This is a genomic window from Streptomyces sp. A1136 (genome assembly GCF_004795055.1).
In the GTDB taxonomy this organism is placed as follows: Bacteria; Actinomycetota; Actinomycetes; order Streptomycetales; family Streptomycetaceae; genus Streptomyces.
The window spans coordinates 1-56809 of record NZ_SSBJ01000041.1 but is presented as its reverse complement, the minus strand read 5'-3'; the positions used below and the strand labels follow the sequence as shown (position 1 = coordinate 56809).

Here is a 56809-nt window from a genome sequence, read left to right as displayed (position 1 = left end):
AACTCGCCGACGCACACGCCGAGAACCCCGAAGCGGGGGCGCGCGTGGCGGTCGTATGGGAGACCCGGCTGCGCGACCGGCTGCTCACCGATCCGGCGGGCCCTCGGCGAACTGGAGCAGCTCTTGGCCGAGATTCGGCGCGAGCACCCGCAGGTCACGGCGACCACCACCCCCGCTGCGGGACCACGCCGATGTCGCGCTCGACGCGGGCAGCGCCGCCCTGGCGGCCGTCAGCCCCATCAACGGGACCGACCGGGAGGTCCTCGAAGCCATCGAACGGGCCGCGTTCCGGAGGCTGGGCGGCATGCCGCACGTCGACCTCGACACCGACCTGGCCGCCGTGGCCGTACGCCTGACCACCCTCGTCGAACCCGGCGCCTCCGACGGTGGAGGCCGGATTCGATCGCGCGCAGTACGACTTCGGCGCGCTCATGGAGAACACCGGGCGGCCCGCCGACGCCGAGCAGTGGTACCGCCGGGCCGCCGAGTCCGGGCGCCCGCTCGCGGTCGCCGCCCTGGCCGTCCGGCTCTGCGAGGCCGGGAAGCCGCGCGAGGCCGAACCATGGCTGCGGCGCGCGAGCGACGCGGGCTCGATGGTCAATCTGGGGCTCCTGCTGGGGGGCACCGGCCGGGTACCGGAGGCCGAACAGTGGCTCCGGCGTGTCGCCGAGTCCGGGGAGACAGGGGCGATGGGGCCGCTCGGGAGCCTGCTCTTCGAGCTCGGCAGGTGGCACGGGGCCGAGCCATGGCTGCGGCGTGCGGGTGACGCCGGTGACGCTGGTGACGCCACTTCCATGGCCGACATGGGGCACCTGCTCTTCCACAGCGGACACGAGGCGGCGGCCGAGCAGTGGTACATACGGGCCGCGGCGGCGGGCGACGCGACGGCCGCGAAGTTGCTGGGCGGACGCCTGTTCAGGGGGCCGGAGGGAAGCCGCGGCGCCGCTGGGGCTCCCGCACACCCGGCTGACCGTCCGACACCGCCGCGCCCGAACCCGGGCGGGGGCGCGCCCCCGAGTCGGGGTGAGTCGTCGTCAGACCTGCGCCGGCCGCCCCGACCCGGGCTTCGTGGGGTCGGTCGCGGCCCGGCCGTCGTGGTCCGCGTGGACGGCCCGCTCCGGCGATGCGAACCGCGTCACGTCGGTAGGGCATGAGACCGGTCTTCGTGGGTAGACGTGCCGCTGCCGACCGGGGAAGGGCCGTGAGCGCCTGGGGAGGTCCGCCGGCCCTTCCCCGCCGGCCTCCCGGCGCCCACGACAGGGCACGGCTGCGCCTGGTGTGCCGATCCGACGCCACGCCGGCTTCCCCCGGCAGGCCGCCATCCGTCACGATCGCGACCGGCTCGGGCCTCGTGCTGTCGGTGCTCGCCGGGCCCTGTGGTGCGGCGGAGGTCAGGGCAGAGGGGCGCCGCGCGCCGACAACCACAGGTCGTACCACTCCTCGTGACTGAGGTCCGGTTCGCGTCCCGCGGCGTCCGCGCAGGCACGGATGCGGGCCGGTCGGGTGCTGCCGATGACCGGGGCGACGCGTGCCGGGTGCCGCTGCAACCACCACAGCAGGATGGTCTCCGGCGTCGTGTTCTTGGCCTCGGCGAGGGTGGTGATCAGGTGTGCGGTGCGTTCGTCGTCGGGCGTGCGCGGCCGCCCGGTGTAGCGGCCCTGGGCCAGCGCGCCCCACGCCTGGAGGCGCATGTCGTTCTGGCGACAGTACTCCAGGGTGCCCAGGGGGAATCCGTTGTCCGCGGCCGCGGCGGTGTTGACCAGGACGCCCCCTTCCAGCCAGTCCCTCCGTGCCAGGCTCATCTCCAGTTGGTTGGCCACCAGAGGGAAGTCGAGGTGGTCCCGCAGTTCCCGGATGGCGGGCGCGCCCATGTTGGAGACGCCGAAGCGACGTACCAGCCCTTGCCGGTGCAGGGACGTCAGCGCGGCTGCCACCTCGCGCGGGTCGGCCAGCGGGTCGGGCCGGTGGAGCAGGAGCACGTCGATGAAATCCGTGCGCAGACGCTCCAGGGACTCCCGGACCCTGCGGAGGATCGTTTCTCCGCGCAGGTCGTAGATGCCGGGGCGGACGCCGTCACCGAGACGGATGCCGCACTTGGTCTGGATGACGATCTTCTCTCGCAGGCCCCGCGCCCGGCCGAGCACCTCCCCGAAGACGGCCTCGGCCTTGCCCTGGCGGTAGATGTCCGCGTGGTCGAAGACGGTGATGCCGCTGTCCAGCGCGGCCTCGATCGCCGCTTCGGCGCGTTCCACGTCGGCCGAGCCGTAGGGCGTGTCGTCCCAGTCACCACCCAGCCCCATGCATCCGTACAGCAACCGGGCAGTTTCGGAGGAAGCCGTCATGGCGTCCACCCTAGTCACAGCCCGGCGGCGATACGGGCGCCGGGGGGTCGGCCGCCGGCTCGCTACCGACGGCCCGGCGCGCGGACCGTGGTCGCGCCTGGGTCGTGCGGGATCTGTGGATCTGTTCGTTCCCCCCGTGTTCCGGACTCATGCGGACTGCCATGGTTGGCACATGGCCTTACAGATCTCGTACAGGGGCGGTCGGCTCGGTGAGGACCTCGACATCACCGTGTACTGGTTCCCCGGGGAGCCCGACCGGCCCGCGAATCACATCTCGGACACTCTCGGCGCTTGGCGGGTGTCGATGCCCAGGGACGTGGACGTGAGCGGAACGCCGGAGGAGGTCGCCGCCTGGAACGACGCCGCGGCCTCGTTCGTGCAGCGGATCGCCGCGGAAGACCGGAAACTCGGCAAAGCGGAGCGGCGCATCGGGCGCTGGGACCTGTTGAGGACGCGTCGACGGGCACGGCTGCGGTACGACGACGTCCGGGCATCGTTCCTGGAGGCCGTGCGGTCCGCGGCGGCCGTCTACCGGCCGGTCCGGGACGTCGTCGAAGCGCGCTTGGCGGAGCGGGAGGCCCATGCGCGCGAAGTGGACAGGCGTGCGTATCAGGAGAAGGAGCGGCAATGGCGGGAGAAGGTGGCCCGGTTGAGGGAGTGGGAGCGCGTGCAGAAGGTGGCCGACCAGCCGCTGTCCGGCGGATTCAGCCCCCGCCAGATGGCGGCGAGCGGAGACGACCCCGTCGAGTGGCCGCCGGAAGTGCTGTCGGCGGTCGGTGACACGTCCGTGTGGTGGGCGGCTGTGCGCGCGTCGGCACGCAACAGGCAGGCGAGCGCACAAGCCGTCCGAAGAGTCTTCGAGGCGATCACCGAAACGGCTACGGCACTGGAGGAAGCCGGCCGGCCGGGCATCACCACCATCAGGGGCCGCTCCCGGGAGGTGCTGCACGGGTGGCGGATCCACTTCGACTGGTCCGGCCTGCCCGACACCGCCCGGCTCCGGACACCTCCGAACGTGCCCGCCGGGTGTGTGGAGGACAAGGACTGGCACTACCAGCTGTACCTGCCTTCCGACCAGATCTTCACCGTGGACCGGTCCGGCGGGTTCGGTTTCGCCAGGGAATACGGGTCGAAGATCCCCTCGGGGGGCTACGGCACCACGTATTCATGGTTCATACGGACCATCGAACAGTTCGCGCAGGAGCTGATCCGCAACGAGATCATCGCCTTCCGGGCCCCCGGTCACGACGGTCATCAGGCCTACCCGATGACCGACCATGCGGACCCGGACGTGTACGTGCCCTACGTCGAAGCCGTGACCGAGCGGACGGTGGCCCACTTCCGCGCCCTGCTCCCGGACCGGCCGTGATCTTCGGTCAGGGTGAAGTAATGGACGGTCTGGTAGCGGGCATCCCATGAACCAGACCGTTCCCGTCACGGTAATCCGCACGGGCGCGGTCCTCGCCACCCACTACGGCGCGCTCCCGGCGCAGCTCCCGCGACAGCAGCACGCGAGGCAACGGAACTGTCGGCCGGGGGCACGAACCCGCTTTGAGAGCAGGGGCCGCCGTCGTCCCACCGCCAGGCTCGGACAGGTCAGCGACCGGGCCCGCGCCGGAGCAGGGTGATCGCTCCGGCCGTGTCCTCGCCCGAGTGCGCGGCCGGGTCGGCGTCCAGCCGCTCCTTCAGCAACTGCAGGTACGGCTCGATCAGCTCGGCGCTGACCCCCTGGTCGGCGGCGGTACGCAGAAGGGTGCCGCCCGCCGCGACCTGCATGGCCAGGTTGGACACCACCCCGGTGGTGAAGTCCCGAGAGGTCAGCCGTTCGGCGGCGTCGCCCACGAAGGAACCCATCGCACCCAGCCACTCGGACAGCAGCGGGGACAGGTCCTCGGGGGCGATGTCCTCGCCCTCGATCAGCGCGTAGGCGTGGGAGATCCCGGCGAAGAGCCCGTTCATCGCGCTCAACAGCGCCACGTCGTGCAGGGCCGCGTAGCCTGGGTCCTCGCCGACGAACCGGGCGCCGGCCGGGACTTCCAAAGTCGTGCGATGGGTGTCGAAGAGCGCACGGGAGCCGCTGTAGAAGACGTAACCGCCGGCTTCCGGGACGCCGATCATCGACGGGGTGGCCATGATTCCCGCGTCCACGAAGCGGGCGCCGCGCTCCTCGGCCCAGGCGGCACGGTCCCGGCCCTCGGCGGGCGTGCCGGTGGTGAGGTTGACCAGGTCCTTGCCGGTCAGGTCCACCCCGTCCAGGACGGCGCCGATGCTCGCGTCGTCCAACAGGCAGAGCACGATGAGCGTGTTCGCGGTGACGGCCTCGGCGGGGCTCGCGGCGACGGCCGCCCCTTCGGCGGCGAGTGCCTGCGCCTTGCCGGGCGTGCGGTTCCATACGGTCATGGGGTGTCCGGCGGTGACCCACGTCCGGGCGAGGGCGGTGCCCATGTCGCCGAGGCCGAGCAGGGTGAGCGCGCGGGGCTTGGTGTCGTTGTCAGTCATGCCGTTTAGCCTGGTGGCAGGCTGACGGATGCTCAAGTACGCACCTAGGAGTGGGTGATTACCCCGAGGTGAGCGAGCAGGTGGGAAGGGGTGGGCGGGATGGCGCTGACGCGGAGGCCGGGCGCGGACCACTGCGGGATCGCCGCGGCGATGTCGGTGATCGACGGCAAGTGGAAGGTCTCGATCCTGTGGGAACTGGAGCAGCGTCCGGGCCGCCGCTTCGGGGAACTGCGCCGACTGGTCCCCGGTGTCTCGGAGAAGGTCCTCGCAGCGCAGCTGCGCGAGCTGGAGACGGACGGCATAGTCCACCGCGAGGTGTACGACGAGGTCCCGCCCCGTGTGGAGTACTCCCTGACCCCGCTCGGCCGGGAGCTGAACGAGGCGCTTGAGTCCCTCGGGGAATGGGGCACCAAGCATCTCCTCCCGGACTCCGCGTAGGGGCCGTTCCGCCGTTGTCGAGGACGTCGAGACTCCCGCGGCGGGGTCACTCCACCCCGGCAGGGCGGTGACGCTCTCCGCGGCACCGGAGTCGGTCAGTACGACGACACCCGTCTTCTCACGAGTACTGCCGGAGCCGACGGCCCGCCCTGGGTGTCGGGCTCGGCCAACTTCTCGCCGGTCCCGGTCGAGAGCGCCGACCCGTCATGGGAGCCAGGGAGTGTTCCAATCGTCGGCGCGCTACCCTCCCCCGCGTCCTCGGTGTTTTCCATGGGGACGATGGCGCTGGCGGCCGGCCGGCCGGCGGCGAGGGCGGCAAGGATTCGCTGCCAGGTGCCGTCGAGGTTCCACAGGCGCAAGCGTTCGGCGCAGCGGTGCCATGGACCGTAGCGGGCGGGTAGGTCGTGCCACCGGCGGCCACCATGTTGCTGCCACAGGATGCCGTTGACGATGGCCCGGTAGTCAGGCCCCCCAGGCCCACACCGGGGCACCAGGGCACGCACGGCATCCCATTCGTGGTCAGTCAGGTCGGCGACTTCGTTCATACCCCCTTCAACGATCCCGGCCTCACCCCGCGGGCACGCACCGGCCGGCTCCCCCCTCACGGGAAGGACGGCGGTCTTGGCGCTCCGGCTCGTTGAAAGTCGCGGGATGCACCCCTCCCCTGACGCGCCGAGCTTCCGGGAGCGGATCCGGTCCCGTCAGACGCGCTCAATCGATGCCGGGCCGGCCAGGGGGCGGGCAGCGCGATGACCGCGCAGCTTTACCGTGATCGCCTCGCGGGTCACCTGACCGCCCGAGCCGGGGCCGGCGTGGCCGACAGCCGACACCGTGGAGGCTCCACCGGCTTCGCGGTCGCCCAGCGGGTCGAGTGTGTCCGCGACGATGGTCGCCGGCGCGGAAACGCAGGCTGACCGAAGGCGCCCCCTACGACCACCTACGCCGTGGGCCACGTCTCTCAGCGTAGGTCGAGGAGACCAGGTGGCCGCCTCGTCATCCCCTGGCCCAGCGGACCGTGTTGTCAGAAGTCGTGCCCGGGCTTCGGCCACCCGCCATCCGGTACACGTGGCGCGGAGGCAGGCCGAAGGGGCCCGCGCCGGTCGTACGGGCAGTCGGCGGACCTGGTGCTCGCTCATGGTCCGCGGGATCTCCGCCGCGTCGTCGTCGACTGCGAGGTCGTCAGCCGTGCCCGGCCACACGGACCGGGCACGGCACCTATGGGTGCCCCCTGCGCGCCACGGGTGACGGCTTTCATCCCCGAGATCACCCGGGCCATGGGCTGTCACCACCTTCCCGTGTTATTCCGCGCTATTCCGTGCGATGCGGCTTGTGCCCGGCGGTACGCAAGTTCGCTTGGAGGGGGAGATTGCTGTCGCCCGTGGACTGACGGGCTCGGGTCAGCGGGCCGTCGCACAGCGCCTGGAGGACCTCGGCCGGGTTGCTGTTTGGGGCAAGGGTGACGTCGAGGTGGGCTTCCGGGTGGCGTGCCGTGCCGAGCATGTGCGCCGTGGCTTGCTTGATGCCGGCTTGGCCGCGTGCGTCGGCGGCCATGGCGTCACCAAGGGCGCGCTCTTTCAGTTCGACCCCGTCCGCCGGCGTCGACGGTCGTCCCACTCGCAGCCGGCCCGGGTGGGTCCGGCGCAGTTGGGCCAGCAGCCACCACAAGGCCAGCAGGATGACGACGACCAAGACCGCGATGACCACCGGCCACCACCAGCCTTGGTCCGTCCAGCGGGTACGGGTGCCGTCGCTCATCACGACGGCGCCGGGAGTGGTCAACGGCCAGCCGTCGGGGGGCGTGACGTGCCGGCGCTCGTAGAGGTTGAAGCCGCCCGCGAGGACCAGGAGCCCTGAACCGAGCAGGACCAGGCCTGCCAGGCCCAGAAGAATCCGGTTGATCACCGATTGCCTCTTCATGGGAGCCGTCCTGTGCTGTGTCGTCGGCAAGGGTGTGCGGGCACGTCACTTTCGGTGGGGACGTGCCCGGACGGAGATCCGGTTGGGAGGGTGGGCGAGGGCGAGCCGGTCGAGTTGTTCCCGCAGGGCGGTCGACACATCGGCCCTCACCTCGCTCGGATCACGGAACCGTACGTCCGCTCGGGCTGCGAGGCGGCGTCTACCGAGGTGGATCGTCGCACCGCTGACGCCGGGGACGCGCAGGGCGGCATCGCGGAGGAAGAGAGTTGCGGCTCCGCGGTCGAGAACGGCGCGTACGTCGGCGTCGGAAGTCTTGAGCGGCAGCCGGCGGCGCAGGCCCGGGGTGAGGGCCAGCACGATGAGCCAGAGCCCTAGCAGGGCGACGACGGCTGCGCCGATCCGCATCCAGACGTCGTCCGCAGGGCGGGTGGCCAGCTCTTGAGCGAGGCTCGTGCGCCAGGCCGCGGCGGACCGGCCGACGCGGACCCTGACGACGTCCACCAAGAGCAACACGGCGGCGGCTGCGACGACCAAGGCTATCAACGCGGCCGGGATCCGGCGGGCGGACCACGGTCGGTGCCCGCGGACGACGCCACCTGCCGGCTGCCCCCGGCCGGGAGCATGCCCGGGCGGTCGCCCGACCGCGCCGGAGGTGTCGCCATCGGCTGTGCCCGACTGCTCCGTCCGGACCGGCTGATCGAGATCCCGCTTCATGCCGGCTCTCCTTCCGATGGGAGATGCCGCATCCGGCCGCTCACTGCACACGACCTTGCCGAGGGCCACCGGAGGCGACGAGTTGCTCGATGACCACAGAGACCTCGGTGACCTTCATCCCGGTCAGTCGGGTGACCCTCTCGCCGACGTATTGCTGCACACGGCGAGAGGCGGAGGCGAGGTCCGTGGGATAGGGCAGGCTCATGGAGAGGCTCAGTCGCACCGTGCCGTTCCCGGTGGTGACCGAAGCGCTCGGAGTACCCAGACTGCCGCGCTCGGGTGACGCCGCCGCTTCCCCGGTCAGCGCCTCTCGTGCGGCCCTGGCCGCGATGCGGGCCACGACCTTGTCCGGGATGACCGTGGCGCCGCGTTCCGCCGGGGGCACCGCCGCCGCGGGTGAGACGTCGGCCGCTCCCGCGGACGGGCCGGTGGCCGGATACGAGGTCATTGTCGACCCCGGCGACGGAAGTCGGACGATTGCACGTCGCCTTGTGCCATGAGGCCGAGCACCAGGCCGACCGCGCCCAGGACCAGCACCAGGAGGAAGGCCCAGAACCCGCCGAAGAATGCGGCGAATCCCAGAGCTATGCCGGCCAGCAGGCCCACTGCCGCTGCGCTCATCTCACTCACCTGCTCTTTCGCAATAACGTGCTTCTGCCGTGTAGGGATCGCTTCGCTCGTGGATCGCGACCGGGGCGTGCCCTCGCGGATCGTGTGTGGGTCACTGCACGCGCGTGGGTTCCGTGCCCTCGTCTTCGTCTTCCTCGTCGGGCAGGTGGACGTCGTCGACGGTGATGTTCACCTCGACGACTTCCAGGCCGGTCATGCGTTCCACGGCGGAGATGACGTTGCGGCGGACCTCACCCGCAAGGTCCACGATTGCCACCCCGTACTCCACGACGACGTCCAGGTCGACGGCCGTCTGCCGTTCACCCACTTCCACCTTCACGCCCCGGCTGACGCTGCTGCGTCCCCCGGGAACCATGTCCTTCACGGCGCCGATGGTGCGGGCCATACCGGCGCCGAGACTGTGGATGCCGGGAATCTCGCGGGTTGCCATTCCTACGATCTTCTCGACCACGCTGTCCGATATGGTCGTCCGGCCCCGAGACTGGGGCGCCGTTCCGGCGCCGGCCTGACCGGTCGGAGTAGGACTCGACGCGAGTTCTCCCCCACCGGCGGCGGGGTTGATGGTGTCCGACATGAGGAACCTCCCCAGGTGTCCCGTCCGGGCACCGGTGTGGTGCCCTCCACTGCTTGGACACTCGACTCACGCGTTCCTCACGCCGCATTTGTCTCGTAAGCCGTTTATGATCAGAAATAGATAGAAGATCACAAAAGCCCTTCGCGACGGAGAGGGCGATGCGCCACCAGTTCCGACCCCCGCCCCCGCGCCACCCGCGCGGGCCCGCTCTCGCCCCGCGGCCCACCACACAGCCGGCGGGCGGAATCGCAGCAGGTCAGATGCCTTCGACAGGGCAAGACCTCCAAGGCGACCTTCCTGACACCCTGCTGACCGTACGGGCCGGGGAAGGCGACGAGGACGCTTTCGCGACTCTGGTCCGTCGGCACGGCAGCCGACTGCTGGCCCTCGCCCAGCGCCTGCTCGGCAATCCGGCGGATGCCGAGGACGCCGTACAGGACGCCTTCATCAGCGCTTGGCGACAGCTGCCGGAATTCCACCGGCATGCCTCTTTCGGCACCTGGATGTACCGTATCGTCACCAACCGCTGTTTCAACATGCAACGTCTACGGCGCCCGCTTCCCCTGGACTCAGTTCCCGAACCCGCTACCACCGACCCCGGTAGCTCACCGCCACGAGTTGCCGAGTCGGACGCCACCGCAGCCGCCCTGTCACGCGCCCTCTGGGAACTCGGCCCGGAGCTGCGGGCGTGCTGGATCCTGCGGGAGCTGCACGGCCTGACCTACGCGGAGATCGCACACGTGGTGGGCAGCAGCGAACAGACCGTGCGCGGCAGACTTTTCCGCGCACGACGCGCCTTGATGGAGGCGATGCGCCCATGGCACTAGACGACCCGCATCCCGCCCCTGGTGAGGCCCAGGCGTCCCCGGACCGCCCCGGGTCGAGGGCGCGCCCGGGAACGGACGCCGACCTGGCCTTCGGTGGCGAACATCTGCCATGCGGGCGCCCACTTGCCCGTGTCTGGGAGCAGGCCCGCGATCCCGCCACCGCCGCAGTCGACCCGCACATCACCGGTTGCGCCTTTTGCCGAGACGCCATCGAGGGGCTGGCAGCCCTGGACCGCGCCACTCGCGCTCTGCGCGCCGAGGATCGCCCTGACGACCACACGCTCGTGGATCGGATCATCAACGCCGTGCGAGCCGAGACACGATTGGGCGCCATGCTGCTGCTCGACGACCCCGAGCGAAATCTGCGCATCGCCGAAAGCACTGCGGCAAAGGTGCTGCGCCGGGCAGCCGACAGCATCCCCGGAGCCCGGGCCGCCAGCTGCCGTTTCTCGCCCCTGCATGAGGGCGACACCTGGCACACCGTCTCCATGACGATCGCCGCCGCCCTCGACGATCCTTTGCCGGAACTGGCCGAAGAGGTCCGCGGAGCCGTGCTGGGAGCGGCAAACCACACGCTCGGTCTCGCCGTCGCGGCCGTTGACTTGACCATCAACGCCGTACTGGAACCCCCCACCCCACCGGTGGAAGGCAACTCGTGACGTCCGCGCCGCCGCCAGCCGCGACATCTTGACCCCCCAGTAGTTAGCTGCCATATTACATTCCATGAGTGACGAGAACGCGGCGGCCGGTGCTACACCCACGCTCGATCAGGCACGGAAGCAGATCGCGCGATACGGGATCGACGCCGATCCGCAGGCGGTACTCGTCGCCGTGCGCCTGATGACGGCCGGGGCACGCCTGGACCGGGCGTCAGAAGTACACTTCTCGCGTTCCGGACTGTCGACGGGGCGCTACCGCCTGCTGGTCGACCTGGAGGACAGCGACGGAGAAAAGTCGCCGTCGCACCTCGCGAGGAGCCTTGGCGTCTCGCGCGCCACCGTGACCGGCCTTGTCAATGGGCTGGAGCGCGAGGGTCTGGTGGCTCGCCGCGCCTCCACGGAGGACGGGCGGGGCGCGGTGGTGGTACTCACCGCGCGCGGCGCCCAGCGGCTGCGCGACATGGCCGCGGACCACTTCGCGCGACTCCAGGCTCTGGTCGACGGGTTGAGCGTCGACGAGCGCGGGCTGTTCCTGGACCTCCTGGAGCGGATCACCCGGCGGATCGGCGCGCTGACCGCCGACTGATACCCACAATTTTCGCCAGACGGTCGCCTCGGTCGAGTGGCGCTTCAACCACACCCAAATAGTTAGCCTCCTAATCACTGTCGAGGAGACTCGTGAGCCCTCCCCATGGAATCCCTGCACCCGGTTCCACCACGCGCCCCTTCGTCCTTCGGAAGGAAGTCGCGGCCGCCTACCTCGCCCCTTCCCTCACCGCCGGGCTCGGCGGAGTCCTCACCGGGCAGCCCGAACTCACCATCGCCGCCATCACCTCCATCGGGGCCACGTCGGCCCTCGTGGCCGGCCTCGTCGGCGCGTGGCTGCACCGACGGCCACGCCGCTGGACGACCTCGGCGCCGCGACTGACCCTCGTCCTCGGACTCACCGTCGCGGCGGCCTCAGTCGCCGGCGCGCTCGGGTGGTTCGCATCCGAGTGGCTGCCGTCGCACACGCCGGTACCCGACTCCGGATGGCTGCAGCGATTGCGGATCGACCTGCCGCTCTCGGCCGCACTGGCCGCCGCCATCGTCACCTGGCGGTGGCACGGTGCGACCTCCCGGCAGCGGACGTGACCCGGCCCCTCCCCAGCCGTTCGCCAGACTTCTCGACCGTGAAAGGCCCACTGTGATCACCATCATGGGTGCAACCGGCACCACCGGCGGCGCGCTGCTCCGCCGGCTGACCGAACTCGATGTCCCCTGCCGGGCCATCAGCCGTACTCCCGACACACTGCGCGCCGTCACTGACGCGAGAACCCCGGTCGAGATCGTCGGCGCGGACGCCGCAGATCCGCGCACACTCCGCGACGCCCTCAAGGGATCGACACAGCTCTTCCTCGCCATGGCCAACAGCCCGCGTCAAGCCGAGCTGGAGATCAACGCAATAGACGCCGCGGCCCTGTGCGGCGTCCAGCACGTAGTCAAACTCTCCGCCCCCGCAGCCGAGCCGGCCTCACCCGTGGCCATCTCGCGCGGGCACTGGCGGGTCGAGGAACACCTGGCGGCAACAGGCATGACGGCTACGTTGCTCCGACCGTACGCCTTCATGCAAAAGCTGCTCCTGAACGCCCCGTCAGTCGCCGAGGGCGTACTCATCGGGGCGATGCGCGACGCGCCCTGCAACTACATAGACGTCCGGGACATCGCCGACGTGGCCGCAGAGGCCCTTCTCGATCCCGGCCTCGCCGGTGCCACGTACACCCTGACCGGCCCGCAGGCCCTGAGCCACTCCGAGCTCGCCCGTCTACTCGGCGAGCTGACCGGCCGCCCGGTTCGACACATAGACCTGACACCGAACGAGTTTTACAGCCATCTGTTGTCGACCGCACATATGCCGCCCTGGCTCGCGAGCCACGTCGTAGAGATCCAGCAACTGGCCATTGCCCGTCCGGAATCCCCCAACGACACCATAGAGACCGTCCTCGACCGCCCCGCGGGAACGCTCCACGACTTCATCCGCGAGCACCTGCGCGTGTTCACCGCCGCCACTTGACCGACGGCTCGACTACCCGGTCTTCCGGCCCCTCCGCCTTCTCGCGGATGCCGACCCCCGCTTGGTCAGGAGTCTGCTGACCAGGGGCCCCGTGGGGTGGGCGGAGCGAGCACCGGTCGCCGCCGCGCTCAGAGTCGGCCGGCCGGCTGCCCGATCCGCGCGCCCGGCCGCTGCGGCCGCCCCCCGCTGGGGCTGAACCGGACAGCCGTGCCCCGCCGACTCTCCTCACAAGTGGATAGTGATCTTGCCGGGGACCTGACCGCCCCTCAGGTGCCTGATGGCATCGGGGACATCGGCCAGCGGGTACGTCCGGTGGACGACCGGCTTCACGGTGCCCGCCTCGACCAATTCCGCGAGAAGTCGAAGATCGCCGTGCGTCTGCGAGGAGATGAGCCCCACCAGCCGTTGGCCGACGAACGGTGACAGCATCATTGCCCGCAGTGTGCGGCCCATGCCGCCGGCCCATCTGCCACCGCTCTCGCCGCCGACGATGACGAGGGTTCCGCGCGGGGTGAGGGCGCGGCGGAGCCGGTGCAGCGGCCGATTTCCGGCGATATCGAGGACGAGGTCGTAGCGGCGGGTGCCGTCCGTCGGGTCCTCGCGGGTGTAGTCGAGGACCTCGTCCGCGCCGAGGGAGCGGACCATGTCCGCACCGGCCGAACCGCAGACGCCGGTGACATGCGCGCCGAAGGCCTTGGCGAGTTGGACGGCGAAGCCGCCCACCCCGCCGGACGCGCCGATGACCAGGACGCGCTGCTCGGCCCGCACGCGTCCGGCGTCCCGCAGGGCCTGAAGGGCGGCACATCCGGACACGGGTATGGCAGCCGCCTCCGCGAAGTCCAGTCCGGACGGCTTCGACGCAAGCTGGTCCTGCTTGACGCAGGCGTACTCGGCGAACGCTCCGTCGCAGGTGCCGTACACCTCGTCGCCGGGCCGGAAGCGGGTCACCCCCGGGCCGACGGCCTCGACGACACCCGCCGCGTCCATGCCCCGCACGCGGGGCTTCGACCCGCGCAGACCGTAGGGCGTGGCGCGGATCAGGTACGGCAGCCCTGCCGTGACGTGCCACACGCCCGGATCGACTGCGGAGGCATGGACGCGCAGCAGCACCTCGCCGCTGCCGGGCTTCGCCGGCTTGGCGACCTCCTTGAGGCGCAGGACATCGGGTGGTCCGTAGCTGGTGTGGACGATGGCCTTCATGGAGCCTCTACCTCGGATTCGGGGTACTGGAAGACGTCTTGGAGCGGAACGGCGAACACCCGGGCGATCTGGAAGGCCATCTCCAGCGAGGGTGAGTAGCGGCCCTGCTCGATGGCGATGACGGTCTGGCGGGTCACGCCGATGCGGCGGGCGAGTTCGGCCTGGGTCATCTCGCCGTGGGCGAACCGCAAGGCCCGGATCGCGTTGGTGACCCTGGTCGGCCTCACCACCGGTGGAGGCCGAACCGGTAGGCGACGATCTTCGCCGCGGATGCGAGAAGCGCGGACAGGACGAACGCCAGGTAGATCGCATTGGCGATCCAGAACTGGTCGACGCGGGCCATGGCCAGGACGAGCCCGGCTACGCCGCCGATGACCAGGAACGACTGGCCGATGTACGAGCCGAAGCGGTGGATCTCCCCGTCGCGCTGGTCCTTGAGGTTCGCGCCCTCGGGCGACACGGTCGACACGATGACGTGCAGCGCGATCGACGCGGCGATTGAGGCACCGACTGTCCACAGCATCGCCGCCGCATAGGGCGTGTGTGCGAGGGGCGCGTCTCCGCCCTGACCGAGGACGACCGCCAGGTACGCCGCGTACGACGTGGTCGTGACCAGGGCCAGGATCCAGGCCCGTTTCTCTTCGAATGCCACAAAAGACTCCCCGCGTGGGTAGGACCCGACACTGAGGAGTGTCAAACAAGCATGACGCGATGTCAAGATTTCTATACATCGATGATGTGGTCAGCCGAAGCGCCCCGGTAGATCGGCGCCGCAAGCGCAACCGACGGACTCCGAGCGGTAGTTCGTCGGCCCGTGTCTGCCGATTGGCCGCCACGGACCCAACCCGAGCGGCAGCGGCAGTAGTTCGAGGACGTGGTCCGGCGGTTCAAGACCGGCGGGGCAGTGCCAGGAGATGCCCCAGGAGATCGGCGCCTCGTCGCCCGTTCACAACCGCTTCGGGCAGGGGCGTGACGCCGGCGTGTTCGAGGCCCGGCTGGACGGCCGTCTCCCTGGTCGGCATCGACTCCGCCACCACGTGCGCTCGCCACAGTCCGGGCAGTCGAAGACCGCGCCGGCCGAGGCAACGCCGAGGGCCTTGGGTGCGACCGGTCAAAACACGTCGAGGGCCACTACGACCAGAAGCGCGGTGACGGCGCAGATGTCTTGAGCACCGTCGCCGATCAGCTCCAGGCGCTCGGGCTCGTTGTGGGAACCCGGTGCGAGAACACCTTCGTCCCGTCGATGTCGATCACCGTGCAGTGATGCGCGGCCTTGCCGGTATCCGTCCCCGCCCGTAGCTCTGGCACCGCAGCCTCCCTCTTCGACACCTGCGGTATGAGCGCGCTAAGGCCACACCCAGGCGCCTGGGTCTCCCGATCGTACGAAGGACCGGCATCAACCCGCCAGCGTGCCAGTTGGTCGGTCGACCAACTGGCACGCTCAGTCACAAGTCGCGCTCAGGTGGAGTGTTCAGATGACCTGCACCTCATCCGCCTGCATGCCCTTCTGCCCGCGGGTAACGATGAACGAGACCTGCTGGCCCTCCTTCAGGGACTTGAATCCGTCCGACTGGATGGCCTTGAAGTGCACGAAGAGGTCATCGCCACTTTGCGGGGTGATGAAGCCGAATCCCTTCTCGTCGTTGAACCACTTCACGGTTCCGGTCTGCCGATCGCTCATGTCCACCCCAGGGGAGTCCTGACGACCTCGCGCCGTCGGGCTGATCTTGGCCCGCAGGCGTGGAGCGCAAACGCAGTGCCGCCGAGAGCGAACACGTCGAGGGGCCATCGTCGCGCCACACGAAGCCGCCGCCGGCGCCGGAGCCGGCTTCGGCCGGCTCGCACTCGGACCGGCCTCCTACCCCCGCCCCTGCGGGTAGGCGGGGATGCGCGATGCGCCGGCCCACTGCGGGCGGGTGGCGCTCGGCGAACGGTCGGCTTGCCCGTACGCGGCCGGAAGCAGGTGCGGGGGCGGTAGACGCACACCGCGCGTTCCTCGACGGCACACGACCGTTGTCCAGATCATCGTGCGGGTGGCGCCGTAGTGGTGACGCAGATCGGCGATCGCGGCCGGATCGCCCACCGGCAGGTCCCGATCCCGGTCAATTCGGTGGGGTGGTACGCCCAGCCGCACCCGCCACACCCGCCGCGCCCCGCACGCGTCCGCTGCCCGGGGTGCGGTCGGCCGGGTGCCTGGCTGCTCACGTGACGGTGCAGGCGATCCACTGGAAGCCGACCACGTGCACCAGCCACACCACAATCGGTGAAGGGTGGCAGCCGGTGTTCTGGCCGTGCGCCTGGCCGTCGGGGTCGAACACCCTTTGCCCGAGCGTGTTGCTCACATGGCCGGCTCCCCGTGAGTGCCTGCCCTCGGGTCAGTCACCTGCGGCCGTGATCGGCCACTCCTGGCCACCGGGGGCGGTCAGGGCGCGCAAGGATTTGCCGACCAGTCGGTGCGAACGCTCGCCGGGCGGGCGACCCTCCCTTCCGGCCTGACGCTCCGTGACCACCCGGCGTGATCGGGGACAAACCCTCGACCACACCGCAAACCCAATCCGGCAGCGTTTGATCGTGTGTCGGGCCTGCGATGATGGTGGAGTGCCAGAGCCAGGGACCAGTGCCGTCGTCGTTGTCTTGCCCGATGCCGCCCCGCTCCTTGATGCGGCGTGGCGTGTCGATCCGGCTCTGGTGCGTCGTGGGGTGCCGGCGCACGTCTCGCTGCTCTACCCCTTCGTGGCGGAGTCGGCGCTGTCAGGACAGGACGAAGAGGGTGTGCGATCCCTGGCGGCGAGTTTCCCGGCCGTCGACCTGCTGTTGGAGGAAGTCGTGACGGCGTCCGGCTTCATCGGCGTCGCCGTTCCGCGACTCCAGCCACTCGTCGATGCGTTCCTCGCCCGTTGGCCCGGATCGCGTCCGTACGGTGGCCGCTTCGGGGTGCGGCCCGCCGCCCATGTCACCGTCGCCATGGGTGCGGACGACCCGACCGCCGCCGGCCGTGTCCGCGCTGCGATCGACAGCCTGCTGCCGCTGCGCACCCGTGCGGCGGCGGTCCACCTGGTGGTGCTGACCGAGGAGGGCTGGCGGCCGCGGGTCACCGCGCCGCTCGGCATCCAGGACAGCCGGTAACCCCGCCCGCCAGTCTCCCTGGCCGCGACCACCCCCCGAGGCCGGTAGCCGAACCGTGGCCACACCCGACGCCCAGCAGAGCCGCGCAACGACCGAAGCTCCGCGCCCCCGACTGGGTAGGGATGCCCGGAGCTGCGGCGCCGGAGCTCGCGCAGACGCCCGCGGCCGCGCCTGACGACCGACCCGGTCGTGCAGGTGGTCCGGCTCGGTCGACCCGAACGGCTTACGGACGCCGGTCGTTGGCCCCTACCGGCGCCCGGCGGCGCCTGCGGTCCACTACCGTCCCTCGCGGCCTCTCCGCAGTCGGAAAATGCCGCGCCCGCTCGCGATCGCGTTCACTACACTCGCCCCACGCGCTGCCGACGGGGCACCGCGTGTCCCGATGCCGAGTGAAGAGAAGGGGAACCGGGCCATGTGCATGCGACGCACCACCGCTTTCGTTCCCCCGGCCCGGTACGACGTGATCCCGGTGTCTCGCGATGCCCGGTGCCGGCTGCGCGGCCGCCACCGTATGCCCGTGACGCTGTCCTAGTTCCCGCCCCCTCCCTCCGCACCCCGCTGCCGGCTCACGCCGGCCGGGGCGAGGCGGGGCCGTGTGACGTGTGCAGTTCCGGGAATCGCGCTGCCTGTTTCCTCATCACTCGAAAGGCCCCAGGCCATGCGCAGCAACCGGCGACCCCTCGCCTCCATTTCCCCCGCCACCGTCCGCAATCTGGGCATTCTTGCCCACGTCGACGCGGGCAAGACCACCGTCACCGAACGCATCCTGTTCGCGACCGGTGCCATCCACAAACGCGGCGAGGTACACGACGGAACGACCGTCACCGACTTCGACGCCCAGGAACGCGACCGCGGCATCACCATCTTCGCCGCGGCCGTGAGCTGCAGCTGGGGCGGCCACCGCGTCAACCTGATCGACACCCCGGGCCACGTCGACTTCGCCGACGAGGTCGAGCGTTCCCTGCGCGTCCTCGACGGCGCCGTCGCGGTGTTCGACGCCGTCGCCGGGGTCGAGCCGCAGAGCGAGTCGGTGTGGCGGCAGGCCGACCGGCACGGGGTGCCGCGGATCGCGTTCGTCAACAAGCTCGACCGGGCGGGCGCCGACCTCGACTCGGCCGTCGCCTCCCTCCGCGAACGGCTGGGCGTGGTACCGCTGGTGGTCCAGTTGCCCATCGGCCGGGAGGACGGATTCACCGGGGTCGTCGACCTGCTGGAGATGCGCGCGCTGCACTGGCACGCGGACGGACACCCGCACGGGCGCGCGGACACGAACGGCGGGGACGGCATGTACGAGAGCGGACCGGTGCCCGACGAGCTGCGGGAGGAGGCGCGGCGGCGCCGCCGGCTCCTCGAGGAGACGGTCGCCTCTCTGCACGCGGACGCCCTGGAGGAGTTCTGCGCGGCTTCGACGCTGAGCGGGCCGACCCTGGCCCGAGCACTGCGCGAGCTGACGCTCGCCGGGGACGGCGTCGTCGTGCTGTGCGGGTCGGCCTACCGCAACCGCGGGATCGAGCCGCTGCTGGACGCTGTACTCGCGTACCTGCCGTCACCCGCAGACATGCCGCCGGTACGGGGTACGAGCGGCGCGGCCGGAGGCCTGGACGAGGAACGCGCCCCCGATCCGGCCGGACCGTTCGCGGCGCTGGCCTTCAAGGTGACGGCGACGGCGACCGGGCGGCTCACCTACCTACGGGTCTACTCGGGCACACTGCGCAAGGGCCAGTCCGTACTGGACGCCGCGACGGGGCGTACGGAGCGGATCGGCCGCATCCTGCGGGTCCAGGCCGACCGGCACGAGGAACGGGAGGAGGCGGTGGCGGGCGACATCGTCGCCGTGATCGGACTGAAGGCCGCCCGGGCCGGCACGACCCTGTCGGAACCGGGAGCTCCGCTGGTCCTCGAACCGCCCTCGGTGGCCGAACCGGTGGTGTCGGTGGCTGTCGAGGCGGGCCGCGCCGGCGATACCGGGCGGCTCGCGGCGGCCTTGGCGCACCTTGTGGAGGAGGACCCCTCGCTGGCGGTGCGCCTTGATCCGGAGAGCGGCCAGACGGTGTTGTCGGGGATGGGTGAGCTCCACCTGGAGGTGGCCGTGGAGAAGATCCGTAGCGGTCACGGCCTGGAGGTCGTCGTCGGGCGCCCGCGGGTCTCCTACCGGGAGACCGTCGTACGTGGCGTCACCGGCTTCGTCTACCGGCACGTCAAACAGGACGGTGGGGCGGGCCAGTTCGCGCACGTCGTCATCGACGTCGAGCCGCTGGGTGAGGCCTCGGGCTTCGAGTTCGGGTGCGCGGTCGTCGGTGGCCGGGTGCCGCAGGAGTACGCACGTGCCGTCGAAGCCGGCTGCCGGGACGCCCTCGCCGAAGGACCGCTCGGCGGGTATCCGGTGACGGGGCTGCGGGTCACGCTCACCGACGGGGCCACGCACTCCCAGGATTCCTCGGAGCCGGCGTTCCGTGCGGCGGGCCGGTTCGCCCTGCGCGAGGCGCTTGCCGCGAGCACCGTGGAACTGCTGGAACCCGTGGTGGAGGTCACGGTGAGCGTGCCCGAGGACGCTGTGGGCGCGGTGCTCGGTGACCTCGCGGCCCGGCGCGGCCGGATCTCGGGGTCCGTGTCCGGTGGGCGGGGGACGGCGTTGGTCACGGCGGTCGTGCCGCTGGCCGAGCTGTTCGGCTACGCGACCCGACTGCGCGGGCGGACCCGGGGCCGCGGCACCTTCACCACCCGGCCCGCGGCCCTCGCGCCGGTTCCCCCTTCGGTCGCCGCCGCGGTGCTGACCCGCTAGCCGGAGGGCTCCCGCTCCGCCCCGTGGCCCGGGGCGGAGCGGGGGCGCGGACCGGCCTCCGTGGCCGGATCCAGGGCTCGTGGGGCGGGACGGGTGCGGCCATGATGGCCCGATGGACAGACGGGTGGACTTACGACCGGCCGAACACGAAGCGCCGCCGGAGCACTGTGGCCGCCCCGGCGTCCCCGGGTCGTCGGGCCGTTCCGGGCTCCCCGGACTTTCCGGGGAGGCGCCCGGTGAGGCGTACGCAGTGTCGGCCGAGTTCTACGACCTGTTGCACGCCCGTGCCTATCACCGGCACGCGCTCGCCCTCGCCGCTCCGGCAGCCGCCGCGCGGCTCGGGATCGTCGAAGTCGGCGCGGGGACGGGCCTGGTCACCGGCGTACTGATCGGCGCTTCGAACGTCCCCGTCCACGCGGTGGAGCCCTCGCCCGCGATGCGGACCGTACTGCTCTCACGACTGCACCCCCCGGTGGGCGGTTCCGCGGGAGAGCGGGTGACGGTGCACGCCTGCTCCGCCCTCGACCTGTCGCTGGACGGGCCCGCCGACCTGGCCGTCTGCCTGCGGTTGGTGCCCTGTCTGCCGCCCGTCGAGCGCCGCGCGCTGTGGCGGGTGCTGGCGGGACTGCTGGTGCCGGGCGGTCTGCTGTTCCTGGACCGGCCACCGTCGGGTGTCCCCGCGCAGCCGGTGCGGCGTGGGCTGGGGCAGGTCCGGCTGGGCCTGGACACCTACCACGGGCTGCTCACCCAATGCGCCGAGGACGGCCGCATCCGCTACGACTACTCCTATCTGGTGTGCCGTCAGGGGCGGGTCCTGCGCCAGGCCCGGGAGTCCTTCCTCCTGTGGCCGCTGCCGAGGCGGGAGCTGGGCCGGGAGCTCGCGGCGGCCGGCCTCATATTGGAGGACGACCTGACGGCGGACGTGCTTCGTGCCCGCCGAGGTGCCTGACGGTGCGTGCCCCGGTACGGGCCTGCTCCGGAGCCGCTGCCACATGGCGGAGCCGAAAGACAGGCGCCGGCCCGCCCCCCGTCGCGCGGCCGCGTGCAACACCGTCGCCGCACCATGACTCCGGCCGTTCATTGCGCGAGACCTACGGAATCTGCCCCGTCGAGTGCCGTACCCCCGTCTTGCCGCTCGCCGAATTGTTCCCGGAGCAGGTCAAGGGTGCTTCCGGGGCCCCTTTACCCGGCTGGGTTCGAGCGTGATGGACTCCTGCACGGAGCCCGACGAGGTCGGACGACGGCCGGCCGCCATGATCGAGGACAGTGCCGGTTGCTTCGACGACTACCAGGTCGCTGTTCAGGCTCCGCCTCCCGGATCGGGTCTGCCGGCGCTGCCCGCGGACACCGGGCTGGTGCAGGCCTTCAGCGGCCACCGCCGGGTCATGGTGGTCGCCATGGGTGGTCCGACGGTCGAACCGCCGACTTCCGGCAGCTGGTGGACCGGATGACACCGCTCCAGGACGCGGTCTCGGGGAAGGTCGGCGCGCACGAGGGCGCCGGCTGAGACCGGGCGAGAGGACTGTTCAGTCGACGGGCCAGGTGTGGACCGGGGCGTTCATGTGCATGAAGTCCATGTACTGGCACGTCATCCGGCGCAACGACTCGTGGCGGCGCAGGTTGTCGTCGAGGTGGTGGAACATCTCCGACTGCCAGGTGGCGCCGTTGCGCCCGGACACGCAGCGCTGTTCGATCACGCCCAGCAGTTGTTCGCGCCACATGTCGTCCATGCCCGTGGCTTCCAGGCCCCGGTGCGCCAGCGGCAGCAGTCGGCGCAGGACGAGTTCGGCGGCCGGGACCTCGCCCATGCCGGGCCAGTAGAGCGAGGCGTCGATGCCGTGCCGGGCGGCAAGGTGCAGGTTCTCCTCCGCGGCGGAGAAGGACATGCGGGACCACACCGGGCGCTCCTCCTCGACCAGTGCCCGGGTCAGGCCGAAGTAGAAGGCGCCGTTGGCGAGGATGTCGGCCACGGTCGGCCCGGCCGGCAGGACCCGGTTCTCCACGCGCAGGTGCGGTTTGCCGTGGGCGACGGCGTACACGGGCCGGTTCCACCGGTAGATCGTTCCGTTGTGCAGGCTCAGTTCTGCCAGCTCGGGCACGTCCCCCGCTTGCAGGGTGGCGTGCGGGTCCTCGTCCTCGCAGAGGGGCAGCAGGGCGGGGAAGTAGCGCTGGTTCTCCTCGAAGAGGTCGAACACGCTGGTGATCCAGCGCTCCCCGAACCACACCCTGGGCCGTACGCCCTGCACCTTGATCTCCTCGGGACGGGTGTCGGTGGCTTGCTCGAACAAGGGGATACGGGTCTCGCGCCACAGCTCCTTGCCGAACAGGAAGGGCGCGTTGGCTGCGAGGGCGACCTGGACCCCGGCGATGGCCTGCGCCGCGTTCCAGTAGGGGCCGAAGTCATCGGGAGCGACCTGGAGATGGAACTGGACGCTGGTGCAGGCCGCTTCGGGGGTGATCGTGTCGGCGTAGGCCCGCAGCCTCTCGACCCCGTCGAGGGCGATCCGCAGGTCCTCGCCGCGGGCGGCGAACACCTGCTCGTTCAGGAGGTGGTACCGGGGGTTCTCCGAGAGGGCGTGTCCTCCCACGTCCTTTTGCTGGAGAGTCGGCAGGATGCCGATCATGACGAGGTGGGCGCCGACCGTCGCGGCCCGTTCCTCGGCGTGATTGAGCGCGTCACGGATCTCGCGCTCCCAGGCATCAGGACCGCCGTCGGCCAGCCGCCGGGGCGGAAGGTTGATCTCCAGGTTGAAGCGGCCCAGCTCGGTCGACCAGGCGGGGTCGGCGATGGCAGCGAGAACGTCGCTGTTGCACATGGCCGGCTCGCCGGAACCGTCGACCAGGTTGAGCTCGATCTCAAGGCCGACCTGGGGCCGCTCGTAATCGAACCGGGACTCGCGCAGCATGCGGGCGAACGCGTCGAGGCAGGACTGCGTCTTGTTCCGGTAGCGGCGCCGGTCCTCCCTGGTGAACCTCAGCGCCGGGACGTCCCGTCCCATCGGGCCTCCCGCGTCCCCCGGCGCTCGGGTCCGGGTGCTCGAGGGCGTTCTCCCTCCAGCGTCGCACGCCGCACGCGGCGGCGCCCGCGGCGCCGGAAGTCCACCGTGCTCCCGGGGCCGGCGGCAAGCGCGGTCACGGGGTGGTGATGCCCCACGCCGGGAAATCGGTACGCGCGTCAGGCCCGGGCCTTACAGAGCCGCACGAACTCGTCGGAGCCGGCCACGAACAAGAGGTGATCGGCGCCGCCCTCAGCACCCGGGGCACGCCCGTCGAGCGCGGGAACATCGATGCCCCCATCGCCGCACAGGGTTTCGTCGGGGACGGGGAGTCGACCGGCAGTTTCGCCTGCATCACCAGGTGCCCCGGAAGCACAGGTTCTCGCGATCGGCAATGCTCCATGGGGGAAATTCGGCGGAGGAGTCAGCTGGGGTCCTTGAGGGTGTGGGGGCCGCGCCGCTCGACATCAGCCAGAGCCGAGGCTGCTCGAACCGGCCCGGGCGTTGAACACACCCCGCACTAGTCACGCTGACCGAGACTCGGGTGACAGGTCAGACCCATTCACGTCCCCGGCGACTCCGCCACCGGGGACTCACCACACCCTAGGTCGGATCGTCAGTCATCCGAACCAGCGATAGCACCACCCGAGGCGATCTACGAGGTCGGACGCGTGTTCCCGCCCCGCGCCTCCACCGTGCGGCCCCGCTGCCCCGGCGGGCGCGGGGCCGGTCGGTCAGGTGGTCTGTGTTCCGCCGGCCAGTTTGGGGGCCAGGTCTCGGGCGAATTGGGCGCCACGGCTACACGAGGCACTGCCGCGGGGTTCGGATTCGAGGACGGCGGCGTAGCCGTCGGGGGTCCGCCAGTCGACCTCGCACCGGTCCTCCTCCTGGTTCACGTAGGCCGCAGCGGAGGTGAGCCCGTCCAGGTGCAGGTTGGCCGACTCCTTCGGATTCTTGCGGTCCGTGATCAGGTGGAACGGGGCGGTGGAGTAGGCCAACGTCATCGTCTGGTTGTTGTCCACCGTCGCGGCCCCGACCTTCCAGGTGCAGGTCTTCACTCGGTCGGAGCCGTTGGTGAAGCCGCCGGCCTGCCCGACGCTGGTGAGCTGGTGGTCTTGGATGAGGGAGTAGTTCGTGACGTCGCACGGGTCCCCGCTCCACGCGGCGGCCTTCGCGCTCGCCGACGACCCGGACGTCCCCGAGCCGCCTCCGGCGTCGAAGGGGTGCAGCAGTGCGACGGTGGCCCAGGCGGCGGCACCGACGGCCAGGGTCGCGGCCGCCGCCACCGGCACCGCGCGGCGGCGCCGCACCGGCCCGGATTCCGGGCCGGAGCCCGGTCCGGTGACGGCCGGTTCGGGGGTGGCGCGCTCGCGCAGGACGACCGTCGCCGCGCGCCGCTCGCCGATCATCGCCGCGACCCCGGCGGGCAGCCACTGTGTGTCGTCGGCGGCGGTCACCAGGTGTTGCAGCGCGTCCGACACCAGCGGACGCCTGCCCGGCTCGGGGGCCAGGCAGATCCGGAGGAACGCAGTCAGCTCGTCCGGCACCCCCTCCAGATCCGGGGGCTCGTGCACCGTCCGGTAGAGGATGACGTCGGGGCGGCCCTGCCCGTAGGGGCTGTGCCCGGTGGCGGCGTAGGTGAGGACGCAGCCGAGCGCGAACACGTCGGAGGCCGGCCCGGTGGACTCGCCCCGGGCCTGCTCCGGCGACATGAAGCCAGGGGTGCCGATCACCGCCCCGGTGTGCTGGCCGCCGTCCAGGGCTCGGGCGATCCCGAAGTCGATGACCCGCGGGCCGTCGTCGGCGACGATGACGTTCGCGGGCTTCAGATCCCGGTGAACCAGGTCGGCGGCGTGGATGGCGGCCAGACCCTCGGCCAGGCCGGAGCCGAGCACCCGAAGCGCCCGAAGCGGCAGCGGCCCGCTGTCGCGAACCACCTGGTGCAGCGACGGGCCGGGGATGTAGGCGGTGACCAGCCAGGGCCGGACCGCGTCGGTGTCGGCGTCCACCACCTGCGCCGTGTAGAACCCGCCGACCTTCCGTGCGGCCTTCACCTCCAGCGCGAAGCGCCGGCGGAAGTCGGCGTCGTGCGCGAGCTCGGCTGCCACCACCTTGACCGCCACCAACCGGCCGCCCGGCGACCGACCGAGGAACACCTCGCCCATCCCGCCCCGGCCCAGCCGCCGCACCAGCTCGTACGGCCCGACCTGACGCGGGTCCTCCGCGTCCAGCGGCCGGATCATCCGACCGACCACAACTGGACGGCGCCCAGCAGCTCGGCAGTGTCGGTGGTCAGGGCCAGCTGCTTGCCGTCCGGACCGAACACAACCTGCCCCCCGCCGCTGCGCCCCGTCTCCACATGCGTCCACTTGCGGGAGTCGAGGTTCCACACCGTCACCCCACCACCCTGGGAGTAGGCACTGGCAGCGCCGGCGATCAGTTTCCCGTCGGGGCTGATCGACACGCTCTGGACGTGCGCGTTGACGTCGGCCAGGGTCGCGGTCCGCTTCCTGCCGGCCACATCCCACACGGCGACGCCGCCGAACGAACCGAACAGGGTCTTCCCGTCGGGGGCAAAATCGAGCGAGGTCACACCGTACGGGTCGGTCTTTCCCAGGGCGAGGGTCGCGATCGGGGCGAAGGACGAGGAGACGTCGAACAAATCCACCGCGCCCTTCAGGTCACTGCCGTAGCCAACGGCCAAGATCCTGCCGTCCGGGCTGAACGCGACACTGCGCGCGGCGCCCAGGGTGCCGTTCGACCCGGGCCCGAGGACCAGGGACGCGACCTGCTTGCCGGACGTCACCTCCCACACCAACGCCGTGCCGATGCTGTCACGCCCGTCCCGGCCGAGCGCGACCAGCCGCCCGTCCGGACTGAACGCCACCGTGTACGGCTGCGCCAGCAGGTTCCCCTGGGAGGCGGCGACCAGCGTGATCACCTCCCGGCGGCCGGCCGCGTCCCAGACCGTGACGGCAGCCCGACCGTGCTCACGGTCCTTGTCGTCACGGCTGCGCAGGTCGGGAGGCAGGGTGTAGGAGGCGGCGAGAAGGCCGCCGGTGCGGGAGAAGGCGACGGCGTTGGCGTCGCCCAGGGCGCGGTCCACCGCGAGCACACCCACCTGGCCGCCCGCGACCGGGTCGATCAGGACGACCTTGTTCAAGCCACCGGTCGCCAAGAGCTTCCCGTCCGGGCTGAAGGCGATCCCCTTGCCGTCGCCGTTCTCACGGCCCACCTCGACCAGCGCGCCCGCCGTCAACTTCACGACTTCGGCCGCGGAGCCGGTCCCGGGCCCGCCGCCCGAGGCTCTGTCGGAGGAGCCGGGGGTGCCACTGGCCGGCCGGTCCTCGCCGGCGGCGGCCCAGATCCCCACGGGCACCGCGACGGCCGCGAGGGCGGCGATACCGGCAGCCGCCAGAAGCGCCCGCCGCCCCGGCTGTGCCCTGGTCCCGATGTGGGTGCCGGCCTCGGCCTTCCACTCGCCCACCATGGCGACGAGGGTGGGCGGCAGCCAGTCGCCCGGACCTGGCCCGGCCAGGTTGCGTACCACCTCGTCGAGATCCGGGCGGGCCTGCGGGTCCTTGGCCAGGCAGGCGCCGATCAGACCGAGCAGCGGGTGGGGCACCCCCGCGAGGTCCGGTTCCCGCGTCACCACGCGCAGCAGCGCATCCGACCCGATTCCATCGCCGAAGGCGTTGCGCCCGGTGGCGGCAAAGACCAGCACGGAGCCGAGGGAGAAAACGTCCGAGGCCGCGACGGCCGTGCCGGCGCGCACCTGTTCCGGCGCGAGGAACACGCCGCCCGGTGCCGCGGCGACCGTCCGGGACGGATGGGCGGCGTCCCTCAGCCGGTCGAGCGCGAAGTCGGTCAGCCGCGGACCGTCGTCAGCGAGGATCACGTCGCTTGGGGTGAGACCACCGTGCAGCAGATCGGCCGCGTGTACAGCGGCCAATGCCTCCGCCAGCCCGGACCCCAGCGCCCGCACCGCCTCTTCCGGCAGCGGCCCGTGCGCCGCCACCGCCTCCCGCAGCGACGGACCGGGGATGTACTCGCTCGCCACCCACAGCACGTCCCCATCGGCGGCGGCGTCCACCACCTGCGCCGTGTAGACGCCGCTCACTGCCCGCGCCGAGGTGGTCAGCTCCGAGAAACGGCGCCGAAACTCCGCATCGGCCGCCAACTCGGGCGCGACCACCCGCACCGCCACCAGCCGGCCGCTGCGGGAGCGGCCAAGGAACACCGTCCCCAGCTCCCCACCGCCCAACCGCCCGACCAGCCGATAACCGCCCACTTCACGCGGATCGCCCGCCCGCAGGGGTGTCGTCATCTACGTGTTCCCTCCCGAATCAATCCATGGCGCCCAGGTCCCTCCGGCCGCTGATCGTGCGCGGAACGACGAAGGTGGGCGGCGTGCGTCAACGGGCCGAGAGCGAGCCCGAGCCGGCCTTGCAGCCCAGGCCTGGGCCCCGCGCGCCGCCCGGTGCCGCTCCAGCAGGACCGCGCCCTCCAAGACGGCCTGTCGGACGGCTTCCCTGAGCCGGCCGTGCCCCTCCGTCGGAAAGAACTTCCGCTTCCTCGGCACCTGCCGGCACCGGGCCCGTGATCGCGAGCAGAATCGGAATCCCGTTGTGCCACATCCGTCGTGTGCCCCTCCGGGTCACGTTCGATCGAACGGAGCCGGTGGAGGCGGTCAGGTGTGCTCCGGCCGGCCCCGACCCCGCTCTCGAACGTAGCCGCGCGAAGCAGCGTTCGGCTTGGACGAATGTGACCTCGTCCTAGAGCGCGAAGGCCTCGTCCACCGGGCGGGTGGTCGTCGCCATCCGGCCGGGGGTGAGGCCGGCCAGGGATCGGAACTCCCGCGTGAGGTGGGCCTGGTCGTAGAAGCCGCACCTGGCGGCGATTCCGGCGAGGTCCACGGGCCCGCGGGCAACCAGCTCCGCGGCGCGGCGGAACCGGAGGACTCGGGCCGAGGTCTTCGGCGTGAGCCCGACCTGCTCGGTGAACCGGCGAACCAGGTAGCTGCGGCTCCACCCCACTTCGTCGGCGAGCCGGGCGATGGGAAGCGCACCGGCCGAGTCGGAGAGCAGACGCCACGCGTGCTCGACCTCGGGTGCGGGCTCCGGGCCGCGCCCGAGCCGGGCCAGCAGCACGGCGTCGAGCAGGTCGAACCTGGCGCCCCAGTCACGGGCGGCCGCCAGACGCTCCACCAGCACACCGGCCTCGGGGCCCAGGACGCCGTCCAGCTCGACCACGCGGTTGGTCAACTCGCGCATGGGAAGGGCGAGCAGCCGGTAGGCACCGAGGGGGGTGAACTCCAGGCGGATCACCTCCTGCCGGCCACCGGGATGTGCGCACCACGCGGGCCGGTCCTCCATGCCCACCACCGCCGAACCGATCCGGCCGGTGCCCGGGCCCGGCATGCCGAGGCGGCGGATCTGGCTGAACGGCTCGGCCAGGCTGAGCGTCAGTATGACGTGGCCGGTCGGAACCATCCGGACCTGGTAGGGCGGGGCCAGGTGGGAGTAGCCGGTGCGGCCGCACAGATAGGGCTGCAGTCCGGGGTGTAGGGGGCGGGTTACCCGTCGCAGACCGCCGGCGCCGATGACCGTAACCTCACGATCCACTCCGCCACCACGTCCGCCCTCGCGGTCCACCAGACATCCCCTTCGCCCGGGACCTGCCAGACGGGGCGCATCCCCTCGGCCGAAAGTTCGCCGGTCACGGAGGTCTACGGTCGCCGGCCCCGCTCGCACCAACGATATACAAGGCGCGCCGGAGCGTCATAGAGGTAGTCCCTGAGGGAGGCAGGCATGGTGATGAACCCCGCCGCGCGAGCGGCCCAGGCCCTCCTCACCTGCCGCATCGCGATTACCGTGGCCGAGTCCGCCGCCGCCGGCCGGGCCCGCGCCCCCTGCCGGCGCAACGCGGTTGAGACCGGGAGCTCGGCCGTGCCGCGGGTGTCGGCCCTCCGGGTCAGGGTCGGCCACGCCTCCCCGACGCCGGAGTCTCGACCACGGATCGGCGGGCGAGGGCGCTACGGTTGCGCGCTGCGCACCGCAAGCTCAGTCGAACCGCACGCAGATCGCCACCGGTAGCTTCGGCGACCAAGTCCCAGTGCTGTAGTCGTACGCCTGTGCGTAGCCGTTGTTGCCGGGGGCGCAGGGAGCGGCGATGTCCGTCTCCAGATAGGCGGCCCCGCCGGGGACGCCGGAATTCGACTTCGCGATCACATTCCCGTGGTACCTGAGCTGCCCGGAGTTGTACTTGACGGCTATGTAGACCTTGCCACCGAGGGTGAAGTTCCCTCCGCCGATCTTGAGGTGCCCCCGGTAGGTGTACTGGAACAAGTAGAGGCCTTGCGGCGCCTTGTCCAGACCGACTTGGGTCGAGCCGGCCGGGGTGCCCACGTCCGAGGGCGTTGCGCCGGCCGGAGAGGCGGCGAGGCCGAGCACCGCCAGTGCTGTCGCACTCAGCACAAAGCGTCGTGGCCAGTGGGATGTCGAGCGCGGAAGCGTGCCCATGACTGCTCCTTTCGCTGGTTCGAAACCGTCACCGCAGGCGTGCGTTCGGGTAGATGTTCGGAGGCAAACGGGTACGGGAAAAGCGAGTCCGAGCGCTGCCACGGTTGCCGCCGGGGGTCGAAGTTGTAGACACCCGCTTGGCGGTGATGGTCCACACTTCACGACGGGCGCGGCATCATGCCGGAAATGCGGGCGGCTGAGGTAAGTACCGTTACTCGGCCACGCCATGTGAAGGCACTCAAGAACCTGTTTCGAACATCGCTGGACAGTGGGCCGGATGGCCCTCACGTCAGCGGTGCATACCGTCTGCCGGGGCCCCGTGCTGCCGATACTTACTGCGAGACCACGGTTCCAAGCTAAGCCGGAGAGGCGCAGACCGCCTGCCGGGCCTGTGCCACACCCGGGGGGAAGGGCTCCGCAAGGGGATGCGGCGGGGTGTCAACACGAGTTCTCCCCGACCGTCAGCCCGAGGGCGAGCTGAGGTCTTCGCCGGCGTTCCACGCGCCGGCTTTTGACCGCTGCCGCACCGGGACAGCATGGCTGAGCGCCCGCGAAGCCCGACATCGGCGCCGCCGCGACATCCCCGTCGGACCGGTCATGATTTGCCGGCTCCAGGACCCCCGGGGGGCATGGCGCGGACCGCGTGAGCGGTGTGCCGCGTGAGCGGTGTGCCGCCGTCGGTGGGCCTGTCAGTTCGCTGCCGGTGCGCCGTTCCGCCATCGGCGCGTCCCGGGCCACACCGCGGGTGTCGCCAAGGTGCGGTCGCCGGCATGCGGTGTGCCCTGCCGCCGAAAGTCGGTCATAGGGGCGGCGTCGCCGTCAACATGTCGACGAGCTGTGCCAATTCGGTACGTTGCCGGTCGGTCAGTGTGGCGTAGAGCGGCTTCCCCATCTCAGTCCGGATCTCGGAGACCATCCCGTTGGCGACCCGCGGTCTTGCTTGTGCCCGAGGCCGCCCGCTGTTGGCACTCGTTTCAGTGGAGCGAGTAACTCCTTCTTCCCTCAGATCAGTTCATGTAGACGTATCACCACTTCATGATCCGGCATCGAGCGCTTCTTCAGACGGACCCTGGTCGGGCCCGCTCCAGTCGAAGGTGATGTGCTTGCTCGACTGGCCTTCCCTGCTCCACTGGAATCCGTAGGCGTCCGCGCGGTCCGCTGTGGAACGGCCCCAGGTCGCGACCTGGCCCGGTCCGGTCTCCGCGCCGGGCAGATTCGTGGACTGGGCGCGGGCGCCCTCCGGCGTGGTCGGTCCGGTGAGTGCTTCCGCGCTTGCCTCCACCCGCCCGGGGACCACGGCCCGCCAGCTCGCGAGGTCGTCGGCGACCTCGAACTCGATGGGGGCGAATTCCATGCCGCGCAGCTCAGCGCCCATCATGTTCATCATCTCGGCGGGCCAACTGCCCGCCTGCCCACCGAAGATCATCTGGAGTGCTTCGCGCTGCGCGTCGTCGGCGCGCTCGTCCACGAAGACCGCCGCGTACGTGTCGGAGTGCTCGGCCCAGAGATTACCGACGAAGGAGCCCAGCATCAGCACATTGAGGCCGTCCAGCGGTACATCCCCGTAGTGACCCTCGCGGATGTGCCACGCCAGGACGCCTTCGCAGTCGCCGTCGGTGGGCAGCTGCGCGAAGGAGCAGGGGCAGGGCACGTTGCACTTGCAGGTGTCGAACCAGTCGCCTGCCGCGTGCCACCTCGGAACGGTCGCCGTCGTCTCGGACATATCCCTGCCTCCTCGTGACCGCGTACCGGACGTCGGTCTCGGGCGGACGGCAGAGCCCCCGGGGCCATCACCGGCCCACGCCCGGGTCGTACAGGGTCTCCATCCCGATTATCCTCCCCGGCGGCCCGGCGGTCCCGATTCCGCACGGGCACGCACAGGTCCACTGTGATGTGCTGGAGGTGTGCGCTTCGACCGGAGGGCCCTGGCACCACCCCTGCGTCCGGCAAATCTGCTGTCGGCCCGGCAGCTGGCGCTCGCCTGGTCCCTGCTGACACTGATCGCCCTGCTCGCCTGGGTGCTGGTCGTCGGCCAAGCCCGTGACATGGGGGTCGAGCCGGGCACCATGGGCATGGGCCTCCCGGTGTTCCTGCTGTTCTGGCTGACGATGATGATCGCCATGATGTTCCCGTCCGTGGCCCCCGTGGCCATCACCTGGACCCGGGCCATCGGCCGGCAGTCCGCCGGAGCCACCCGCGTGGCCCGTACCACCCAGTTCGTGGTCGGATACCTCCTGTCCTGGACGGTCTTCGGCCTGATCGCCTACGGGCTCCTCGCGGCGACCGGAGCCCTGGTGGACGAGCACCCCACCGTCGGTCGTTGGATCGGCGCGGGCGCCTTCCTGCTGGCCGGGCTGTACCAGTTCACCCCGCTCAAAAACCTCTGCCTGCGGCACTGCCGCAGTCCCATGGGCCAGCTCATGCGCTACGCCGCCTTCCGGCCCGGGGCCCGCGACCTGCGGGTCGGGGCCCACCACGGGGCGTACTGCGTCGGCTGCTGCTGGGGACTGATGATCGTCCTCGTCCCGCTTGGCGTGATGAACGTCCTGGCGATGGCGGCGGTGGCCGTGGTGATCTTCATCGAGAAGCTGTGGCGTCTGGGCCCCCTCTTCTCCGCCGCTGTAGGGCTGGCGTTCGTCGTCCTTGCCGTCCTGGCCCCCTTCCAGTCCTGGCTGCTGCCGGGACTGACGCCGCCGCAGTCACCGATGACGCAGATGCTCCCGCCCTAAGCCTCGTCGTCGAATTCCCGCCCGCCCGGCAGGCGTGTTCGTCCGCCTCGTCGCGACGCCCGCCGCGCCTCCCGCCGCCAAGTGGGCGAGGGAGGTACCGCCGTCCGCCGTGAGCACCGGTGGGGCACCACCACCCAGCAGCAGCAGCCGGGGGCATCCACGAGCATCGCCTCACCTCGCCATCGGCTCCCGCTCCGGCTCCGGCTCACCACGCTGTCCGCCCCGGCTCACCGCCTCGACGAGCGGCGCGGCCAGCGGCTCGGGTAGACCCAGCAGGCGCAGTGCCTCGGGCAGCGTGGTGGCCGGCACGGCCGCGGACTCGGCGGCCCGCGCGGCCTGCCGGTACCGGGCCAGGGCGGCCGCGTCGTCACCGCGCGCCTCGGCGACCCGGCCCAGCCCTGCCAGCGTGCGCACGCGGTTGCCGAGCCCCTTCACCCAGTGCGGGTCGAGCTGTCCCAGGGCCTGGGTGTAGAGGTCCTCCGCCATGGCCGCGTCCCGCTCCACGAGGGCGAGGTCGCCCAGCCCGCGCAGGGCCGCCGCCAGGGCCCCGGTGCTGCCGGCCCGGCGGGCCAGCCCGGCCGCCCGGACGTAGTCGGCACGGGCCGAGGCCGGGTCGCCGCCGGCACCCAGGTCGCCCCGGTTGACCAGCAGGTCGGCGCAGTCCTCCAGAGCGCCCAGCTGCTCGGCGAGGCCGAGCGCCTCGTCGGTGAGCGCGGCCGCCGTCGGCCCGTCGCCCCGTGCCCCCGCGACACCGGCGAGGGCGTCAAGCGCCAGCGCGGTGCCCCACCGGTCGCCCAGCGCGCGGAACTGCGCGACCGCCGAGCGAAAGGCCCGTTCGGCCGCCGCCGGGTCCTGCTCGCCCAGCGCCCCGAACCCGGTGACGTAGTGGGCGACGGCCCTGGCCCACGGCTCGTGACTGTCCCGCTGGGCCGCGACGAAGGCGAGTGCGCTGGGAGCGTCCCCCTCGCCGGTCGCGTTGTGCATCATCCACAGCAGCAGGGCGGCCGGGTGGCGGCCCGACCGGTCGGCCGTCCATGCCGCGGTCAGTGCCTTACCCGCCGCCGCCCGGTGCCGGCGCCACGCGTCCACGCCGGCCGGCCCGGACGCGGCGAGCAGCACACAGATCGCGTACTCCTCGCCCAGCCCGTCCGGGGGCGTGTCCCCCACGACGTCGAGGAGGGCGCGGGCCGCCGGCGCCGCCGTGCCGGCGGCACCCCGGATCCACAGATACGTCGAGGCGGCGGCGAGCAAACGCAGGGCGGTGTCGGTCTCCCCCGCCTCGATCGCCCAGCGCACCGCCACCGGCAGGTCGGGCTGCTCCGCGGCGAGGGCCGGCAGCCGCCGCAGCTGTTCGCCGCGCAGCAGCCACGGTTCGGCCTCGGACAGCAGCTCCAGCAGCGTCCGGGCCTGCTCGCGCCGTACCTCCCACCTCTCGCCGGCGGCGTCCAGCCGCTCCGCACCGTAGGCGCGAATCGTCTCCAGCATCCGGCAGCGCCCACCTGTCCACTCCAGGAGCGACTTGTCCGCCAGCGACTGCAGGATGTCCTCGTCCGTGGCACAGACCCGCAGCGCGGACGCGACGCTCGCCCCACCGGCAAACACGGAGAAGCGCCGGGCGGCCCGCTGCTCCGGCTCCGACAGCAGTTCCCAGCTCCAGCCCACCACCGAACGCAGCGTGCGGTGCCGGGTCTCGGGGGCGCGGCTGCCGCTTCCGGTCACCCCGAGCCGGTCGTCCAGCCGGGCCGCCAGCTCCGCGAGGGTCAGGGTGCGCAGCCGGGCCGCCGCCAGCTCGATGGCCAGCGGCAGGTTGTCCAGCGCGGCGCAGACCTGTCGTACGGCGTCGGGGGCGGCATCGAAGCCCCGGCGAACGGCGCGGGCCCGGTCGGTGAACAGGGCCACGGCCGCGCCGTCGTCGAGCGGCCGTACGGGGTGGAGGTGTTCGCCGATGACACCAAGCGGTTCGCGGCTCGTCGCCAGCACGCGAAGGCGCGGGCAGGCCGCCAGCAGACGCGCGGCCAGGACGGCGACCTCCTCTACCAAGTGCTCGCAGTTGTCCAGGACGAGCAGCGGCCCGCGGCCGGACAGCGCCGTGATCAGCCGGTCCAGCGGTCCGTGTGGTCCCGCCGCCAGGTGCAGGCCGCTCTCGCGCAGGCCCAGCGCCCCGAGGAGGGTCTGGGGCAGCGCGGCGGCGTCGCGCAGCGCGGCCAGTTCCACGAAGCACACCTCGTCGCGTGCGGCGCCGGCCACCTCCGCGGACAGCCGGGTCTTGCCGACGCCGCCCGGCCCCGTCAGCGTCACCAGTCGGGCCGTTTCGAGGAGTTGCGCGATCTCGGCCACCTCCCCGGCGCGGCCGACGAAGGCGGTGAGCGGGGCCGGCGGCGCTGCGCGGGCGGGGACGGCGTCGGCCCGCAGCAGCTCACCGTGGAGGGCGACCAGCTCCGGCGCGGGATCCGCGCCCAGCTCGTCGGCGAGCCGCCGCCTGACCTCCTCGAACACGACCAGCGCCGCGGCCTGCCCGCCGTCGGCGGAAAGCGCCCGCATCAGCAGCCCGGCGAGCCGCTCACGCAGCGGATGAAGGCCAAGCAGCTCACGCAACTCCGGTACTGCGTACTGGTGTTCGCCGATCCTCAGCTCCGCTTCGAGCCGGTCCTCCAGTGCCGTCAGCCGCAGTTCCTCAAGTCCTACGGCGGCCGCGCGGGCCGGCTCGCTGTCGGCGAGGTCGGCGAGCGCCGGGCCCCGCCACAGCTCCAGTCCCGCGCGCAGCAAGGGGAGGGCGCCTTCGGCGTCGCCCTCCCGTAGGAGCGAACGGCCCTGGTGCGCCAGCCGTTCGAAGCGTCCGGCATCCACGTCCTGCTCGGTAACGGCGAGGCGATAGCCGGCCCCAACCCGCTGCACCAGCGCCGCGTCGCCCAGAGCCGAACGCAGCCGGGACACCTGGGACTGGATCGCGTGGGCCGAGGGCGCCGTCCCGTCCGGACCGCCGGCCACGACGGTCGCGATGCCGTCGGCCAGCCGGTCGACCGGGACGACCTCGCCGGGCGTGACGAGCAGCAGCGTGAGCAGCGCGCGCCGTGCGGGCCCGCCCAGGGCCACCTCGGTCCCGTCGTCGCTCCACACCTGTGTCCCGCCGAGGATCCCGAAGCGCATGCCGGCAATTATGCCCGCCCGCCTTCGTGCGGACGGTTCAGACGATGGGGCCCAAGTACGTACCGCCGGACACGTCTATGGTCCGCCCGGTAATCCACCGTCCCCCGGGCCCCGCCAGGAAGCCCACGACGTCGGCCACGTCCTCGGGCTCCCCGAGGCGGCCCAGCGCGGTGATCGCCTCCAGCCCCGCGACCACCTCGGGGATCGCGGTGTATCCGGCGGTCAGGTCGGTGCGGATCGCGCCCGGCGCCACCGTGTTCACGGTGATCCCGCGCCGGCCAAGCTCATTGGCGAGGGACGGGGCCAGCGACTCCAGTGCGGCCTTGGTAACCGTGTAACCGACCTGGGTGGAGACGGCGAACCGGCTGGCCGTGGAACCCATGTTCACGATGCGTGAGCCGTCCTTGAGCAGGGGCAGCGCCCGCTGGATCACGAAGAACGGCGCGGTGACGTTGACCGCCAGCAGCCGCTCCCACTCGTCCGGGGTCACCTCGGAGACCGAACTGCCCGACGAGATACCCGCGTTGTTGACGAGGATGTCCAGCCCGTGGCCGTCGAGTCCGGCGAGCATTTCGTCGAACAGCCGGTCCACCGCGCCGGGTTCGCCGAAGCGGGCCCGCACGGCGAACGCCCGCCCGCCGGCTTCCTCGATCCGGGTGACGGTCTCCTTGGCCGCTTCCTCGTCGCCGCCGTAGTGGACCACAACCCGTGCGCCGTCGGCGGCCAGCCGCAGGGCCACCGCCCGGCCGATACCGCGCGAACCACCGGTCACCAGTGCCGTCTTGCCCGTCAGAACACCCATCATCCACTCCTCGTTCGGTTGCCGGTCCGCGGTGTGGGCCCGGCGATGGCTCCACACTCGCGGCACCCGCTCACCGCACGCTCACCACGAGCTCACCGGCCCCGGGCGCGGCGGTGAGCGTCCGCGGCGTGCGGGTGCGCGCCAAGGACCACGCAGGATCGGCACGTCGGGTGGCCGAGGCCCGCGGAGGCGTGCCCGCGGGCCCCGAAGGAACTGCCGCTGGCCGCTTGTACACCTGCTGGTCGAAGACCGGGGCCCGCCGCCGCGACTGCCGCGCCCGAGGCGGTTGTGGAGGGAGTCATTCCCGGGTGGGAGCAGGGCGTCTGACCAGGGATTCCAAGTCCGGCTTCCCTCTTCCGGAGTGCTTTCACGGAAGCAGGCAATCCACTCATTTCATACCGCGCGCCTTATGCTCACTCGCAAACCGGCGGTCCGCCCTGGTGGCTCGCGGGTCTGCTGTAGCGGCGCTGAGGCGCTGTCGAGAACGTGCGATCGACTCCGTCCCCTGGGACATCAGCGGCTACCGCCGGCCACACAAAGAAGAAGGAGAAACCAGCATGGCGATTCAGCGGATGGACAACGTCGGCATCGTCGTCGAGGACATGGACGGCGCCATCGCGTTCTTCGTGGAACTCGGCATGGAGCTGGAGGGCAGGGCAGAGATCGAGGGCGTCTTCGCCGACCAGTGCACCGGACTCGACGGCGTCCGCTGTGACATCGCGATGCTCCGGACCCCGGACGGTCACAGCCGGCTCGAACTGGCGAAGTACCGCAGCCCTGCGGCGGTCAGCGCCGGGCCGCGCAAACGGCCACACAACATCCTGGGCACGCACCGCGTCATGTTCGCCGTCGACGACATCGAGGACACCGTTGCACGCCTGCGCCTTCACGGCGCCGAACTCGTCGGCGAGATCGCACGATTCGAGGACAGCTACCGGCTCTGCTACATCCGCGGCCCGGAGGGCATCATCGTCGGACTCGCCGAGCAACTGCTCTGAGAGGGAGGAACCAGCCCCGTTGCCGCGCACGGCGCCGGCTGGCTCACCGAAGGTGTTGCCGAAGGACCCCCGTACTGCTTCTACGTTGTGCGGAGTTCCAGTCGGCGAGGCCGGCTTCGACGGTCGGTCAGCCGGTGATCGAGAAGAAGATCGAGCCGTCCTCGGCCCACCACCAGGCGCCCCGACCTGTGTTCCACTCCGAGAACCAGCCGTCGAGGGCCTGGATCAACTCCTTCAAGTCGTACTGCAGATCTGGGTCGATGCGGTCCAGGACCACTCGGTAGGCCTCCAGCGCGGGCCCGATCGTCACCATCGGCCAACAGCCCATTTCCGGCGAGCCGTCCACGGGATGGGGGATGGAGAACCCGATCTCTGCGGGAGGGCCACTGTGGATGTACTGGCTCGGCAGGAGTTCAGCCGGAACGCCTTCTGCCCGCAGGGCCTTGTCCAGCACCGAGAAGAAGGTGGTGGGGCTGCTGTAGCTCGCCAGGGTGTCGGAATCGCTTGCGTTGTGGTCGATGACGATTTGGAGGGCCGTGTAGTAGGCACATCCGGCATATCCATCGGAGGAATCGGCCCGACCGGCAATCAGCTCCTCGAGTGCGTCCGGCACCGACAAGCCCCAGTCCACGCCCTGGGCATCGAGGTCGGCTTGACGCCTCCGCGCCTCCTCTCGCATCTTCCCCAGAAGTCGCGACTCGTCGTTGTTCAGGCCCCGGGCGGGGAGGAAACGCGCGACCGCGCATCGATTTGCCATGCTGTAGTTCACTACCTTGCTCATGGCCACATGGTGTCAAAGACCACTGACACCCCGCGGTCACCCGATTGTCGCCAAGCACGCCGAACTCGCGGCGGTCGAGCCGCCGGACAGCATCAGCTTCGAGAGACTCCGAGGAGCTGGTCGGTCGTCACGAGGCGGTGCTCCGTCTCCGCCGTTTCCTTGAGTACCGCGAGAAGGAAGGTGAGGCACCACCCCGTCTCGTGCTGCTCCCGCAGGTGGCCGCGTCCCTCGTTGTAAAGCACGCCCGGGCGCAGGTCGTCGGCATCCGAGAGAAGACGGTGTGACGGAGTCTCGACCCGGCGGGTGTGCTCCCTTGCCGGATGCGCGGTCCGTGCCGGAGAGTCCCCGTAGGACAGGCCCCGCCGGTCGCGGCAAGGGACCGGATGCGGATCGGCGAATCGAGGGAGCAACCATGCAGGGCGGTACGGTCGCGGTGGTTGGCGGAAGCATCGCCGGATGTGCGTTCGCATCAGCGGCGGCACGCGCCGGGGCGGACGAGGTGGTGGTGCTGGAGCGCACTCGCGGGCGGCTCGCCGACAGGGGGCTCGGCTGTGCGTCCACGATGAGCGGGCCGCCGAACTCGCGGCGACCGGCGCCCTGCCCCCGGGCATCGCCGCCCACCGGCTGGTCCGACGCCGGTGGGTGGTCCGGGACACCTCCGCCGGACCGGCCGGGCGCCTGTTCTGGGAGCAGCCCTTCCCCTTTCACTCGTACCACTGGGGACTGCTGTGGAGCGGGTTACGGGAAGCGACGCCTGCATCGGTGGTATACCGCCAGGGCGTGACCGTGACCGGGGTGGCCGTCACCGCAGACCGGGCCGAGGTACGGCTCGCGGACGGGGCCGCCGAGCGATACGACCTGGCCGTCGGCGCCGACGGTTACCGCTCGGTGGTACGGGAGACGGTCTGCCACACTTCGCGCCCCGAGTACGCCGGGTACGTCTGCTGGCGCGGGAACTTCGACGCCCGCCGGCTGGAGGAGACCGGCGAGGCGGACTGGCCGCGCGACGCCGTGACCACCGTGTGCTTCGAGGGCGGCAGTTGTGTCGTCTACCGCATCCCGGGCCCGGCCGGCCCCCGGGTGAACTGGGTTCTGTACGCCATGCCCCCGCAGAGCGGGCGGCTGCGGTTGGACAGCCCCACCAGCTTCCCGCCCGGTCAGGTCACGGCCGAGCTCGCGGCGGCACTGACGGAGCTGCTGGAGCGCTGCTTTCCGCCGTACTGGGCCCGTGTCATCTCGCTGACGGACGCGGAGCACACCTTCGTCCAGCCCATCTACGACCTGGAAAGCGCGCACACCACCGCGGGCCGCCTCCTCCTGGCGGGTGACGCGGCCGTCGTTGCCCGCCCGCACACCACCAGCGGGGCGGCGAAGGCCCTCCAGGACGCCAGCGCTTTCGAGAGCGCCTGGCACCGGTCGGACTCCTGGGACGAGCTGCTGGACGCCTACCGGGCTGCGAGGGGGTCCGCCGGTCGGGAACTCGTCGCCCTCGCTCGCAGGCTCGGCCGGGCCCAGGTGGAGCAGACTCCTGCCTGGGCCGTGATGGACGCCGGCGCGGCGCAGGCGTGGTGGCGGAAGCAGCTCGCGGACGCGGCGGACATCGGCGGACATGCCATGAGCGCCCCGAAGCCGCTCCGTGGGTGATCACGTGACCGCCCGGAGCCTCCGGATGGTGGCCGCGCCCGGGACGCGCTGCCGCCCGCCGTCATCCGTCCGGCCGGATTCGAGCATTTCTGCCGCGAGCCGGTCGAGATGCCCGTCGACGACCGCCGCCGACAGAGGACGCAGTCGGTGCTCGCCGCCAAATATGGACAGATCATGCAGGTCATAGCCGAGGCGTTCGTATCTCGCCCTCGAAAGCAGACTTCGTCAGGTGCTGAAGCAGGCCGCCTTCTCCGGTGACGACGAGTTGGAGGCGGTGGTCGAGCCGCTGTTGCCGGAAGCTGAACGCAAGGCCCGCATCCCTGGTGGAAGAGGCGTCCGGACAGGCTGGTGTTCCCAGCGCGGCGGCGCCGGCGCGATCGCGATGCTCATGCCGAGCATCGGCTTCGGTGCTGCCGTCTGCTTGTCGTCCTCCGACATGGCCGGGGGCTCCTGATGCGCCTTCTTGGCCGTCTTGAGGAATGGGCGCGGGCGCTGGTCCACAGGGACATCGAGCCGGCCGACGTGCTGCTCGGCGACGTCGGTACGGCTCAGGTCGCGCGCTTCGGGGATCGTGCGGGCCTCCTTAGGCCGTCCAGAGGCATCCGGATGGTGATCCCACGGATCGGCACGGACGATGGTGCTCGACCCTCGGGGCAGCCGGACCGTCATGGACGGTGTGGGAAATCGACCCCCCGCCGGTCACAGCGCTCATCGGCTCATCCGGAGCACCGCGTACGGCTCGCAGCCTCAGGAGGCGATCAGGTGAGGACTCCGCCCAAATCCGTATCCGACTCGCGCTTGCGGGCGCGACGAACCCGACGATCACGGACGACACCGGTAGCGATCCTTCTGGTCCTCCTCCTGACGGCGGCCTACCTGGGCCGGTTCGGCATCGAGGACCTCAGCGAGGCCCTGACCTTCGTGGGCCGCATCACCGGCGCCGGCCTCGTCGTCGCCTCTGCCACCGCACTGCTTGGCGGCGCCGCGGTCATGGACCATTGGTTCCGGAAGAGCTTCCCCTACTCCGGAACCGTCGCGCTGGTCGGCACGGTCGCGGCATTGCTGACCAATACCATGCTCCTATTCGAGATCTTGAACGGCGACTCCCCGTATTACAAGGTGCTGTCAGGCCTGCTCACGGCGGGCTCCGCCTGGGCCGTCTTCACGGTGTGGCGGACATTGACCGTGATCCCCGCTCCGAAGCGGGTGGCCACGGCGGTCATCGTCTCCACCGTATTCGCGATCGCCAATTTCGGCTATCAAAACCTCTACCAGCCGTACCGGCACGGGGCCAAGCCCGTCATCAAGTTGGTCATGGGCCCGCCTGCATTGAGTACCGACCGAAAATCATTCGCCGTGCCGGTCGACATCACGCTGGAAAACCACAGCGATGTGGGTTTCTACGTCATGGGCGCCGAGTTCCATGCCATGGGGGAAAAAGTGCCGGTGAGCAGGCATGACCGGCTGCGGCAGGAATGGCGTGTCGACGCCGAGCGGTGGAAGGGGTACCAGGAGAGAAGCCCGCTCTCCCGCAGGGAGATCCACCAGCCCGGCGAGCTGCTGGCGGCGCAGCCGTGGATGGTCCCAGGGGGCTGGATCGAGGCAAGTGACTCGTTCGCCATGCGAACCCTTGTACAGCTGCCCATCGACACGCCGTACGACCAAGTGGCCTTTTACGCCACCGCGAGTCTCGCACGCAAGGACCGACTCCGCCTGGATGCGGTCCGATTTGACAGATATTCCTGGAACGGCGGCGAAGTACCCCTGTGGGTGAAGGAACAGAAGGATTTCGACTCCCTCATTTACAGCGGCAGGGTGCATGAAAACAATTCGATCAGCGAGCGCACCATGGACCCCCGTTTCGTCGACATCTATTGGAGGTTCGGCACGCGGGGCGCAGACGTGTCCGCGTCCATCACAAGGAAGGCAGAGGGCAATCGTATCCCGTCCGAAGCGGAAAACCGGGGGGTGAGGGACCGGTACGGACTCGTCGATGTCGTGACGGGGCCGATCCAGCGATCGCTGTGGGACATCAAGAGCAGCAACCGTCGATGACCGGCGTTACCGCACCGGTCGCGCCGGAGCGTGGGGCCAAACGTTCCAGCCATGCCACGAGGGCAAGAGAGCTGTTCATGCGATCCCAGGATTCGGCGTTCCCAACGCCGAGCTGTGCCTCCCTGACGGCCCGGCACAGCACCTCGATGTCGAACATCTCCTCGACCAGCGGATGCCTCGCGGAGCGGCAGAGGTCGATGAGTGCGTCACCGTGTGTTCTCAAGCCACGGGCGTAGAGCTGGTCGAAGGGAATCTTGACCGTTCGGTCGCGGATCAGGGACGGGAGCAGATCCTTCATGGCTTCGCGCAGCACCGCCTTGGGACGGCCCGGATGGAACGTGGCCTCAACAGGGAGGCGGCGCATCGTGGTGACGACCTCCCGATCGAGGAAGGGGTGCGAGAGGAAGAAACCGTCCCGCGGTGCCCGGTGCCAGGACACCGCGTCGGGAGCGGCGAGGTAATTGGCCGCTTCGAAGAACGACTCCTCCGGCCTGCGCCCGAGCACGAAGCGGCTCTCGGCGATGCTTGCCTCACGGTAGCCGTGGGCCCGCGCAAATCCGGCTCGCAGCCAGCGGGGGCGGGCGAAGCTTCCGAGGCCGCCCAGCACGGTTCCGCGGCGTACGAGCGCGGTGATTTGCTCCGCTGCCAGTGGAAGGGCCGGCCGCATGACGTAGTGGTAGACCACGTCGCGCACGCCGCGCTCGGTTCCTGCGGCCCAGGCACGTGCCTGCTTCGTCATCTGCCGAAGCTGCCCCGTACGGGCCAGTATGTGCAGGTGCATGGGGTTGGCGTCCGCGATCGGATCGGCCCCGCAACCGGTCATGAGGATGTCGCAGCCGAGTTCCGCCGCAGTGCCGTGGAGCCTGCTCCAGAACGGGGCGCGAAAGGCGTGCGCATGAGGCTCGTCCGCGTCGCCCGCGTGGTCTTGGAAGTCGTCGAAGTCAGCCACGTCCCTGACGTCCACAATCATCGGGCGGGCCGCAGGTGCAAGACGGCGAATCTCCTTCATCGCCTCTTCGAGATACGGTTGCTCCCCGGCCAACTCCCCTCTGTCGAAGCGTCCGGCGAGCAGGACGAGGTCCTCACCGCGGGCCCGCCCCGCACCCAGCAGTCGTGCCGCGAGCAACGCGATGCTGGTGGAGTCGGTGCCGCCGGAGACGTGACATGCCGTCGTTCGCCCCACTCGACGCCCGACGGCGTTCTCCAGTGCGAGGCGCAAGTACCTCGCGGCCCCACTGAGGCTGAGCCCCTCTGCCGCCGATACCCGCAGGTCGTCGGCCTCACCGACCCGTCTTCGCACCCGACCGCGCATCTGCCCCGTGATCGAAAGTTCCACGATCTCGCCACCGAGGACGCGGTGCACACCGGAGAACGGGGTGAGTGCCGAGTGCGGCTGCGCCATGTTCCCGGTCAGATACCGGCAGAAGTAACGGCGTTCCAGCTCTTCGAAGTCGCCCAGACTGCGCGCCGACGTACTCACCGCGCTCACGCGCCCACCGGACTCCCTGAAGAACAGGGGAATGCGCGCACGGTCGTCGCGCATCAGCACAATGCGGTCGCGGCACACCAGAACAGCCGCGTAGTCGCCGATGGGCAGACGAGATGTGGCTCCTGAGCGGCCCACATCGTCCAGGAGCCCGCGTGCGCCGGCCACGCGGTCACGGGCCGAGCCGACCCAGCCGACGACCGCGGCAGTGCCGGCCGGTGAGGAGACCGTCGTCACGAGTCCCTGCCGCGCCATGGCCTTCGCCACCAGGAGCCTCGGAGCACCGCCGTCCCAGTCAAGGCGGAGTGCTTGCACGTCACTCGCCGCCGCAACTGATCGAGAGAACGGGCGTGAACCCGTGCCCTCGCGGATCGGCATCCGGGATACACACGCCCGCCGAGGAGCTCCAGGCATGCAAGGCGAACGGGTGCTCGCGCACACCGATGTGAAGCACGGCATTCAGGCCGCATCGCCGCAGAAGGACGAAGGCCGTCACGGCTGCGGCCTTGCAGTCGTCGTTCACCAACCAGCTTCTGCGACTGTGTGATCGAAGCGCTCGTTTCAGCCGCGCCATCTCCTCCGTCGAGGGAAGGTCTGCACGTGCGCACACCGGGGCCACCAAGGACAGGAGCCGAAGGACGCGGCCGAACCCCACAGTTCGGATCAAAAGGTGCACTCCGCGCAGCCAGAGCCCGACTTCGGCGTCCGAGTACGCCTTTCGGCAAGCCGTCGCACACCCGGCGCGCATGAGATCTTTGACGAGCTCGGCGCGTTCTTCAGGGCTTCCCTCGACGAACTTCCGCACGTCGGTCGTCGTCATGCCCAGAAAACGGGTCCGTCGCCTCCAGTCGGAAATCAAAGCGCCGTTGGACATTGCGGTGACACGGCAATGCGGTGACAGAATCCGTGTCATGGCCGCCAGGGCATCGGTCTCCTCCGACACCTCACACACTCCAGACTCGGCCTGCCGCACGGACTCTGCGGCAGGCCGAGTTGGACATGGTGGGCTGTGTCAGCCTTGGTACCCGTGACCGTCGTAGAGCCCCCCGCTGAATCCTCGAATCAAACGGCCGTTGCCGAAAAGAACGATACGATGCGGTATACGGCGCCGCAGCCGTCGAAGGTACATCGCTTACCTCCAAAATCAAGCAACATCGATCATTTCCCACGCTACTCTGCGTCGAATTCCTCGCAACTGGATTGCGGGACAGGTTGAATACGACATCATCCTGTCCTCGGGCAGCGCGGGAGAGGGCCGTGGGGAGGGCGGCCGCGAGAGGGGACGGGACGGCCGCGGCGAGGAAGCGGGCTCGGTACACCGGGCACCATCTTTCGACGACGGTAGGCGTGGACTTCGGCCAGCAGAACACGGCCCAGAGGACGGAGCCGCGGCGACATCCCGCCGGAGCGGCCGGACGGCGCAGCGGATCAACACGCACGGGCCGCGGCCGTTCGGACGGCCTCGGGCAGCCGTGTACCTCTCGGTCGGGCAGTCGGCGGCAGCGGTCCGGCTGCGGACAGAAGGCAGCCTCGCAGCCATCGCAGGCCTGAAACGGGTCCAGACGTCTGACCGGCCCGGCCGCCACGAGCCGTACCGGTGGCGGTGCGTCGGGATCAGGTGCGGTGAGCCGGTACGCGACCACCGAGGCAAGCAGTGCTGCTCGGGAGGCCGAACGAGAAGGTTCGAGTCGGGCGCTGGATCGGGGTCTCGGTCGGGGTTGGGGTCCGGCGAGGAGTAGTCCGGTCCGGATCATGACCCCCGGCGTGGAACAAGGCGGCCGCGCGGGTGCTCCGCATCCCTCGACCGGCGCAGGTTGCAGACCCGAACCCTCGATCGCGGCCATAGGGGGTGCGGCGTCCCACGTGTGGGCCGTGGCGGCCCGCCGCATCCCCACCTCGGCCGCCGCGTGGGCCACGGGACGCCCCGATACGACCCGTCTGACGAGCGACCGCCTACCGAATGGGGTCTGCCGAGTGTCAGCGACGCTCGTGATCAATACACCTGGCGGGATTGCACCCGGGAGCCCTTGGACCGGCTGACCCGAGTCTCCAGCAAGACGCCCAGCAACTCGGTCTCGCCGGGCCCGGTGAGGAGCCGCTTGGGCACGATGAGGAGGCCGGACTTCCAGCCTAGGCGGCCGGTCATGACGTAGAGCCGCTCCGTCTCGTAGCAGCGGTGAACGGCGCGCCACGGCACGCGCACGAGTTCCCTGTCTCCGCGGGAGACGACGACGCCGGTGTCGTCGACGACAGCCTGCTTCTCTCCCTCGGCCTGGTCGGCGCGGAACGCCCGGCCGATGAGCAGCCGGGGCAGCAACCAGGCGAGCACACCGTAAAGGAGAGCGAGTGTCAGCATGCCGACGTTAACCGAGCCGCCGTCGGCGGAAAGCCGTAGGCTCAAGGCCGCCGGCAGGACCGCAAGCACCCCGGTGAGCCACCGCAGACGCCTGAGCCGCCCTGTGGCCGCAAACGCCTCGTCGAATTCCTCGCGGGTCAGGCTTCCGCTGAAGGCGATGGTCGCCTGTCGTATGTCGCTCACGAGCGCGGAGCCTACAGTTCCCTGCGCGCGCCGCTCCCCTGCGGGTATTCGCCGGCTCCGGTCATCGATACATCGCCGGCGAGAATCCCGGTCAGGTAGGCTCCGGTCCTGCCCGTCAGCGGGAGGTGGACGCGGCGACCCGGCTGGTGTGTCGGTGTGAGTCGACAGGCGTCGGCCGACGGAGTTCGCCATCCGGCCACCACCGGTGGGCTGGCGTCGCGCGGGCAGCGGTCGAGAAGTGCGTGCAGTCGATCCGGACGGCACGGTCCTCGAAGACTCCGGAGTTCCACTGCTGCGAGAGCCCCGCGGTATCGGCGCCGAGGATCGGCGGCCCGGGCGCCATTGCCCGGACTGTCGTTGTAGACGGCGGTGTCGGCCAGGGCCGACGGCTACCGGCGACCTGCCCGGTGACGCGTCCGGCACCTGGAGCGCGAGCTGACACGTTGGGCCTTCCCACGCCTACGGCGCCCAGATGCCTGGGCCGCGGACCTCGCGTACGAGGGGCGCGGTGCCTCGTGCGTCACAGCTCGATCACAGACCACCCAAGGCGGTCCGCGACCGGCGAACATGGCGCGATGCGCACACCTCACGCGATTACCGCAGTCACCGCCGCCGCTCTCCTCGCACTGACCGGCTGCTCCAGTGAACCGAAGCCCAGCGACGCGAAGGCCACTCCGCCGGCCGACGCTCCGGCACCTTCTTCCTCGCCCTCGCCGCGCATCGACCCGGCCCGTGCCGACCTCGACAAGGCCGTCCGCGCGTATTCCGCGGCGTACTTCGCGCCCGACGGCAAAGCCGCCTACGCCGCCCTCTCGAAGCGCTGCCAGGACAAGGCCGGCAACGAGCAGGTGTTCACCGCTGTCATCAACAACGCGGCGAAGGCCTACGGCAAGCAGGAGATCAAGACACTCACCATCGACCAGCTCGCAGGCGACATGGCCCGCGTCTCCTACACCTACGCCGTCCCCCTGCTGAACCAGACCTCGCAGCCCTGGGCGCGCGAGTCCGGCACCTGGAAGTACGACGGCTGCTGAATCCCGCAAGGAGGTGACCGCTTCTGTGTGAGCTCTGCGAACCACCGTTCCAACAGGTGCCACCAGGACGCGCCCGCAAGCCTGAAGCGCAGGGTGCGCCGTGTGTTCAGCAGCCACTGCTTGATCTCGGGCGCCTTGTGGCTTGCGCAGGTTGTCGAGGACCAGATGGAGCTCACCGTCGGACCGGGCGCTGCGGTTCGACGGTTCCCCGTCGGCTGTCGGCCGCACACGAGCGGAGCGTCGGGCCGACAGCCCCGACGGCCGCTCCCCCGATGGGGCTCACCCGCGCGGGGGAGCGCGGTGATCCGCGGAAGGGATGTGACCGGCGGGGGGTGACGGAGAACTGGGACCGACGCACGCGGGGTGGGCGCGTACCGGAGAAATCAGCGGGTGTGGCGGTGCCGGCCGTGTCTGTGCGGTTCGCCGGTCGCCAGCAGTACGAGGGCCAGTCCGAGCGGCAGCAGGAACAGCAGTAGGAGAGTCACAGACCCGCGCCTGCCCCGTGACGGGGTCGGTGACGCGGCCTCGTCGACTCTCGCGGCGACGCGCCCCTCGACGGGTGGCGTACCTCCTACGAAGACCGCAGCCGCCGTGTTCCCGACGGGCCGGGGAGACCGCACTGCCCGGGCACACGGCGCGGTCGGCCTGTGCGCGGTGATCGCGGGCGCAGGTCGCCGGGCTCAGCCCGCTCCGCAGCGTCACCCTCCCAGACGGCGTCCGCATGCGACAAGACGGAGCGCGCGGTCGGGCAGTGCAGGTCCCGGCATGGTACGCACCGGCCATCCCCCCGGAAGCGGCTGCAAGAACCGAGGGGCGCACCGCCATGTCGCGGCCGCAGGAGCACGAAGAGCCCCGACCAGCCAGGGGGGGAGAGGCTGGCCGGGGCCGGGCCCCGACCCGGCGGGGGGGGATGCCGGGCAGGGGCGTGTGAGGGGTGCAGGCCCGGCGAGGGCGCTGCGGTTTTGCCGGGTGTGCGTTCGATGCTGCGCGAGCGCGGCAACCTGGCTCTCTCCACGCTACTCCCCCAACGGCCAGTCGCGGCGCGCCGCCGCGCCCGCATACGTGCGCGGCGGCGCGCGGGAACGTTTCGGTCTCTGCCCCTCCCCCGCCCGCTCCGCCCGCGTCGCCACGTCAGCCGGCCGTCGGTCGCCCGGGGTCAGCGTCTGCTGCGGGACGGCGCGGAGGTCGGCATGGACGACCGTCTTGTGGCGCACCCCAGCCGCTGCCAGGCATCACTGATACGCCCCCCTGTACGCCCCCCTGGCGCCCACCCACGGCGGACGTGGCCGCGATCGAGCACCGCCCGGCCCGGCGACCCGCAGGGGCTGCGTGGGCGCGGCAGCAAGGTCCAGAGGTTGGCGAGGTCCCGACATCCCGGTGGAGCATCACGCCGTCGCCGGTAGTTCGAGTACCGCACCGGTCTCCGGTTCCGCGGGGAAGCTGGCGTGATAGCCGTATCGCTCGCACAGCTCCGGATCAGCCCATCGGGCGGTGCGCTGCGTGTGGTAGTTGAACCACAGCGTCGGGCCGTCCGGTGCGGTCACTACGACGCGGGCGAGTGCCTCGTCATCGGGATGGTGGTAGGTGTCGCCGTTGGTGGACACGAGGTAGTGCCGGGCCGGGGCGGCTTCGAGCAGTGCCCGGGTCACGTTCCGCCGGCTGCCGTGGTGCGGGAGTTTGAAGGCGTCCACATCGAGGGTCGGCAGGCCGCGATGCGCGGCCACCCCTTTCAGGCCGTCCTCCAGCACGGTGCCGAAGGCGTCCGCCCCGAGCACGGCGCGGGCGCCACGGTGTTCGATCAGCAGCGCGATGCTGCTCCCGTTCGGAGCTGTCGTGTCGTCGGCGGTCTGCCGGGCGGCAACGACGGCCAGATCGCCGAGGGGCTCCAGGATGTCGGGCCTGACTTCGCTCAGCCAGCCGCGCCGGGCCTGGTCGATGGTTTCGAACCACGCGCGCTCCAGGATGGTCAGGCGTTCGTAGGTCGGTGAGAGCACGGTGATCCGCGGCCCGTCCTGGACCGGCACCTCGATGAACCCGAACTCGTCCCCGGTGTCGATGGGACCGCCGCCGAATGCCCGGTTCCACGGCAGTACGGGACCGACGGATTCCCCGAGCAGCGCCGCTACCAGGCTCTGCCCCTCGGCGACGCTGCGCTGCTCCACGCGGCCCTTCGAGGGCAGGTGCGGAGGGCCGTTGAACCAGTAGTCACCGACGTCTTCGGCGTACTCGCTCCGCAGGAACGGGAGCATGCCGCCTATGTGGTCGCTGTCGATATGGGTCACCACGGCGACATCGAGGTGCCGCTCGTCGGGTTCAAGCCGGCTCAACCTCTTTTCGAGCCGGGGCCAGGAGCCCGGAGGGCCGCCGTCGACGAGCATGCGCCAAGGCGGCCCGCTTCCCCGCGCGCACTCCACGAGCAAACAGTCGCCCATTCGCGCAGGCAGTACCTCGATGCGGATGGCTGTGTCCATGGGATCGTCTCCCTCCAGCCGGGCGCACCATCAAATCTACGCTTGTCAGGAGGGCGTCGCAGCGCTGTGACGTGGGACCTTCCGGGCCCCGAGGTCTCCCGCTCCCGAGCCGTGGCGGCCGGGCCGGGCCCCACCGCCCGCTTCCGCCGTCAGCGGCGCGTCGCGTGGCCCGGCAGAGGGTGATGCTGCGTAAGGCTTACCCAGCCTGCCCGTTCGTAGGAGTGCGGGTGCGGCGCGAGGCCGCAGTCGCATACGGAACACCGTGGTGCCGGATGACGCCGGCCCGGGTGACCCGGGATGAGCCATGGCCGGCCGGCGACGCCGACCCTCATGTGCCATCGCCGGCGGCTCACCGCCCCCTCGACGCGTGCGCCCGGACCGGCTCGCCGCCGAGATGACCTGTATCGGTGCGGCCGAGTCGCCTGGACCCAGCGCGAGATGGGCCGCAGGGCGAGGCGGGTGAACATTCGGTGATTCGGTGTCCCGCCGGGGCATGGTCGGGGGATAACGGCGATGAGGACAGGCGGTCGTCAGGACTGCCCCACGCGCGACGAGGGTGGAACATGACGGTGACCGGCACCCGGAATCCGGAGAACCCGCAACTGCCCGGTGGCCGCTTCCGGCCCGAGGATCAGGCCGTGTACACGGCAAAGCGCAAGGCTCCGACCGGCACGACAGGGCTCGCCCACTCTGTGCTCGGGACGCGGGTGGTCGGCGATCGGCCGACACCGGCTGACCCGGCCGACGTCCTCGACGGCCCGCACCCTGCCTGTTCCATCGACACGCCCACACCCCGGCCGTGCCGCTCCCACCGGAATCCAGAGGATGACCCATGCCCCTAAAGGGTTACGGTGTCCTGGCCGCCCGCGCCGTCGACCGGCGCCGGGAGGGATCCAGTGATACCCCGCACTACCAGATCCACCTCACCGACAACGCAGGCACCCACTACCGGGCCGCCGTCAACGTGGAGTCACAACAGGCGCCCTCCGAGTTGCTCTACCTGGCCGACGACGATTTCCGCCACCCTGTGACCGAGCTGCTCCCGGCGGCCGGCAGCGGATGGACGGCCCTGGCGTCACAAGCGGGCAAGGCCGCCCTGGACTTCATCCGCGGCAACCTGTTCGACCCCGCCGCGATGCGACTGATCCCGCCCGATGTCGAGGGCGCCGACAATGACCTGGCCGATCTGCTCGACCACTACGTGCAGCGTGCCATCGCCGACCCCACCGCCGCCCTCTACGTCTTCGGGCAACGGTTCGGCCCCGAGGCGAACATCGCCGACAAGGTGTTCGGCTTCCGGCCCGGCAACGGCGTACACGACATCCACATGAACCAGGGCAACAGCGGCCGCTTCCGCACCGACAACGGCGTCTGGCAGGACGGCGCCCTGTTGGTGCACCTCCCCGCCGAAAGCCGCTGGGTAGCGGTCTTCCTGGCCTTCCAGTCCCAGGCCTGGCACACCGACGACAAGACCGGCCACCCCCTCGACAGCGCACCACCCCGCTCCGGCGACCGCGACGAACCCCTGCGGATCATGGCCGCACTGGTCAACCCCTCGGGTCCCGCACCAGAAGCCGTCACCGTGCTGAACGCCTCTCCGGCACCGGTCGATCTCCGAGGATGGCAACTCACCGATCGCAACCAGCAGACCCTCCCACTCCCCGCCGGCACGCTCCAGCCCGGCACCACCCTCACCGTCCCGAGTGGCAACGGATTCCACCTCGACGACCAGGGCGGCACGATCACCCTCCTCAACCCGGACGGCATCAAGGTCCACGGCGTCGCCTACACCGCGCGACAAGCCGAGCGCGAGGGACGGACCATCACCTTCTGAACACCATCACCTTCTGGACCCCATCACCTTCTGGACCCCATCTGCGTCCGAGCCCGACAGCGCCCTCCCCGGCCGACCACAGCGACCTGATCGGCAGGCGAGGGCGGTCTTCGCACGGCCGTGCCCGACATCCCATTCGGTTCGGCTGTGCCGTCGGCGGGGGCCAAACCCCAGGCCGCCGGCGACGCCACCCCATCTGGCGCGCCTCGCCCCCCCTGCCGGCCACCGACTCCGCCGGTGCCGAGGAATGGCGTTCTCACCAGAGGTGGTGGCTTGCCAGGTCGACCATCACTGAACCCGAACGCGCCTGGACAAACCGCCTCTGTCCGGGGTCAGGAGAACTCCCGCCCCACGAAATCCAGCATCGGCTCCGCCGCGACGCTCCAGTAGGACCAGCCGTGGATGCCCGGCTGAAGGACCGCCTCGGTGTTCACTCCCCGGGCCGCGAAGGCGGTGCGCAGGTCTTCGGTTCCCGGCAGGAAGTTGGTGTCCTCGGTCCCGCAACCGAGGTACCAACGAGTGCGCCGGAGCCGCGCGGGCTCGGTTCGACCGATGACGACGGCCAGGTCGTGATCGATGAAGCGGTCCGTCAGCCGGGCGGATCCGGCCCGGTCTCTGCCGAAGGCATGGCCGAAGAAGCGGTTCCACTCCTCCATCGGCATCGCGCGGTAGCCCTCGTCCGTGAAGTGTGCCGTACTCAGCCCGGCGGCGGCGCCGAACAGGCCCTGGTAGCGCAGCGCGTACCACAGCGCGCCGTAGCCCCCTATGGAGAGCCCGGCCACGGCCCTGTTATCCGCCCGACCGCCCAGCCCGTGGGCCTGTTCGACGGTCGGGACGAACTCCTCGATGAACATGTCCTCGTAGCGCAGGGCATCGGGGCCGGACCCGGCGTCGTTGATGTAGAACGTCTCGTCCTGGCCTCCCCCGGGCTTGCCCGGGTCGCGCCGGGCATCGGGCATGACGAGGGCGCACGGCGGGATACGACCCGCCGCGACGGCCCGTTCCAGGGTCGGCACGATGCCGCCTTTGGCGACCCAGTCGGTGTGCTTACCGCTCACTCCGTGCAGCAGGAACAGGACCGGGATCCCGCCATCCTGCCCACCGCGCCGGGGCACGGAACTCACCCCGGCGGGCAGGTAGAGGCTGTACGGGACGTCCCTGCCGAGCAGCCGGCTGCGCACGGTCAGGTCGGTGCGCAGCGAGCCGGTCCCGGCGGAGGCGGAGGCCGCGGGCTGGGTGGAGGACGGCGCCGGTCCCGGCGCCCCGGGGTGATCCCGTAGCAGTATTGCCGCGGCTACGGCCGCGAGTGATCCGCCGGTCCCGGCCGTGAGCAGGGAGCGGCGCGCCGGAAATTTGACCATGGTTCCCTCACCGTCGACGCCGTATGTTCGTCCCGCCGCCCTCGGCCGGCTCCTGGCGGTCCGCACGCGGCGAAACCCACGCCCGCGCCTGGTGTGCGAGAGGCGATGCTCGTAGCCGCTCCCGGGCGAGAAAGCGGCGGGGCTTCTTCCCGCACGGGGCGGGCGTTCACTGGACGGGACACATGACACGCCCGGCACTTACATCGGGCAAGCAGCCACGCCGACCCATTCGTCGAGGTCATCACCCAGGGAGCTCCCGGCTGCGGACGTCGGCGCAACCAGGTCACCTTGTGGACGTCCGCGGAAGCGACCGCGTTGAGGACCGGCGGGCCCGCATCCTCGTACCCCTCGACCTCCGCCACTCGTCGGCCGGCTGGACAGCCGGTCAGGACGCACTGCCCCCGGCCTTGGTACCGATGTGGTGCCCGAGCTCCCGGTAGGCGTCGAACTGGGCATGGTCGAACCACTGGTCGAAGGTGGCCTGGCGGGGAAAGGCCTTCTCCCTGAGGGCGTAACTGAGCAGCTCGTACGGCATGTCGGGGGTCAGACTGGCCTTCAAGAAGATGATCGTCCCCTTGGTGTCGGCCGGTGTGCCGGGCGAGAACTCGACCGGCTCGGGATACTCGATCGTGCCGCGCACCACGCTGGTGGCGGAGAACCGGGCGTTCAGCGCGGCCATCGGTGTCTCGGGCGGGAGGGGCGGGGCGCTGCCGGGCACGAGGTCCAGCAGGTTCTGCCCCTCGTCCCTGAAGGTGATCTTCACTCCGAGGTCTTCGTAGGCGAGTGTGACCGCCTGGGCGAGGGTGGTGGCCAGCGGCGGTGTGTCCCCTGAGGAGTCGATGACGTAGATCGTCCGGCAGCGGAGCCGAAGCGTTTCCACCAGACCGAGATTGTCGAAGTGCCCGCCGTCCGTGCACAGCAACAAGGGAGTGGTATCCGAGTACCAGCCCACCAGTTCCTGGAGTTGGTACCGCAGCCGCCGTACCCGTGGCAGCCGCGGCATGATCCGGCAGGGACCGTACTTCGCCAGTTCCGCGAGGTAGAGCGGGTTGGGGATCCAGGTGCCCAGTCGCACGTTGGACAGGGCGAGCAACCGCTCCATGAACATCGTCTGAGTGCCCATCGCGGAGGCGAAGGCCGCTCCTGACACGGCGACGGCGGACTGCACGGTCAGGTCGCGTCCGATCAGCGCGGGGGCCGTGTTCTGCAGGGTGTCGGTGCGGACCCAGCCCGTGTCGGGGCCACCGCAGTAGTCGGAGGCGAAGGTGAAGGGCACGGCGGGGCGCCCGGGGGCGGTGCGGTTGCGCAGCGAGATGGCAGCCGTGGCGGCGAAGATGACCTGGGGGAACCCCTGCACCCGCTGCGCGTAGGGGTCCAGCGGGGTCGGCTCGTGGTTGTAGTCGTACGGCACGGCGCCCACCGAGCCGTCCTTCAACACCGCGCGCCGGACGGCGAAGGCACCCGCCAGGCGTTGTCGGTAGAAGGGGTGCAGGCTGAAGGTGGTCTGGTCGATCACGAACGACAGCACGATCAGGGCGATCGGGATTCCGGCCTTCCACCAGATGTCCCAACTATCGGCGTAAACGGCGGCCCAGGACATGAGGGCGAGATAGAAGAAAGCGACCAGGAGCAGCACCAGCCAACACACCAGCACCTTCACCCAGCCGGCGCCGACCTGGACCACGAGGGACGGACCGCCCTTGCCGAACAGGCCCGCCTTGTCCCCGTCCGGCTTCAGCTCCTGCACCGTCTTGTGGACGACGGTGAACCAGGTGCCCACCGCAGTCGCCGCCGCCGTGAGCGCGGCGAGCAGCGACAGCCCTCTGCCGTCGTTGTAGACCACTCCCTGCTCGTGCGCGAGCCAGGCGAAGAACCAGATCACCGCCGGGAGGACGATGGAGATGACGGCGACCGCCAAGGCCATTGCCACGATCGTGTTGACGATGGCGCGCAGCCAGGCGGGGCGGGACCGCATGTCCCGAGCCCCTACGAAGGCGGCCCCCACGGACAGCAGGCCTGCCAGGCCGAACAGGGCGAGAACGGGGTGCCAGGCGTGCGGATACAACTCGAAGGACGGCAGGAACACCTCTGTGGGCGCGGGACACTTCGAGACGTTCGGAACTTCACAAGCGGGTGACGCCTTCGCCTGCGGCATGAAGCGGTGCAGGTCGGTCAGCGGAAGGTGCGAGTAGAACACGTTCAGGAACTGTCCCGCCACGGCGAAGACCAGCGCCAACATGCCGAAGGAAACGGCCATGCCCCGCAATACCGCCCCTGCGGCGTGCATCCTCTCCTTGGGCGTGTCGGCCAGGTACTTGGCGTGGCGGCGGATGTGGTCCTCTTCCGGGCTGCCCGGCGCGAACGCGTCGGCGGGCGCCGCAAGACCCGGCCGCACCGTAGGGTTCCCGTCCGCGTCCTTGAGCCGGGCGCCGGTCAGGGCGAGCTGGAGGGCTCCGGCTGTGTACCCGCCGCCGGAGACCGACACCAGATAGTCCGCCTTGAGCAGTTGCCCGCGTAGCGCCTGTAGTGCGCCCAGGGTGATCGAGGCCGACCGGATACCGCCGCCGGAAACGCAGAAGCCGAGCTCCGCAGGCTTTCGACCTGGCGGCTGGTACGCACGCGTGCGCCAGCGGGTGACCGTGTTGTCGTCGGGGCCCTGGGCCTGGGTCTGGTGTGGTTGTGCCGGGTCGGGGGCGGTCCACTCGGGTAGGGGCTCCCAGTCGTGGGGCGCGGCGGGCGGAAGGATCACGTCGGGGTGGCTCCGTTGGCTCTCCGTCTCGTCGGCGGGCCGATTGGTGTGGGCGACGACGGGACGGGGATGGTTCTCCCCCGCGCTCGCCAGGAAGGAGGGGTCCTGCACACGACGGCAGTAGAGGGTGACGACGATCAGCGCGGCCGCTGCCACCAGAGGGATGACGAGCGCCCACTTCACTTGGGCGAAGTAGGTCGCCCACTGCAGGTTCCGCTCCAGATCACGCTCAGCGGCCGTCCGCAGGACGCCGACCCACGGCAGTACAGGACCGTCCGGGGCCGCCTTGATCCGGTCCAGGGCCTTCCAGAGGAAGATGTTCTCCACGCAGTCCGCCGCCAGCGCCACAGGGGTGACGATGAGCGCGCGCCGGGCCCACAGGCGGGTGGACTTCCGGTAGAGGAGCAGGTGCCCAAGTCCGAAGGCCCCGGCGAGGGCCGCTCCGTATCCGGGAATGAACCAGCGCCAGTCCAGCACGAGGCCGTCCTGGAAGAGCTTGGCCCCGCCCCCGTCCCTCACGATGGTGCGGGCCGTATCGGCCGTCGCCGCGAACTGCAGCAACAGTTCGCCGTCCGCCGACGGCCTGGCCCGAAACGGCGGATCCGCCCCGTACCAGAGGATCATGAAGAGACCGGCGGCAAGCCCGAACAGACACAACCCCACCGCCCAGCCCGGAACGTCTCGCAGCTTCATCGGCGTCTGAGCACTCGGCATGCAGGCAAACTAGTCACCTGAACGCGATTCGTATCGATGCGCGCCCTACACGAGGCAGCGCAGGACCCACTCAGCGCACCCGTTTGACCTCGCACCCACCGATACCGCCACGCCCTCCGCGCGGTCCTTCCCGGTGGTGGCGCGCCCGGGGGGCGCGGTCGGACGGCACCACACCTGGCCGCAGCCGTCCCGGTCTGTCTCCCCCGACTAGGACATCAAGCCCGGGCCATGGATCGGCACCCCCCGCTCCAGGGCCGTCACACTCACCCGGAACGGCTCGCGCAGCTCTCCGCCATCGGTTGCGCTGGGCATGGGCGCACGGGTAATTGTCTTGCCGCCGGTGTCCCGGGCAGGGCAGGGTATTGATCATGCTTGAACTGCGCACTTTGGATTCAGACGACTGGCCGATCTGGCGGGAGCTGCGACTTGCGGCACTGGCCGAGGCACCTTACGCGTTCGGATCGACGTTGGCAGAGTGGAAGGGAGCCGGCGATCGAGAGGAACGTTGGCGTGCTCGCCTGGAAATTCCTGGTGCGCGCGATGTCATAGCGGTCCTCGACGGTCATCCGGTCGGGATGGCCAGCGGAGTCCCGGCCGAGGAAGACTCCGGTGTCGAGCTGATCTCGATGTGGGTCAGTCCCGCGGCGCGTGGCCACGGAGTGGGAGACCTCCTGATCGGGGCGGTGGAGGCGTGGGCCGTGGAACGGCACGCCAAGGTGCTGCGTCTGTCGGTGATGCCGGACAACGACAAGGCGATCGCCCTCTACGGACGCCACGGATTCGCAGACATCGATGAGCTCGGCGATCTCCTGCCCGATGGCGTGCGCAGAGAACGGGTCATGGCGAAGACCCCGGGTACCGTCTGAACTCGTCGTTACCGGGAGCGTCGTCGCGAATGCCCCGGTGGTCAGGCTGCGGCAGCGAGGGGGCGTCCGCCGAGCGGAGGCCTTGGGTGGAGACGGGCCAGACCGTCCGTCCCCGCCCGTCCTTGCTGTGCACCGCAAGACCCGACGTGGGCCCCGGTTGCGGCACGGACGGGCGGGGACGGCCCGGACAGGTCCTAGGGCCTGTGTGATGTCGTGATCAGTTCCTGAGTTCTGTCCTCTGCGCGGGGTGGAATCCGGTAGGACTGTGGTCGTGACGCGCAGGCAACTCACCAATGCCCAGTGGAAGTTCATCGAGCCGTT

The 56809-nt window shown here is 70.6% G+C and carries 50 protein-coding genes and 1 pseudogene; 19 read left to right on the top strand and 32 right to left on the bottom strand.

The genetic code is table 11. The features are described from left to right. Positions 1-154: 154 nt before the first annotated feature. The gene (locus tag E6R62_RS30785; protein ID WP_136216762.1) at positions 155-433 is read right to left on the bottom strand and encodes a hypothetical protein; all 279 of its coding nucleotides are present in this window, start codon (positions 431-433) and stop codon (positions 155-157) included. Between E6R62_RS30785 and E6R62_RS30780 the strand changes: the two genes are divergently transcribed. After that, positions 432-1154, top strand: a complete 723-nt coding sequence (locus tag E6R62_RS30780; protein ID WP_136216761.1) for a tetratricopeptide repeat protein — start codon at positions 432-434, stop codon at positions 1152-1154. The genes E6R62_RS30785 and E6R62_RS30780 overlap by 2 nt on opposite strands. 237 nt (positions 1155-1391) lie before the next feature. Here E6R62_RS30780 and E6R62_RS30775 read toward each other — a convergent pair whose 3' ends face one another. Continuing rightward, positions 1392-2342: an aldo/keto reductase family oxidoreductase gene (locus E6R62_RS30775; RefSeq protein WP_240802007.1), complete on the bottom strand. Its 951-nt coding sequence runs from the start codon at positions 2340-2342 to the stop codon at positions 1392-1394. Between the two features lie 172 nt (positions 2343-2514). Between E6R62_RS30775 and E6R62_RS30770 the strand changes: the two genes are divergently transcribed. Then, the gene (locus tag E6R62_RS30770; protein ID WP_136216760.1) at positions 2515-3711 is read left to right on the top strand and encodes a hypothetical protein; all 1197 of its coding nucleotides are present in this window, start codon (positions 2515-2517) and stop codon (positions 3709-3711) included. A gap of 227 nt (positions 3712-3938) precedes the next feature. Here the strand turns inward: E6R62_RS30770 and E6R62_RS30765 are convergent, their stop codons facing one another. Further along, positions 3939-4841, bottom strand: a complete 903-nt coding sequence (locus E6R62_RS30765; RefSeq protein ID WP_136216759.1) for an NAD(P)-dependent oxidoreductase — start codon at positions 4839-4841, stop codon at positions 3939-3941. A gap of 99 nt (positions 4842-4940) precedes the next feature. Between E6R62_RS30765 and E6R62_RS30760 the strand changes: the two genes are divergently transcribed. Continuing rightward, on the top strand, positions 4941-5279 hold the full coding sequence (locus tag E6R62_RS30760) for a helix-turn-helix domain-containing protein (protein WP_136216758.1): 339 nt from the start codon (positions 4941-4943) through the stop codon (positions 5277-5279). 95 nt (positions 5280-5374) lie between these two features. On the opposite strand, the gene E6R62_RS30755 is transcribed toward E6R62_RS30760, so the two are convergent. The 6 genes from E6R62_RS30755 to E6R62_RS30735 all read right to left on the bottom strand — a co-directional run bounded on the left by E6R62_RS30755 (position 5375) and on the right by E6R62_RS30735 (position 9114). Beyond that, positions 5375-5824, bottom strand: coding sequence for a transposase (locus tag E6R62_RS30755; protein WP_136216757.1), 450 nt, complete (start codon positions 5822-5824; stop codon positions 5375-5377). 763 nt (positions 5825-6587) lie between these two features. Next, positions 6588-7196 carry an alkaline shock response membrane anchor protein AmaP gene (gene amaP / locus E6R62_RS30750; protein WP_136216756.1) on the bottom strand — a complete coding sequence of 203 codons (609 nt, stop codon included), beginning with the start codon at positions 7194-7196 and terminating at the stop codon, positions 6588-6590. A gap of 45 nt (positions 7197-7241) precedes the next feature. Next, positions 7242-7910 (bottom strand): DUF6286 domain-containing protein, encoded by a 669-nt coding sequence (locus tag E6R62_RS30745; protein WP_136216755.1) that lies wholly within the window; start codon positions 7908-7910, stop codon positions 7242-7244. Positions 7911-7950: 40 nt separating this feature from the next. Continuing rightward, positions 7951-8358 carry an Asp23/Gls24 family envelope stress response protein gene (locus E6R62_RS30740; RefSeq protein ID WP_136216754.1) on the bottom strand — a complete coding sequence of 136 codons (408 nt, stop codon included), beginning with the start codon at positions 8356-8358 and terminating at the stop codon, positions 7951-7953. Next, positions 8355-8531 (bottom strand): hypothetical protein, encoded by a 177-nt coding sequence (locus E6R62_RS39895; protein WP_168714232.1) that lies wholly within the window; start codon positions 8529-8531, stop codon positions 8355-8357. Before E6R62_RS39895 ends, E6R62_RS30740 begins: the two co-directional genes overlap by 4 nt. A 100-nt stretch (positions 8532-8631) precedes the next feature. Continuing rightward, on the bottom strand, positions 8632-9114 hold the full coding sequence (locus E6R62_RS30735; protein WP_136216753.1) for an Asp23/Gls24 family envelope stress response protein: 483 nt from the start codon (positions 9112-9114) through the stop codon (positions 8632-8634). Between the two features lie 260 nt (positions 9115-9374). Between E6R62_RS30735 and E6R62_RS30730 the strand changes: the two genes are divergently transcribed. The 5 genes from E6R62_RS30730 to E6R62_RS30710 all read left to right on the top strand — a co-directional run bounded on the left by E6R62_RS30730 (position 9375) and on the right by E6R62_RS30710 (position 12653). Further along, positions 9375-9941, top strand: a complete 567-nt coding sequence (locus E6R62_RS30730) for an RNA polymerase sigma factor (RefSeq protein WP_136216752.1) — start codon at positions 9375-9377, stop codon at positions 9939-9941. After that, positions 9932-10600: a hypothetical protein gene (locus tag E6R62_RS30725; protein ID WP_136216751.1), complete on the top strand. Its 669-nt coding sequence runs from the start codon at positions 9932-9934 to the stop codon at positions 10598-10600. Before E6R62_RS30730 ends, E6R62_RS30725 begins: the two co-directional genes overlap by 10 nt. Positions 10601-10664: 64 nt before the next feature. After that, the gene (locus tag E6R62_RS30720) at positions 10665-11186 is read left to right on the top strand and encodes a MarR family winged helix-turn-helix transcriptional regulator (protein WP_136216750.1); all 522 of its coding nucleotides are present in this window, start codon (positions 10665-10667) and stop codon (positions 11184-11186) included. A gap of 92 nt (positions 11187-11278) precedes the next feature. Beyond that, entirely contained in the window at positions 11279-11734 is a 456-nt protein-coding gene (locus tag E6R62_RS30715) for a hypothetical protein (protein WP_136216749.1), read from the top strand. Between the two features lie 64 nt (positions 11735-11798). Then, on the top strand, positions 11799-12653 hold the full coding sequence (locus E6R62_RS30710) for an NmrA family NAD(P)-binding protein (RefSeq protein WP_306432486.1): 855 nt from the start codon (positions 11799-11801) through the stop codon (positions 12651-12653). Between the two features lie 225 nt (positions 12654-12878). On the opposite strand, the gene E6R62_RS30705 is transcribed toward E6R62_RS30710, so the two are convergent. From E6R62_RS30705 to E6R62_RS39890, 5 genes are all read right to left on the bottom strand, one after another. Beyond that, positions 12879-13853 carry an NAD(P)-dependent alcohol dehydrogenase gene (locus E6R62_RS30705; protein WP_136216747.1) on the bottom strand — a complete coding sequence of 325 codons (975 nt, stop codon included), beginning with the start codon at positions 13851-13853 and terminating at the stop codon, positions 12879-12881. Further along, a complete protein-coding gene (locus E6R62_RS30700) occupies positions 13850-14053 on the bottom strand; it encodes a helix-turn-helix transcriptional regulator (RefSeq protein WP_306432487.1) in 204 nt (67 codons plus the stop codon). The genes E6R62_RS30705 and E6R62_RS30700 overlap by 4 nt, the downstream gene beginning before the upstream one ends. Positions 14054-14076: 23 nt before the next feature. After that, a complete protein-coding gene (locus tag E6R62_RS30695; protein ID WP_136216745.1) occupies positions 14077-14505 on the bottom strand; it encodes a hypothetical protein in 429 nt (142 codons plus the stop codon). 819 nt (positions 14506-15324) lie between these two features. Further along, on the bottom strand, positions 15325-15534 hold the full coding sequence (locus E6R62_RS30690; protein WP_136216744.1) for a cold-shock protein: 210 nt from the start codon (positions 15532-15534) through the stop codon (positions 15325-15327). A 520-nt stretch (positions 15535-16054) separates the two neighbouring features. Beyond that, positions 16055-16195, bottom strand: a complete 141-nt coding sequence (locus E6R62_RS39890; protein WP_168714231.1) for a hypothetical protein — start codon at positions 16193-16195, stop codon at positions 16055-16057. 160 nt (positions 16196-16355) lie between these two features. Between E6R62_RS39890 and E6R62_RS30685 the strand changes: the two genes are divergently transcribed. The 4 genes from E6R62_RS30685 (at position 16356) to E6R62_RS30670 (ending at position 21212) form a co-directional block, all read left to right on the top strand. Next, entirely contained in the window at positions 16356-16979 is a 624-nt protein-coding gene (locus E6R62_RS30685; protein WP_368773878.1) for a 2'-5' RNA ligase family protein, read from the top strand. 658 nt (positions 16980-17637) lie between these two features. Then, entirely contained in the window at positions 17638-19761 is a 2124-nt protein-coding gene (fusA, locus tag E6R62_RS30680; protein WP_136216742.1) for an elongation factor G, read from the top strand. 250 nt (positions 19762-20011) lie between these two features. After that, a complete protein-coding gene (locus E6R62_RS30675) occupies positions 20012-20710 on the top strand; it encodes a class I SAM-dependent methyltransferase (protein ID WP_168714230.1) in 699 nt (232 codons plus the stop codon). A gap of 256 nt (positions 20711-20966) precedes the next feature. Beyond that, positions 20967-21212, top strand: coding sequence for a hypothetical protein (locus E6R62_RS30670; RefSeq protein WP_136216740.1), 246 nt, complete (start codon positions 20967-20969; stop codon positions 21210-21212). Between the two features lie 75 nt (positions 21213-21287). Here the strand turns inward: E6R62_RS30670 and E6R62_RS30665 are convergent, their stop codons facing one another. The 6 genes from E6R62_RS30665 to E6R62_RS30640 form a co-directional block, all read right to left on the bottom strand. Beyond that, entirely contained in the window at positions 21288-22760 is a 1473-nt protein-coding gene (locus E6R62_RS30665) for a glutamate--cysteine ligase (protein ID WP_136216739.1), read from the bottom strand. A 731-nt stretch (positions 22761-23491) separates the two neighbouring features. Beyond that, positions 23492-25000 carry a serine/threonine-protein kinase gene (locus tag E6R62_RS30660; RefSeq protein ID WP_136216738.1) on the bottom strand — a complete coding sequence of 503 codons (1509 nt, stop codon included), beginning with the start codon at positions 24998-25000 and terminating at the stop codon, positions 23492-23494. Then, positions 24997-27084, bottom strand: coding sequence for a serine/threonine-protein kinase (locus E6R62_RS30655; RefSeq protein ID WP_136216737.1), 2088 nt, complete (start codon positions 27082-27084; stop codon positions 24997-24999). The genes E6R62_RS30660 and E6R62_RS30655 overlap by 4 nt, the downstream gene beginning before the upstream one ends. 448 nt (positions 27085-27532) lie before the next feature. Beyond that, positions 27533-28381 (bottom strand): AraC family transcriptional regulator, encoded by an 849-nt coding sequence (locus E6R62_RS30650; RefSeq protein WP_136216736.1) that lies wholly within the window; start codon positions 28379-28381, stop codon positions 27533-27535. 438 nt (positions 28382-28819) lie between these two features. After that, positions 28820-29278 carry a hypothetical protein gene (locus E6R62_RS30645; RefSeq protein ID WP_136216735.1) on the bottom strand — a complete coding sequence of 153 codons (459 nt, stop codon included), beginning with the start codon at positions 29276-29278 and terminating at the stop codon, positions 28820-28822. A gap of 1033 nt (positions 29279-30311) precedes the next feature. Next, a complete protein-coding gene (locus E6R62_RS30640) occupies positions 30312-31001 on the bottom strand; it encodes a DUF1326 domain-containing protein (RefSeq protein WP_136216734.1) in 690 nt (229 codons plus the stop codon). 181 nt (positions 31002-31182) lie between these two features. Between E6R62_RS30640 and E6R62_RS30635 the strand changes: the two genes are divergently transcribed. Continuing rightward, a complete protein-coding gene (locus E6R62_RS30635) occupies positions 31183-32007 on the top strand; it encodes a DUF2182 domain-containing protein (protein WP_136216733.1) in 825 nt (274 codons plus the stop codon). Between the two features lie 171 nt (positions 32008-32178). Here the strand turns inward: E6R62_RS30635 and E6R62_RS30630 are convergent, their stop codons facing one another. Next, on the bottom strand, positions 32179-35154 hold the full coding sequence (locus E6R62_RS30630) for a BTAD domain-containing putative transcriptional regulator (protein WP_136216732.1): 2976 nt from the start codon (positions 35152-35154) through the stop codon (positions 32179-32181). A 37-nt stretch (positions 35155-35191) separates the two neighbouring features. After that, complete coding sequence (locus tag E6R62_RS30625) at positions 35192-35956, bottom strand: SDR family NAD(P)-dependent oxidoreductase (RefSeq protein ID WP_136216731.1); 765 nt, start codon at positions 35954-35956, stop codon at positions 35192-35194. 557 nt (positions 35957-36513) lie between these two features. Here E6R62_RS30625 and E6R62_RS30620 point away from each other — a divergent pair. Then, positions 36514-36954, top strand: coding sequence for a VOC family protein (locus E6R62_RS30620; protein ID WP_136216730.1), 441 nt, complete (start codon positions 36514-36516; stop codon positions 36952-36954). A gap of 127 nt (positions 36955-37081) precedes the next feature. On the opposite strand, the gene E6R62_RS30615 is transcribed toward E6R62_RS30620, so the two are convergent. Together E6R62_RS30615 and E6R62_RS39885 are read right to left on the bottom strand one after the other, a co-directional pair. Beyond that, a complete protein-coding gene (locus tag E6R62_RS30615; protein WP_136216729.1) occupies positions 37082-37735 on the bottom strand; it encodes a hypothetical protein in 654 nt (217 codons plus the stop codon). 92 nt (positions 37736-37827) lie between these two features. Further along, positions 37828-37977 carry a hypothetical protein gene (locus E6R62_RS39885; protein WP_206308895.1) on the bottom strand — a complete coding sequence of 50 codons (150 nt, stop codon included), beginning with the start codon at positions 37975-37977 and terminating at the stop codon, positions 37828-37830. Between the two features lie 214 nt (positions 37978-38191). On the opposite strand from E6R62_RS39885, the gene E6R62_RS30610 reads away from it, so the two are divergent. After that, positions 38192-39379, top strand: coding sequence for a monooxygenase (locus tag E6R62_RS30610; protein ID WP_306432485.1), 1188 nt, complete (start codon positions 38192-38194; stop codon positions 39377-39379). Positions 39380-39604: 225 nt separating this feature from the next. On the opposite strand, the gene E6R62_RS30605 is transcribed toward E6R62_RS30610, so the two are convergent. After that, on the bottom strand, positions 39605-40048 hold the full coding sequence (locus E6R62_RS30605; RefSeq protein WP_136216728.1) for a hypothetical protein: 444 nt from the start codon (positions 40046-40048) through the stop codon (positions 39605-39607). Between the two features lie 93 nt (positions 40049-40141). Between E6R62_RS30605 and E6R62_RS30600 the strand changes: the two genes are divergently transcribed. Beyond that, a complete protein-coding gene (locus E6R62_RS30600) occupies positions 40142-41434 on the top strand; it encodes a hypothetical protein (RefSeq protein WP_136216727.1) in 1293 nt (430 codons plus the stop codon). On the opposite strand, the gene E6R62_RS30595 is transcribed toward E6R62_RS30600, so the two are convergent. From E6R62_RS30595 to E6R62_RS30585, 4 genes and pseudogenes are all read right to left on the bottom strand, one after another. Continuing rightward, positions 41412-43187 (bottom strand): asparagine synthase-related protein, encoded by a 1776-nt coding sequence (locus E6R62_RS30595; RefSeq protein ID WP_240802004.1) that lies wholly within the window; start codon positions 43185-43187, stop codon positions 41412-41414. The genes E6R62_RS30600 and E6R62_RS30595 overlap by 23 nt on opposite strands. A gap of 49 nt (positions 43188-43236) precedes the next feature. After that, positions 43237-43863, bottom strand: coding sequence for a lasso peptide biosynthesis B2 protein (locus E6R62_RS30590; RefSeq protein ID WP_240802003.1), 627 nt, complete (start codon positions 43861-43863; stop codon positions 43237-43239). Positions 43864-44779: 916 nt separating this feature from the next. Continuing rightward, positions 44780-44914 (bottom strand): annotated as a pseudogene (locus E6R62_RS41925) (leucine zipper domain-containing protein); the annotation flags it as partial. Next, the gene (locus E6R62_RS30585) at positions 44914-45459 is read right to left on the bottom strand and encodes a YcxB family protein (protein ID WP_136216726.1); all 546 of its coding nucleotides are present in this window, start codon (positions 45457-45459) and stop codon (positions 44914-44916) included. The pseudogene E6R62_RS41925 and the gene E6R62_RS30585, both read right to left, overlap by 1 nt. A 575-nt stretch (positions 45460-46034) precedes the next feature. Here E6R62_RS30585 and E6R62_RS30580 point away from each other — a divergent pair. Further along, a complete protein-coding gene (locus tag E6R62_RS30580) occupies positions 46035-46493 on the top strand; it encodes a hypothetical protein (protein ID WP_136216725.1) in 459 nt (152 codons plus the stop codon). 1385 nt (positions 46494-47878) lie between these two features. On the opposite strand, the gene E6R62_RS30575 is transcribed toward E6R62_RS30580, so the two are convergent. Beyond that, a complete protein-coding gene (locus tag E6R62_RS30575; RefSeq protein WP_136216724.1) occupies positions 47879-48964 on the bottom strand; it encodes a ComEC/Rec2 family competence protein in 1086 nt (361 codons plus the stop codon). 832 nt (positions 48965-49796) lie between these two features. Between E6R62_RS30575 and E6R62_RS30570 the strand changes: the two genes are divergently transcribed. Beyond that, positions 49797-50798, top strand: a complete 1002-nt coding sequence (locus E6R62_RS30570; RefSeq protein WP_136216723.1) for a DUF2278 family protein — start codon at positions 49797-49799, stop codon at positions 50796-50798. 332 nt (positions 50799-51130) lie between these two features. On the opposite strand, the gene E6R62_RS30565 is transcribed toward E6R62_RS30570, so the two are convergent. After that, positions 51131-52159 (bottom strand): alpha/beta hydrolase family protein, encoded by a 1029-nt coding sequence (locus tag E6R62_RS30565; RefSeq protein ID WP_136216722.1) that lies wholly within the window; start codon positions 52157-52159, stop codon positions 51131-51133. Positions 52160-52544: 385 nt separating this feature from the next. Then, positions 52545-55622, bottom strand: a complete 3078-nt coding sequence (locus E6R62_RS30560; protein WP_136216721.1) for a patatin-like phospholipase family protein — start codon at positions 55620-55622, stop codon at positions 52545-52547. A gap of 368 nt (positions 55623-55990) precedes the next feature. Here E6R62_RS30560 and E6R62_RS30555 point away from each other — a divergent pair, with 368 nt between their 5' ends. Beyond that, positions 55991-56488 carry a GNAT family N-acetyltransferase gene (locus tag E6R62_RS30555; RefSeq protein WP_136216720.1) on the top strand — a complete coding sequence of 166 codons (498 nt, stop codon included), beginning with the start codon at positions 55991-55993 and terminating at the stop codon, positions 56486-56488. Positions 56489-56809 lie beyond the last annotated feature (321 nt).

What these genes read in the sequence shown, in the direction of transcription:
- E6R62_RS30785 (WP_136216762.1), bottom strand. Translation starts at nt 433, where the DNA reads ATGAGCGCGCCGAAGTCGTACTGCGCGCGATCGAATCCGGCCTCCACC.
- E6R62_RS30690 (WP_136216744.1), bottom strand. Translation starts at nt 15,534, where the DNA reads ATGAGCGATCGGCAGACCGGAACCGTGAAGTGGTTCAACGACGAGAAG.
- E6R62_RS30770 (WP_136216760.1), top strand. Translation starts at nt 2,515, where the DNA reads ATGGCCTTACAGATCTCGTACAGGGGCGGTCGGCTCGGTGAGGACCTC.
- E6R62_RS30605 (WP_136216728.1), bottom strand. Translation starts at nt 40,048, where the DNA reads ATGACGGTCCGGCTGCCCCGAGGGTCGAGCACCATCGTCCGTGCCGAT.
- E6R62_RS30645 (WP_136216735.1), bottom strand. Translation starts at nt 29,278, where the DNA reads ATGGGCACGCTTCCGCGCTCGACATCCCACTGGCCACGACGCTTTGTG.
- E6R62_RS30730 (WP_136216752.1), top strand. Translation starts at nt 9,375, where the DNA reads ATGCCTTCGACAGGGCAAGACCTCCAAGGCGACCTTCCTGACACCCTG.
- amaP (WP_136216756.1), bottom strand. Translation starts at nt 7,196, where the DNA reads ATGAAGAGGCAATCGGTGATCAACCGGATTCTTCTGGGCCTGGCAGGC.
- E6R62_RS30580 (WP_136216725.1), top strand. Translation starts at nt 46,035, where the DNA reads ATGCGCACACCTCACGCGATTACCGCAGTCACCGCCGCCGCTCTCCTC.
- E6R62_RS30575 (WP_136216724.1), bottom strand. Translation starts at nt 48,964, where the DNA reads ATGGACACAGCCATCCGCATCGAGGTACTGCCTGCGCGAATGGGCGAC.
- E6R62_RS30630 (WP_136216732.1), bottom strand. Translation starts at nt 35,154, where the DNA reads ATGCGCTTCGGGATCCTCGGCGGGACACAGGTGTGGAGCGACGACGGG.
- E6R62_RS30555 (WP_136216720.1), top strand. Translation starts at nt 55,991, where the DNA reads ATGCTTGAACTGCGCACTTTGGATTCAGACGACTGGCCGATCTGGCGG.
- E6R62_RS30655 (WP_136216737.1), bottom strand. Translation starts at nt 27,084, where the DNA reads ATGACGACACCCCTGCGGGCGGGCGATCCGCGTGAAGTGGGCGGTTAT.
- E6R62_RS30780 (WP_136216761.1), top strand. Translation starts at nt 432, where the DNA reads ATGGAGAACACCGGGCGGCCCGCCGACGCCGAGCAGTGGTACCGCCGG.
- E6R62_RS30720 (WP_136216750.1), top strand. Translation starts at nt 10,665, where the DNA reads ATGAGTGACGAGAACGCGGCGGCCGGTGCTACACCCACGCTCGATCAG.
- E6R62_RS30610 (WP_306432485.1), top strand. Translation starts at nt 38,192, where the DNA reads ATGTGCGTTCGCATCAGCGGCGGCACGCGCCGGGGCGGACGAGGTGGT.
- E6R62_RS30760 (WP_136216758.1), top strand. Translation starts at nt 4,941, where the DNA reads ATGGCGCTGACGCGGAGGCCGGGCGCGGACCACTGCGGGATCGCCGCG.
- E6R62_RS30565 (WP_136216722.1), bottom strand. Translation starts at nt 52,159, where the DNA reads ATGGTCAAATTTCCGGCGCGCCGCTCCCTGCTCACGGCCGGGACCGGC.
- E6R62_RS30755 (WP_136216757.1), bottom strand. Translation starts at nt 5,824, where the DNA reads ATGAACGAAGTCGCCGACCTGACTGACCACGAATGGGATGCCGTGCGT.
- E6R62_RS30625 (WP_136216731.1), bottom strand. Translation starts at nt 35,956, where the DNA reads ATGGGTGTTCTGACGGGCAAGACGGCACTGGTGACCGGTGGTTCGCGC.
- E6R62_RS30665 (WP_136216739.1), bottom strand. Translation starts at nt 22,760, where the DNA reads ATGGGACGGGACGTCCCGGCGCTGAGGTTCACCAGGGAGGACCGGCGC.
- E6R62_RS30640 (WP_136216734.1), bottom strand. Translation starts at nt 31,001, where the DNA reads ATGTCCGAGACGACGGCGACCGTTCCGAGGTGGCACGCGGCAGGCGAC.
- E6R62_RS30620 (WP_136216730.1), top strand. Translation starts at nt 36,514, where the DNA reads ATGGCGATTCAGCGGATGGACAACGTCGGCATCGTCGTCGAGGACATG.
- E6R62_RS30745 (WP_136216755.1), bottom strand. Translation starts at nt 7,910, where the DNA reads ATGAAGCGGGATCTCGATCAGCCGGTCCGGACGGAGCAGTCGGGCACA.
- E6R62_RS30765 (WP_136216759.1), bottom strand. Translation starts at nt 4,841, where the DNA reads ATGACTGACAACGACACCAAGCCCCGCGCGCTCACCCTGCTCGGCCTC.
- E6R62_RS30705 (WP_136216747.1), bottom strand. Translation starts at nt 13,853, where the DNA reads ATGAAGGCCATCGTCCACACCAGCTACGGACCACCCGATGTCCTGCGC.
- E6R62_RS30615 (WP_136216729.1), bottom strand. Translation starts at nt 37,735, where the DNA reads ATGAGCAAGGTAGTGAACTACAGCATGGCAAATCGATGCGCGGTCGCG.
- E6R62_RS30660 (WP_136216738.1), bottom strand. Translation starts at nt 25,000, where the DNA reads ATGATCCGGCCGCTGGACGCGGAGGACCCGCGTCAGGTCGGGCCGTAC.
- E6R62_RS30670 (WP_136216740.1), top strand. Translation starts at nt 20,967, where the DNA reads ATGGACTCCTGCACGGAGCCCGACGAGGTCGGACGACGGCCGGCCGCC.
- E6R62_RS30725 (WP_136216751.1), top strand. Translation starts at nt 9,932, where the DNA reads ATGGCACTAGACGACCCGCATCCCGCCCCTGGTGAGGCCCAGGCGTCC.
- E6R62_RS30710 (WP_306432486.1), top strand. Translation starts at nt 11,799, where the DNA reads ATGGGTGCAACCGGCACCACCGGCGGCGCGCTGCTCCGCCGGCTGACC.
- E6R62_RS39895 (WP_168714232.1), bottom strand. Translation starts at nt 8,531, where the DNA reads ATGAGCGCAGCGGCAGTGGGCCTGCTGGCCGGCATAGCTCTGGGATTC.
- E6R62_RS30740 (WP_136216754.1), bottom strand. Translation starts at nt 8,358, where the DNA reads ATGACCTCGTATCCGGCCACCGGCCCGTCCGCGGGAGCGGCCGACGTC.
- E6R62_RS30560 (WP_136216721.1), bottom strand. Translation starts at nt 55,622, where the DNA reads ATGCCGAGTGCTCAGACGCCGATGAAGCTGCGAGACGTTCCGGGCTGG.
- E6R62_RS30775 (WP_240802007.1), bottom strand. Translation starts at nt 2,342, where the DNA reads ATGACGGCTTCCTCCGAAACTGCCCGGTTGCTGTACGGATGCATGGGG.
- fusA (WP_136216742.1), top strand. Translation starts at nt 17,638, where the DNA reads ATGCGCAGCAACCGGCGACCCCTCGCCTCCATTTCCCCCGCCACCGTC.
- E6R62_RS30735 (WP_136216753.1), bottom strand. Translation starts at nt 9,114, where the DNA reads ATGTCGGACACCATCAACCCCGCCGCCGGTGGGGGAGAACTCGCGTCG.
- E6R62_RS30570 (WP_136216723.1), top strand. Translation starts at nt 49,797, where the DNA reads ATGCCCCTAAAGGGTTACGGTGTCCTGGCCGCCCGCGCCGTCGACCGG.